The organism is Desertibaculum subflavum (assembly GCA_003576705.1).
Classification (GTDB): Bacteria; Pseudomonadota; Alphaproteobacteria; order Ferrovibrionales; family Ferrovibrionaceae; genus Desertibaculum; species Desertibaculum subflavum.
Genome location: QOZS01000038.1, coordinates 1 through 55,568, shown reverse-complemented (window position 1 = coordinate 55,568; position 55,568 = coordinate 1). Strand labels below are relative to the sequence as shown.

The 55,568-nt window shown below is 67.9% G+C and carries 57 protein-coding genes (1 of these 57 running past the window's edge); 17 read left to right on the top strand and 40 right to left on the bottom strand.

What is annotated here, in order from left to right:
- Both DT074_RS19055 and DT074_RS19050 read left to right on the top strand, forming a co-directional pair.
- A protein-coding gene (locus tag DT074_RS19055) for an EAL domain-containing protein (protein WP_162915016.1) crosses the window boundary here: on the top strand, positions 1–911 show its 3' portion. Its footprint begins 259 nt before the window's first position; only the last 911 of its 1,170 coding nucleotides appear in the window; its start codon lies off the left edge, out of view; its stop codon occupies positions 909–911.
- On the top strand, positions 908–1,780 hold the full coding sequence (locus tag DT074_RS19050; RefSeq protein WP_162915015.1) for a TIGR01459 family HAD-type hydrolase: 873 nt from the start codon (positions 908–910) through the stop codon (positions 1,778–1,780). The genes DT074_RS19055 and DT074_RS19050 overlap by 4 nt, the downstream gene beginning before the upstream one ends.
- On the opposite strand, the gene DT074_RS19045 is transcribed toward DT074_RS19050, so the two are convergent.
- The gene (locus DT074_RS19045) at positions 1,770–2,567 is read right to left on the bottom strand and encodes an HAD-IIB family hydrolase (RefSeq protein ID WP_119421451.1); all 798 of its coding nucleotides are present in this window, start codon (positions 2,565–2,567) and stop codon (positions 1,770–1,772) included. The genes DT074_RS19050 and DT074_RS19045 overlap by 11 nt on opposite strands.
- Before the next feature lie 213 nt (positions 2,568–2,780).
- Here DT074_RS19045 and DT074_RS19040 point away from each other — a divergent pair, with 213 nt between their 5' ends.
- Positions 2,781–4,709: a PAS domain S-box protein gene (locus DT074_RS19040; RefSeq protein ID WP_162915014.1), complete on the top strand. Its 1,929-nt coding sequence runs from the start codon at positions 2,781–2,783 to the stop codon at positions 4,707–4,709.
- A gap of 24 nt (positions 4,710–4,733) precedes the next feature.
- Here DT074_RS19040 and DT074_RS19035 read toward each other — a convergent pair whose 3' ends face one another.
- The 26 genes from DT074_RS19035 to DT074_RS18910 form a co-directional block, all read right to left on the bottom strand.
- A complete protein-coding gene (locus tag DT074_RS19035; protein WP_119421449.1) occupies positions 4,734–5,726 on the bottom strand; it encodes an ABC transporter ATP-binding protein in 993 nt (330 codons plus the stop codon).
- Complete coding sequence (locus tag DT074_RS19030; RefSeq protein ID WP_119421448.1) at positions 5,707–6,684, bottom strand: ABC transporter ATP-binding protein; 978 nt, start codon at positions 6,682–6,684, stop codon at positions 5,707–5,709. Before DT074_RS19030 ends, DT074_RS19035 begins: the two co-directional genes overlap by 20 nt.
- 19 nt (positions 6,685–6,703) lie before the next feature.
- Positions 6,704–8,398, bottom strand: coding sequence for an ABC transporter substrate-binding protein (locus DT074_RS19025; protein WP_119421447.1), 1,695 nt, complete (start codon positions 8,396–8,398; stop codon positions 6,704–6,706).
- Between the two features lie 47 nt (positions 8,399–8,445).
- Positions 8,446–9,339: an ABC transporter permease gene (locus DT074_RS19020; protein ID WP_119421446.1), complete on the bottom strand. Its 894-nt coding sequence runs from the start codon at positions 9,337–9,339 to the stop codon at positions 8,446–8,448.
- On the bottom strand, positions 9,336–10,292 hold the full coding sequence (locus DT074_RS19015) for an ABC transporter permease (protein ID WP_119421445.1): 957 nt from the start codon (positions 10,290–10,292) through the stop codon (positions 9,336–9,338). Before DT074_RS19015 ends, DT074_RS19020 begins: the two co-directional genes overlap by 4 nt.
- 3 nt (positions 10,293–10,295) lie before the next feature.
- Positions 10,296–11,105, bottom strand: coding sequence for a GntR family transcriptional regulator (locus DT074_RS19010; RefSeq protein WP_162915013.1), 810 nt, complete (start codon positions 11,103–11,105; stop codon positions 10,296–10,298).
- Between the two features lie 133 nt (positions 11,106–11,238).
- Positions 11,239–11,733, bottom strand: a complete 495-nt coding sequence (locus DT074_RS19005) for a hypothetical protein (protein WP_119421443.1) — start codon at positions 11,731–11,733, stop codon at positions 11,239–11,241.
- 140 nt (positions 11,734–11,873) lie between these two features.
- On the bottom strand, positions 11,874–12,956 hold the full coding sequence (locus DT074_RS19000) for a M14 family metallopeptidase (protein WP_119421442.1): 1,083 nt from the start codon (positions 12,954–12,956) through the stop codon (positions 11,874–11,876).
- Between the two features lie 285 nt (positions 12,957–13,241).
- Positions 13,242–13,844 (bottom strand): class I SAM-dependent methyltransferase, encoded by a 603-nt coding sequence (locus DT074_RS18995; protein ID WP_119421456.1) that lies wholly within the window; start codon positions 13,842–13,844, stop codon positions 13,242–13,244.
- Between the two features lie 5 nt (positions 13,845–13,849).
- Positions 13,850–15,196, bottom strand: a complete 1,347-nt coding sequence (locus DT074_RS18990) for a 3-carboxy-cis,cis-muconate cycloisomerase (protein WP_119421441.1) — start codon at positions 15,194–15,196, stop codon at positions 13,850–13,852.
- Between the two features lie 35 nt (positions 15,197–15,231).
- Entirely contained in the window at positions 15,232–15,801 is a 570-nt protein-coding gene (gene pcaG, locus DT074_RS18985) for a protocatechuate 3,4-dioxygenase subunit alpha (RefSeq protein ID WP_119421440.1), read from the bottom strand.
- Between the two features lies 1 nt (position 15,802).
- Positions 15,803–16,504, bottom strand: a complete 702-nt coding sequence (gene pcaH, locus DT074_RS18980; RefSeq protein WP_119421439.1) for a protocatechuate 3,4-dioxygenase subunit beta — start codon at positions 16,502–16,504, stop codon at positions 15,803–15,805.
- Positions 16,505–16,591: 87 nt separating this feature from the next.
- Positions 16,592–17,398: an IclR family transcriptional regulator gene (locus DT074_RS18975; protein WP_119421438.1), complete on the bottom strand. Its 807-nt coding sequence runs from the start codon at positions 17,396–17,398 to the stop codon at positions 16,592–16,594.
- Complete coding sequence (locus DT074_RS18970; protein ID WP_119421437.1) at positions 17,398–18,675, bottom strand: TRAP transporter large permease; 1,278 nt, start codon at positions 18,673–18,675, stop codon at positions 17,398–17,400. The genes DT074_RS18975 and DT074_RS18970 overlap by 1 nt, the downstream gene beginning before the upstream one ends.
- A 3-nt stretch (positions 18,676–18,678) precedes the next feature.
- Positions 18,679–19,185: a TRAP transporter small permease gene (locus tag DT074_RS18965; protein ID WP_162915012.1), complete on the bottom strand. Its 507-nt coding sequence runs from the start codon at positions 19,183–19,185 to the stop codon at positions 18,679–18,681.
- 127 nt (positions 19,186–19,312) lie between these two features.
- Positions 19,313–20,326 carry a TRAP transporter substrate-binding protein DctP gene (dctP, locus tag DT074_RS18960; RefSeq protein ID WP_119421435.1) on the bottom strand — a complete coding sequence of 338 codons (1,014 nt, stop codon included), beginning with the start codon at positions 20,324–20,326 and terminating at the stop codon, positions 19,313–19,315.
- A 103-nt stretch (positions 20,327–20,429) separates the two neighbouring features.
- The gene (locus tag DT074_RS18955) at positions 20,430–21,347 is read right to left on the bottom strand and encodes an HpcH/HpaI aldolase/citrate lyase family protein (protein ID WP_119421434.1); all 918 of its coding nucleotides are present in this window, start codon (positions 21,345–21,347) and stop codon (positions 20,430–20,432) included.
- 11 nt (positions 21,348–21,358) lie between these two features.
- Positions 21,359–22,582 carry a CaiB/BaiF CoA transferase family protein gene (locus DT074_RS18950; RefSeq protein ID WP_368744770.1) on the bottom strand — a complete coding sequence of 408 codons (1,224 nt, stop codon included), beginning with the start codon at positions 22,580–22,582 and terminating at the stop codon, positions 21,359–21,361.
- Positions 22,583–22,599: 17 nt separating this feature from the next.
- Positions 22,600–23,097, bottom strand: a complete 498-nt coding sequence (locus DT074_RS18945) for a MaoC family dehydratase (protein WP_119421433.1) — start codon at positions 23,095–23,097, stop codon at positions 22,600–22,602.
- Positions 23,098–23,101: 4 nt separating this feature from the next.
- Positions 23,102–24,253, bottom strand: a complete 1,152-nt coding sequence (locus DT074_RS18940) for an acyl-CoA dehydrogenase family protein (RefSeq protein WP_119421432.1) — start codon at positions 24,251–24,253, stop codon at positions 23,102–23,104.
- Between the two features lie 41 nt (positions 24,254–24,294).
- The gene (locus DT074_RS18935; RefSeq protein ID WP_119421431.1) at positions 24,295–24,783 is read right to left on the bottom strand and encodes a MaoC family dehydratase; all 489 of its coding nucleotides are present in this window, start codon (positions 24,781–24,783) and stop codon (positions 24,295–24,297) included.
- 11 nt (positions 24,784–24,794) lie between these two features.
- Complete coding sequence (locus DT074_RS18930; RefSeq protein WP_162915011.1) at positions 24,795–26,174, bottom strand: MmgE/PrpD family protein; 1,380 nt, start codon at positions 26,172–26,174, stop codon at positions 24,795–24,797.
- Positions 26,175–26,356: 182 nt separating this feature from the next.
- Positions 26,357–26,683, bottom strand: a complete 327-nt coding sequence (locus tag DT074_RS18925; protein ID WP_119421429.1) for an NIPSNAP family protein — start codon at positions 26,681–26,683, stop codon at positions 26,357–26,359.
- Complete coding sequence (locus DT074_RS18920) at positions 26,680–27,576, bottom strand: HpcH/HpaI aldolase/citrate lyase family protein (protein ID WP_119421428.1); 897 nt, start codon at positions 27,574–27,576, stop codon at positions 26,680–26,682. Before DT074_RS18920 ends, DT074_RS18925 begins: the two co-directional genes overlap by 4 nt.
- Positions 27,573–28,778 (bottom strand): CaiB/BaiF CoA transferase family protein, encoded by a 1,206-nt coding sequence (locus DT074_RS18915; RefSeq protein ID WP_119421427.1) that lies wholly within the window; start codon positions 28,776–28,778, stop codon positions 27,573–27,575. The genes DT074_RS18920 and DT074_RS18915 overlap by 4 nt, the downstream gene beginning before the upstream one ends.
- A 75-nt stretch (positions 28,779–28,853) precedes the next feature.
- Positions 28,854–29,834, bottom strand: coding sequence for a hypothetical protein (locus DT074_RS18910; protein WP_119421426.1), 981 nt, complete (start codon positions 29,832–29,834; stop codon positions 28,854–28,856).
- Positions 29,835–29,979: 145 nt separating this feature from the next.
- Between DT074_RS18910 and DT074_RS18905 the strand changes: the two genes are divergently transcribed.
- Positions 29,980–31,152, top strand: coding sequence for a multidrug effflux MFS transporter (locus DT074_RS18905; protein WP_119421425.1), 1,173 nt, complete (start codon positions 29,980–29,982; stop codon positions 31,150–31,152).
- On the opposite strand, the gene DT074_RS18900 is transcribed toward DT074_RS18905, so the two are convergent.
- The 4 genes from DT074_RS18900 to DT074_RS18885 are packed head-to-tail and all read right to left on the bottom strand — an operon-like array spanning position 31,139 to position 34,212.
- Positions 31,139–32,554: an NAD(P)(+) transhydrogenase (Re/Si-specific) subunit beta gene (locus tag DT074_RS18900; RefSeq protein WP_119421424.1), complete on the bottom strand. Its 1,416-nt coding sequence runs from the start codon at positions 32,552–32,554 to the stop codon at positions 31,139–31,141. The genes DT074_RS18905 and DT074_RS18900 overlap by 14 nt on opposite strands.
- 10 nt (positions 32,555–32,564) lie before the next feature.
- Positions 32,565–32,864 (bottom strand): proton-translocating transhydrogenase family protein, encoded by a 300-nt coding sequence (locus DT074_RS18895; RefSeq protein ID WP_119421423.1) that lies wholly within the window; start codon positions 32,862–32,864, stop codon positions 32,565–32,567.
- A gap of 12 nt (positions 32,865–32,876) precedes the next feature.
- On the bottom strand, positions 32,877–34,031 hold the full coding sequence (locus tag DT074_RS18890) for a Re/Si-specific NAD(P)(+) transhydrogenase subunit alpha (RefSeq protein ID WP_119421422.1): 1,155 nt from the start codon (positions 34,029–34,031) through the stop codon (positions 32,877–32,879).
- A gap of 52 nt (positions 34,032–34,083) precedes the next feature.
- On the bottom strand, positions 34,084–34,212 hold the full coding sequence (locus tag DT074_RS18885) for an aa3-type cytochrome c oxidase subunit IV (protein ID WP_119421421.1): 129 nt from the start codon (positions 34,210–34,212) through the stop codon (positions 34,084–34,086).
- 517 nt (positions 34,213–34,729) lie between these two features.
- Between DT074_RS18885 and DT074_RS18880 the strand changes: the two genes are divergently transcribed.
- The 4 genes from DT074_RS18880 to DT074_RS18865 all read left to right on the top strand — a co-directional run bounded on the left by DT074_RS18880 (position 34,730) and on the right by DT074_RS18865 (position 40,136).
- A complete protein-coding gene (locus DT074_RS18880; protein WP_119421420.1) occupies positions 34,730–35,071 on the top strand; it encodes a hypothetical protein in 342 nt (113 codons plus the stop codon).
- Between the two features lie 86 nt (positions 35,072–35,157).
- Positions 35,158–36,474 carry an efflux RND transporter periplasmic adaptor subunit gene (locus DT074_RS18875; protein WP_119421419.1) on the top strand — a complete coding sequence of 439 codons (1,317 nt, stop codon included), beginning with the start codon at positions 35,158–35,160 and terminating at the stop codon, positions 36,472–36,474.
- Positions 36,471–39,626 carry an efflux RND transporter permease subunit gene (locus tag DT074_RS18870; protein ID WP_119421418.1) on the top strand — a complete coding sequence of 1,052 codons (3,156 nt, stop codon included), beginning with the start codon at positions 36,471–36,473 and terminating at the stop codon, positions 39,624–39,626. Before DT074_RS18875 ends, DT074_RS18870 begins: the two co-directional genes overlap by 4 nt.
- Before the next feature lie 168 nt (positions 39,627–39,794).
- Complete coding sequence (locus DT074_RS18865) at positions 39,795–40,136, top strand: DUF952 domain-containing protein (protein ID WP_119421417.1); 342 nt, start codon at positions 39,795–39,797, stop codon at positions 40,134–40,136.
- Here DT074_RS18865 and DT074_RS28145 read toward each other — a convergent pair whose 3' ends face one another.
- The 8 genes from DT074_RS28145 to DT074_RS18825 all read right to left on the bottom strand — a co-directional run bounded on the left by DT074_RS28145 (position 40,137) and on the right by DT074_RS18825 (position 47,928).
- Positions 40,137–41,198: a molybdenum ABC transporter ATP-binding protein gene (locus tag DT074_RS28145; protein ID WP_162915010.1), complete on the bottom strand. Its 1,062-nt coding sequence runs from the start codon at positions 41,196–41,198 to the stop codon at positions 40,137–40,139.
- On the bottom strand, positions 41,191–41,859 hold the full coding sequence (modB, locus tag DT074_RS18855) for a molybdate ABC transporter permease subunit (protein ID WP_119421416.1): 669 nt from the start codon (positions 41,857–41,859) through the stop codon (positions 41,191–41,193). Before modB ends, DT074_RS28145 begins: the two co-directional genes overlap by 8 nt.
- A gap of 27 nt (positions 41,860–41,886) precedes the next feature.
- Positions 41,887–42,669, bottom strand: a complete 783-nt coding sequence (gene modA / locus DT074_RS18850; RefSeq protein ID WP_119421415.1) for a molybdate ABC transporter substrate-binding protein — start codon at positions 42,667–42,669, stop codon at positions 41,887–41,889.
- A 56-nt stretch (positions 42,670–42,725) separates the two neighbouring features.
- Complete coding sequence (locus tag DT074_RS18845) at positions 42,726–43,082, bottom strand: winged helix-turn-helix domain-containing protein (protein WP_119421414.1); 357 nt, start codon at positions 43,080–43,082, stop codon at positions 42,726–42,728.
- Positions 43,079–44,503 (bottom strand): amidase, encoded by a 1,425-nt coding sequence (locus DT074_RS18840; RefSeq protein ID WP_119421413.1) that lies wholly within the window; start codon positions 44,501–44,503, stop codon positions 43,079–43,081. Before DT074_RS18840 ends, DT074_RS18845 begins: the two co-directional genes overlap by 4 nt.
- 126 nt (positions 44,504–44,629) lie before the next feature.
- Complete coding sequence (locus tag DT074_RS18835) at positions 44,630–46,111, bottom strand: ABC transporter substrate-binding protein (protein WP_119421412.1); 1,482 nt, start codon at positions 46,109–46,111, stop codon at positions 44,630–44,632.
- 31 nt (positions 46,112–46,142) lie between these two features.
- A complete protein-coding gene (locus DT074_RS18830) occupies positions 46,143–47,132 on the bottom strand; it encodes a P1 family peptidase (RefSeq protein WP_119421411.1) in 990 nt (329 codons plus the stop codon).
- A gap of 22 nt (positions 47,133–47,154) precedes the next feature.
- On the bottom strand, positions 47,155–47,928 hold the full coding sequence (locus DT074_RS18825) for a cyclase family protein (RefSeq protein WP_119421410.1): 774 nt from the start codon (positions 47,926–47,928) through the stop codon (positions 47,155–47,157).
- Positions 47,929–47,984: 56 nt separating this feature from the next.
- On the opposite strand from DT074_RS18825, the gene DT074_RS18820 reads away from it, so the two are divergent.
- The 5 genes from DT074_RS18820 to DT074_RS18800 all read left to right on the top strand — a co-directional run bounded on the left by DT074_RS18820 (position 47,985) and on the right by DT074_RS18800 (position 52,333).
- Positions 47,985–48,506, top strand: coding sequence for a L,D-transpeptidase family protein (locus tag DT074_RS18820; protein WP_119421409.1), 522 nt, complete (start codon positions 47,985–47,987; stop codon positions 48,504–48,506).
- A 40-nt stretch (positions 48,507–48,546) separates the two neighbouring features.
- Positions 48,547–48,993, top strand: a complete 447-nt coding sequence (locus tag DT074_RS18815) for a MarR family winged helix-turn-helix transcriptional regulator (RefSeq protein ID WP_119421408.1) — start codon at positions 48,547–48,549, stop codon at positions 48,991–48,993.
- Between the two features lie 43 nt (positions 48,994–49,036).
- The gene (locus tag DT074_RS18810) at positions 49,037–50,413 is read left to right on the top strand and encodes an MATE family efflux transporter (RefSeq protein WP_119421407.1); all 1,377 of its coding nucleotides are present in this window, start codon (positions 49,037–49,039) and stop codon (positions 50,411–50,413) included.
- 109 nt (positions 50,414–50,522) lie between these two features.
- The gene (locus DT074_RS18805; RefSeq protein WP_119421406.1) at positions 50,523–50,816 is read left to right on the top strand and encodes a hypothetical protein; all 294 of its coding nucleotides are present in this window, start codon (positions 50,523–50,525) and stop codon (positions 50,814–50,816) included.
- Positions 50,816–52,333, top strand: a complete 1,518-nt coding sequence (locus DT074_RS18800) for a metallophosphoesterase (RefSeq protein WP_119421405.1) — start codon at positions 50,816–50,818, stop codon at positions 52,331–52,333. The genes DT074_RS18805 and DT074_RS18800 overlap by 1 nt, the downstream gene beginning before the upstream one ends.
- Positions 52,334–52,357: 24 nt before the next feature.
- Here the strand turns inward: DT074_RS18800 and DT074_RS18795 are convergent, their stop codons facing one another.
- Positions 52,358–52,789, bottom strand: a complete 432-nt coding sequence (locus DT074_RS18795) for a hypothetical protein (protein ID WP_119421404.1) — start codon at positions 52,787–52,789, stop codon at positions 52,358–52,360.
- 140 nt (positions 52,790–52,929) lie between these two features.
- Here DT074_RS18795 and hpxZ point away from each other — a divergent pair, with 140 nt between their 5' ends.
- The 4 genes from hpxZ to DT074_RS18775 all read left to right on the top strand — a co-directional run.
- Complete coding sequence (gene hpxZ, locus DT074_RS18790; protein ID WP_119421403.1) at positions 52,930–53,310, top strand: oxalurate catabolism protein HpxZ; 381 nt, start codon at positions 52,930–52,932, stop codon at positions 53,308–53,310.
- A 127-nt stretch (positions 53,311–53,437) separates the two neighbouring features.
- Complete coding sequence (gene infA / locus DT074_RS18785) at positions 53,438–53,656, top strand: translation initiation factor IF-1 (protein ID WP_119421402.1); 219 nt, start codon at positions 53,438–53,440, stop codon at positions 53,654–53,656.
- Between the two features lie 14 nt (positions 53,657–53,670).
- On the top strand, positions 53,671–54,267 hold the full coding sequence (locus tag DT074_RS18780) for a Maf family protein (RefSeq protein WP_119421401.1): 597 nt from the start codon (positions 53,671–53,673) through the stop codon (positions 54,265–54,267).
- Positions 54,264–55,568 (top strand): Rne/Rng family ribonuclease (locus tag DT074_RS18775; protein WP_119421400.1); only part of this gene is annotated, 1,305 nt, incomplete at its 3' end. The genes DT074_RS18780 and DT074_RS18775, both read left to right, overlap by 4 nt.

Below are 55,568 nucleotides of genomic sequence, written 5' to 3'. Positions count from 1 at the left end.
AGGAGATCGCCGCCCTGCGGCGGGACGCCAATGTGCCGGCGTCGGGCACCGACGAGATGCAGCTGCTGAAATCGCTGCTCACACAATTCGCCCAGCGCATGGACGGCCGCGCCGCGACGCCCGCCGGCGCCGCGATCGCACTTCCCGCGGGGCAGCCGACACAGCGGGATGCAACCGGGACGACGACACTCGAGCAGCTGCGCACGGCGATCGAGGAGAACCGCGTCGATCTCTACTTGCAGCCGGTGGTCAGCCTGCCGCAACGCCGGACGCGCTTCTACGAATGCTTCTCGCGGATACGAACCGAGGTCGGAACGGTCCTCAGCCCGGATCGCTACCTCGCCATGGCGGAATCGGCCGGCCTTCTCGCTACCATCGACAACTACCTTCTGTTCCGCTGCGTGCAGGTCATCCGCCGGGTTCGTCGCCGCAGCCGCGATGTCGGCTTTTTCGTCAACATGACGATGCGGACGCTCGAAGATGGCACGTTCGTCGAATCCTTCCTCGATTTCCTGGACCAGAATCCGGAGCTCGCCGACCACATCGTGTTCGAGTTTCCGCTGGCGGACTTCCAGGCGGGCTCGCCGGCCGCACGGGCGGTTCTGCTCGATCTGGCCGAACGCCGCTACCGCTTCTCCATCGATCGGGTCGGCCGGCTGGATCTCGACATCGACTGGCTGGCCGGACACGGCGTGAGGTTCGTCAAGATCGACGCACCGCTGCTATTGAAGGCCGGACCGGGAGGGACGGAGCTGCGTGCGCTCCGCACGGGTCTCGACCGAAACGGCGTCGACCTCGTCGCGGAAAAGGTCGAGACCGAAGCGCAGGTCGCCGACATGCTCGACCTGCGCCCCGATTTCGGACAGGGTTGGGTCTTCGGCGAGCCGCGGCGGAGCCGCGAGGAGAGTTGACCCTGACTTCGTTCCGCTTCATCGACCATCTGGCCGAGATCGCCGAGCGGTTCGATGGCTTCATCTTCGATCTGTGGGGCGTGGTGCACGACGGCAAGGCGCCATATCCCGGTGCCCTCACCGCGATGGCCGCCATCAAGCGGTCGGCACGGCCGATCCTGCTGTTGTCGAATGCGCCGCGCCGCTCCGATGCGGTCGCCGTGTTCCTGGACAAGATCGGCGTGCCACGCGACGCCTATGACGGAGTTCTCACTTCCGGCGATCTCGTTCATGCGGCGTTGCTGCGAGGCGAGCCCGGAGGCCGCAATGCCAAATGCCTGCGGATCGGACCGGAGCGCGATCATGGCCTGATCGACGGCCTGGACGTCCGGCTGATCGACGACGTTCAGACGGCCGATCTGCTGCTGGTCACCGGCCTGCATGACGATGAGCGGGAGACCGCCGACGACTATCGCGCTCTGCTCGATGCCGCGCTTCGGCGCCGATTGCCGCTGGTCTGCGCCAATCCCGATCTCAGCGTAATGCGCGGCACCGATGAGGTGCCTTGCGCCGGCGCCATTGCAGCGCTTTACGAATCGATGGGCGGCCAAGTGCACTGGTTCGGCAAGCCGGACGCCTCGGCCTATCGCGCGAGCGTCGACCGGCTCGGGCTCCCGGCAGCGCGGCTGCTCGCGGTCGGCGACAGCTTTCGCACCGACATCCAAGGCGCGAGCCGCTTCGGCATCGCCAGCCTGTTCGTCGCCGGCGGCCTGCATGGCAGCCATTGGCGCCTTGGCCGTGGCGAGCGCCCGCCGCCGGCCCTGATCGAGGCGGAGGCGACGCGTTGGAACGCCTGGCCACACTACGTGACAGCGCTGCTTACCTGGTAGCCTCGATCAGCATCGCCGCGAGCTCCGCGAACCCCGCGCCGCCGCGGGACGGGGTGACATAGGCCGGCTCGGCCGGCAGCATGCCGACGAAATCGCGCACGTTCGCCACGCCGACGGAAAGCGGCAGGAAGCCGAACAGCGGCGCGTCGTTCGGTGAATCGCCGACATAGGCAGCAGCGCTCCGCATGCCAGCATCGTCCAGCCCATAGTGGTCGCGGAACAGCGACCGGGCCGTGCTGAGCTTGTCGAATTCGCCGAACCAACCGTTCACGTGGATCGAGCTCACCTTGGCGTGGGCGCCGGCAGCTTCGAACAGCTCCACGATGCGAAGGACATCCGGCCGATCGAGCGGCGCCACGTCTTCGCAGAAATCGATCGCCAGGTCGGCCTCGCGATAGGCCTGGTCCGCAGCCACGGCAGCGCCCGGCACGTCGCCCAGGATCTTCGCCGACAACGCTTCGAGCCGCCCGCGATGGCGACGGCGCTCAGCCGGGGTGAGCACATAATGCCGCGACATCCGTCGTGCATCGCGATCGTATCGGAACCAGAAGGCGCCGTTCTCGCCGATCACGGCATCGACCGGCCAGAACCGGGCGATCATGTCGCACCAACCTGCCGGCCGGCCGGTCACCGGAATTACCTTGAGCCCGGCCTCCTCCAAGGCTTCCATCGCGGCATAAGCCTTGGCGCCGAGGCGGCCGTGATCGGTCATGGTGTCGTCGATATCGGTCAGGACATAGCGAACGCGAAGCCGTAAATCGGGTGGAATATCGGTGAGCGGGCGCATCGATGAACTCGACATTGCAGATTCCGGCTCCTGCCTAGCGGGTGGCGCCTCCCAATTCCATCCGGGGGGCAATCCTGCCTTCGCAAACCAATGTTAACTTTGTAATAGGAGATTGCCAGCCGGCGGCGGCCGAAGGCAGCGCAACGTGAGGCTTGCGGTCACGTTGCGAGCATCACATTCCCGCCCATGAGGATGGAGAAAGATCCGCGTCCCATGAGCGATCCCGAAGCGAAGGTGCGCGAGCTTGCTGCCCGGAACGCATTGCTCGAAGCGACATTCGAGGCAATGGGTGAGGCGATCTGCATCCTGGATCTGAATTATCAGCTGATCAGTTGGAACCGCCGCTACGCGGAGATGCGCAGCGTGCCGGACCATCTTGCCCAGGTCGGCACCGGCATCCGCGACATCTTGCGCTGGCAGGCCGAGCAAGGAGATTTCGGTCCCGGCGCTGTCGACGACATCGTGGAGCGCGAGTTCGCGACGGCATGGGCCACTCTGCCCAACCGGCAGGAACTGCAGCTGGCCAACGGACGGATCGTCGACGTGCGGCGCTATCGCCTCGACGGCCTTGGCTACGTGACCATCGCTGACGACATCACCGAGCGCGTTCGCGCCGAGACCGAAACGCGCGAGAGCCGCGCGCGGTTCGCCGATTTCGTCGACGTATCGACCGACTGGGTCTGGGAGATGGACGCGGACTTGCGCTTCTCCTTCATGAGCGATCAAGCCCAGTCGGTGGTCGGGGTGCCGGCCGAGTGGTTTATCGGCAAACGCCGGGACGAGATCGGAAAGCCGCCCAAGGATTCCGGAGAGTGGGCGCGGCATCAGGCCGATCTGGATGCCCGCCGGCCTTTCCGCGACTTCGAGCTGGAAGTGCATCTGCCCACCGGCGCGAAGCGCTGGATCAGCTCGAGCGGCAAGCCGATCTTCGATGGGACAGGCCGCTTCCTGGGCTATCGCGGCATCGGTCGCGATATTGGCGAGAAAAAGCGGCGCGAAGAGGAGCTGCGCCGCTCGGAGCAGCGGCTGGCCCTGCACATCGAGAACACGCCGGTCGGCGTGATCGAGTGGGATGCCGACGCCCGCATCACGGCATGGAATCGGGCGGCCCAGAAGATCTTCGGCTACGAGCCCTGGGAGGTGATCGGGCGCAACGGGCCGGAGCTTCTGGTCCCGGAAAGCTCGCGCAGCAAGGTCACGCAGGGGCTGATGCGCATGCTGGCCGGCCAGGGCGGCCGGCGCGCGACCAACCGGAACATTGCGAAGGACGGTCGGCAGCTGATCTGCGACTGGTACAACACTCCGATCGTGGACGAACAGGGCGGCGTCATCGGCGGTGCCTCGCTGGTGCAGGACGTCACCGACCGGATGAGCGCCGAGGCGATACTGCGCGAGGCGAAAGAGTCGGCGGAGCAGATGAGCCGCGCCAAGAGCGAATTCCTCGCCACCATGAGCCATGAGCTTCGCACGCCGCTCAATGCCGTGATCGGCTTCTCGGAGCTGATCATGCGCGAGGCCTTCGGCACGGTCGGCCCGCGCTATGTCAGCTACGCGCGCGACATTCACACCAGCGGGACGCACCTGCTCGACATCATCAACGACATCCTCGACCTGTCGAAGATCGAAGCCGGCAAGCTCGATTTGTCCGACGAGGCGGTCGACCTCGGCCGCCTGATCGACAGCAGCATCCGACTGGTTCAGGGGCGTGCCGCCGAGGCCGGCGTCAAGCTGACGAGCGCGGTGCCACCCGCACTTCCCTCCCTCCGCGCCGACGCACGGGCCTTGAAGCAGATACTCATCAACCTGCTTTCCAACGCCATCAAGTTCACGCCCGAAGGCGGATCCGTCACGCTGGCGGCCGCGATCGCTCCGAACAGCGCATTGACGATCGCCATCACCGATACCGGAATCGGCATGCGGCCGGAGGACATTCCCCGCGCCATGGAGCCGTTCGCCCAGATCGAGAGCTCGCTGAGCCGGCGCTTCGAGGGCACCGGCCTCGGCCTGCCGCTCTGCAAGCGCCTTGCCGAGTTGCACGACGCCACGCTCGAGCTGACCAGCGCTCCCGGCGAAGGGACCACCGCTACCGTCCGCTTCCCTGCCGCGCGGGTGATCCCGCGCCAGCCGCGTCTTTCCGCTTGAGCTGACACCGGGGTCGCGATGCGGTCAGCCGGCGAGGTGGCAGGCGACGTGGTGCCCGGTGGAAAGTTCGCGCAGCACCGGCTCCTCGACCCGGCATGCCGCCGTGGCCAACGGACACCGCGTATGGAAGCGGCAGCCGGGCGGCGGATTGATGGGGCTCGGCACTTCGCCGGCCAGAACCTGATGCGCGCGCCCCGCCTCGACTCGCGGATTGGGGATCGGCACCGCGGCGAGCAGCGCGCGGGTATAGGGGTGCTGCGGCCGCCTGTAGAGCTCCTGCCGCGGCGCGACCTCGACGATCTTGCCGAGATACATCACCGCAATGCGGTCGCTGATATGGCGCACGACGGCGAGGTCGTGCGCGATGAAGAGATAGGCGAGGCCCAGTCGCGCCTGCACGTCCTGGAACAGGTTGACCACCTGGGCTTGGATCGAGACGTCGAGCGCCGAGACCGGCTCGTCGCAGATCACCAGGGCCGGGCTGACCGCAAGCGCGCGGGCGATGCCGATCCGCTGGCGCTGGCCGCCGGAGAACTCGTGCGGGTAGCGGCCGCCCATTTCCGCGTTCAGCCCGACGAGCCGGAGCAGCTCCGCCACGCGCTCGCGATAGGCGGCGCGGTCTTCGGCAAGGCCGTGCACCACCAGCGGCTCGCCGATGATATCCGCGACTTTCATCCGCGGATTGAGCGAGCCGAACGGGTCCTGATAGACCATCTGCATGCGACGGCGGATCGGCCGCATGGCGGACTTGTCGAGCGCGGTGATGTCGTGCCCCTCGAAGCGGATGCTGCCCTCGGTGACGCTCAGCATGCGGAGCACGGCAAGACCGGTGGTCGACTTGCCGCAGCCCGACTCGCCGACCAGGCCGAGCGTTTCGCCGGCATTGAGGGAAAAGCTTATGCCGTCCACCGCCCGCACGGTGGCGGCCTGCCGCTTCAGCACGACGCCACGCATGATCGGGAAGTGGACCCGCAATCCTTCGACGGCGAGCAGGGGCTCAGACGCGGTTTGAGACATTGGCAAAGCAGGCCTTCATGTGGCGACCGGCGATGGCCTCGAGTGCCGGCCGTTCGCTGCGGCACCGGTCGGTGACGTAGCGGCAGCGCGGCGCGAAGCTGCAGCCGGGCGGCAGCGCGGCCAGGTTCGGCGGCTGGCCCTCGATCGGCACCAGGCGGCGCTGCGTGTCCTCATCGAGACGCGGAATCGAGGCCATCAGGCCAAGCGTGTAGGGGTGGCGCGGGTCGCCGTATATGTCGGCCGCAGTGCCGCTCTCCACGATGCGCCCGGCATACATCACGCAGACCCGATCGGCATAGCGTGCCACCACGCCGAGATCGTGCGTGATCAGGATCATGGCCGAGCCGAATTCGCGGGTAAGATTCTTCAGGAGCTCCAGGATCTGCGCCTGCACCGTGACGTCGAGCGCCGTGGTCGGCTCGTCGGCAATGATCAGCTTGGGTTGGCAGGCCAACGCCATGGCGATCATGACGCGCTGGCGCATGCCACCGGAGAACTGGTGCGGGTAGGCCTGCAGCCGGCTCGCCGGGTCCGGGATCTGCACCTTGCGCAGCAGGCCGACCGCCCCCTTGAGCGACTCGGTCCAGGACATCTTGCGGTGCCGATTGAGCGGCTCGCCCACCTGCAGGCCGATGGTGAGCGCCGGGTTGAGCGACGACATCGGCTCCTGGAAGATCATGGCGATGCGGTCGCCTCTGACTTCCTGCATTTCCTCGTCGGAGAGTTCGAGCAGGTCACGGCCCTCGAACATCACGCGGCCCGCGGTGATCTCGCCCGGCGGCCGCGGGATCAGGCCGAGCACCGACATGGCGGTGACGCTCTTGCCCGACCCGCTCTCGCCGACGATGGCGAGCGTCTCCCCTTCCTCGAGGTCGAAAGAGACGTTGTCGACGGCCTGGACCACGCCCCGCTCGGTGCGGAACCGCGTGGTCAGGCCGTCGACTTCGAGAAGCGGCATCGAATGATGCCCTAGTTCATCAGTATCCCATCTTCTTCTTCATTTCCTGATCGACCCAGATGCGGGCATAGATCGGGCCCGGGCGCACCGCTCCGGCGCGCAGTTCGCCATTGTAGTTCTTCACCCACGGCCACCACGCCGTGTAGACGTACGGCGTCGGCAGCCAGACATAAGGCGCCTTGTCCAGCATCTCGATCGTCATCTCGCGCAGCAGTTCCTGGCGCTTCTCCTCGTCGCGGGTCTGGTAGGCGACGTTGATCTTCGCGTCGAGCTTGGCATCCGAATAGCCGGAGGGATTCCAGGTCTGGCCGGTAGCGAAGCTCTTGCGGATCGTCGTCGTCGGGTTGGTATGCCCGTTGTTCATGAAATAGCCGGGCGTCATTTTCCGCGAGGTCATGGCGGAGAGGAAGGCGCCGTACTCCATCGGCTGGATCTCGAGCTTCACGCCGACCTGCTCGAGATAGCCGGCGACCAGCGGCAAGAGCTCCATATGGTCAGGATTGCAGGAGCAGACCTGGACCTTGAAGCTGAAGCCGTTGGGGTGGCCCGCCTCCTTCAGCAGCTCCTTCGCCTTCTTCGGGTTGTAGGTGAACAGCTCCTGCACCGAGGCCGGCATCTTCTCCAGCGGCTCGAAATAGCCGTGATAGTCGGGATGCTGCGGATAGGCGAAGAGCTCGGCATTGCCGTTATAGTAGGCCTCGACGATCTCCTTCTTGTTCACCGCCATGTTGAGCGCACGGCGCACGCGGACGTCGTCGAACGGCTTCTCGTTCACCGCCATCGACAGGAATGTGCCGGACATGTTGAGCCAGCGATTCCACTTCAGCTGCGGCGCGCTCTTCTTCAGGCTCTCCACGTTCTGCCAGCGGATCGCCTCCAGCATGTCGAGCTTGCCGGTGCGCAGCGCGGTGATGAAGGTCGCCTCGTCCTTGATGGTGCGGTACACCACCTTGTCGACGAAAGGCAGCTTGTATTCCTGGCCGCCGATCTTTTCCTTGTCCCAGTAGATCGGATTCTTGCTGTAGGTGTTCGAATTGCCCTGCACGAAATCGGTCAGCTGGAACGGCCCGGTGCCGTTCACATTCTTCCAGTTGGTCGCGCCGGCATCGACCACTTCCTTCGGAATGATCGGCGAGAAATAGCCCCACCCGAAGCGATAGTCCCATTCGGCATGGAAGGTCTTGAACTGGAAGACGACGGTGTGCTTGTCCTTGGCGTAGACCTTCTCGATGTGGTCGAAATACTCCTTGATCTTCTTCGGGCTGGAATTCAGCCGGTCGAAGCTGAACACGACGTCATCGGCCACCAGCTCGCGCGAAGGCATGACGCCGGGCTTCTCCGGGAACATGATGCCCTTGCGCAGCGTGATCACCACCGCCAGCGGGTTCTCCTGCCATTCCCACTTCTCCGCCAGCTCGCCCCGGATGGCGCTCGACGGCAGCCAGGCATCGGCGACAAAGGGATGCGCGCCGCCGCTCTTCTTCGCCTTGCTGAGATCGGCGGCGAAGAGCTGCTCGTAGAACTGGCCGGTATCGTGGTTCAGTTTCCAGTTCCAGTCATAGGGGTCCCAGGACAGCGCCGAGAGCGTCACGTAGACGGTGCCGATCTCCAGCGTCCCGCCGTATTTCGGCTGCTCCTGGGCGACAGCGGCGCCGGTGAGCAGCGAGCCTGCCGCAATGGCGGCGAGCAGGCTCCGTTTGAACGTGTGCCTCATGTCTTCCTCCTCTGCCTCGTCTGCTTGTTGTCTTGCCGCGAAGTCTCCTACTTGCCGCTGCCGCGCATGCGCGGATCCAGCAGGTCGCGCAGCGCATCGCCGAACACGTTGATGCCGTAGACCACCAGGGTCAGGCAGATGCCGGGCGCCAACGCCAGCCACGGCGCGAGATACATGAAGCTGCGCCCGGCCCCGGAAAGCATGCCACCCCAGGTCGGCGCCGGCGGCGGCACGCCGAGGCCAAGGAACGACAGGCCGGATTCCGCCAGGATCACCGCGCCGACGCGGGTGGTGAACAGCACGATCACCGGCGGCATGACATTGGGCAGGATGTGGCGCAGCAGGATGCGCGGGGTGGTCGCGCCGATCGACTGTGCGGCATGCACATACATGTTCTCGCGCACCGAGATCACGGCGCCGCGGATGATGCGCGATCCGGCGATGCCGTAGAGGAAGCCCAGAATGACAATGACCTGCCACATGCCGGGCCCGACCACCGACACCACGACGATCAGGATCACCAGGTCCGGAAAGCTCATCCAGGCGTCGACGAAGCGCTGCGCCACCATGTCGACCTTGCCGCCGAGATAGCCGGTGACGATGCCGAGCACGACCGAGATCACGGTCGCAAGCCCGGCGGCGCAGAAGCCGATGATGACGGAGAGTTGGGCGCCGTACAGGATGCGCGAGAACATGTCGCGCCCGAGATTGTCGGTGCCGAACGGGAATTGCAGCGACGGCGCCTTCAGCCGGTTGATCGGGCTGATCTGGTTGATGGTCTGCGGCGCCAGCACGTCGGCGAACAGCCCACAGAACAGGAACAGCAGGAAGATGACGCAACCGGCCGCACCCAGCGGCTTGTCGCGGAACAGCCGGATCGCGAAGCCGATAAAGGGGCCGCGTTCGCGCCGCCCGACCGTGGCTTCGGTGATCGCGGTCATCCGAGCCTCACCTTCGGATCGAGCAGGCCATAGGAAAGGTCGACCAGCAGGTTGATCAGCACGACGGCGACGCCGACGACCAGGAACACGCCGGTGATGATCGGATAGTCGCGCTGGCTCACCGCCTCGAGCAGCAGCAGGCCCATGCCGGGAATGACGAAGATCTGCTCGATGATGACCGCGCCGCCGATCAGGATCGCCGCCTGCAGCCCGATCAGGGTAACCACCGGGATCAGCGCGTTCTTCAGCACGTGCCGGACCACGATCACACGCTCGCTCAGGCCCTTGGCCCAGGCGGTCCGCACATAGTCCTGGCGCAGCACTTCAAGCACGGTCGTCCGCATCAGTCGCATGGTGACCGCCGAGAGCGACGTGCCGAGGATGATCGCCGGCAGGAACATCTGGCTCAGATTCTGCAGCGGGTTCTGGGTGAAGGGCACATAGCGCACTTCCGGCGACCAGCCCCACCAGATCGCGGGAAACACCACGACGATCGTGCCGAGCCAGAAGTTCGGGATCGCCAGCATCAGGATGGAGAACGAGCGGCCGATATAGTCGCCGGCCGTGTCCTGCCGGACCGCCGAATAGATGCCGATCGGCAGTGCCACGATCAGCGCCACGATGAAGGCGAGCAGGCCCAGCTCGAGCGTGATCGGCAGGCGGGCGACAAGGTGCTCCGCCACCGGCGTCGACTGCCACAGCGACTTGCCAAAATCGCCGTGCAGCAGGATGGCCGAGATCCAGCGCACATACTGGACGTGCATCGGCTGGTCCAGCCCGAGCGCCTGCTCGAGCGATTGCCGGTCCATCCTGCTGGCGCTGACGTCGTTCTGCGACAGCATCAAGTCGATGATGTCGCCGGGGATCAGGCGGACCACCACGAAAACGATGACGCTGGCAAAGAAGAGAGTGGGGATCAGGGCGAGAAGCCGGCGGACGATATAGGCCTGCATCTCTCAGCTGCCTCCGCCCATATGCGGCGGCGCCGGCGTTTCCGTGCCGGCGCGGAGGCGCCTGTCCGAGGGCAGCCGGTCGAGGCGGCGCAGGGCGGCCAGAGTGTGGTCGCGCGAGGCCTCGAGCAGCGCCCTGGCGGTCCGTTCGGCGCGCTCGCCGTCGCGCGCGCTCAAGGCGCGGAGCAGCCGGCGCCAGAACCCGGCCGATTGCCGCCGCCGCGCGCGCCGCTCGAAATCGAGCGGCCGCTCGTTCCAGATCATGCGCCAGAGCGCACGGCCGTTTACCTCGTCCAGCATGCGCAGCAGCAGGGCGTTGCCGCTGGCGCGGGCGATCACGAACTGCGCCTCGCCCGCATACATCGCGTGCTGGATCGGCGGAATGGCCATGCTGCGCGCCGATTCCTCGAGTATCTCGACCAGCCGCTCGAGCCGGGCCAGCGCGGCCGGATCGGCCGCCGCCGCGGCCCCGCGCGCGGCGAGTCCGAACAGAACGGCGCGCACGGAGAAGACGTCGTGCACTTCGCCGATATCGAGGGTGCAGATGCGGGCGCCGTGCCGCGGCACGACCTCGACCAGGCCGCGCCGCTCCAGCAAGCGAAAGGCTTCGCGCACCGGCCCGCGGCTGACCTGGTAGCTGGCGGCGACCTCCATTTCCTTGAGGCGCTCGCCCGGGCGATACTCGCCGCGCAGGATCAGGTGGCCCAGATGATCGGCAATCTGAGTGGGCAGCGGCGATCGGCGCACTTCCGGCGCGGCGCGCGCCTGGCCGTTCTCCAGCCAGCAGCTGTCGCGCCTGTCGCGCGTTGCCGCCATGGTACCCGTCCGTGCTTCTGCACGGTCCGGAACTCGTCCTCCCCGCATTCAGGGAGCGAACAACGGCGGCCTGTAGATTGTCAACAATTTTCGCGGCGAGGCACCGTTACAGGGACGTTGCAACCGCTCGCAGCTAGTGCAGCCGCAACGCGGCAGGAGCGCCGCCGGCGCGCGCCGTCGATGCATCCCGCATGCTCATGCCGAGATCGGCTTCAGCCAGGGCGGCGGCCAGGGCACTCGCCTGATCGATCGCGAGCCGCACCGCCGCCGGCGGCAGCCAGTCGCTCAGCAGCATTGCCGCCTCGCCGAAGGCGCCGCGTTGAAACGCGTCGATCAATTGAATCAGCGCGGCCTCGTCAGGACTGACGGAGGTGCAATTGGGACAGCGGATGTCGATCTGCCGGGACGCTGCCGTCGCCAAGGTGCGCAGCAGGCCGTGCAGATGCGGCAGCGCCGGGGCGGCACCGGCGGCGGCAAAGGCCTGATCCAGCATCGGCGACGGGCTCTCGTGGCGCTTTACGGCCGCGACCCAGATGCGCGTCGCCCAGATGGCGAATTGCGCCGCGAAGCGCTGGGCGCGGAACGATGGCCCGCCAGGGCATAGATCGGTATCGGCGTCGGATGCCATGTCGCCTCCTCTGTCGGCTCGACGAGGATAGGCGAAGCTAGTTGTTATTGCAATGCATTCGCATTATTGTCGGCGGGCTCGTGATGCTCCACTTGGCGGCCCGCCGCCCACCAATGGCGGCGGGTCCTTCTTCAGGCGGGCTACGAGGCGGCGAGCCCGGCAGCGGCCCGGCGGAAGACCAGCCGCGCCTTCAGCGCCACCAGTTCCTTCCAGTCATCCTCGTCGGGATAGAAGGCACGCCGGATGCGCGCCTTGATGGCCCGGCCGAGCGGCGAGGCGAGGTCGCCCCGCAGATGCAGCCAATTGTCCGCCATCAGGCTTTCCAGCACCTCTTCGGTCGGAAAGGTCCCGTATTCGATCGCGACGGAGGTGACCGTCGTGTCCGGCAGCATCTTGGCCAAAGCCTGTTCCATCAGGCCCACCAGCTTGGCCGAGGTCGAGCTGCCGGCCTCCGGCGAGGTGACGGCCTGACCGTACCAGGCGCAATTGCGGTCGTACTGGCCGATACCCGGCCAGCCCATGGAGATCAGCTCGCCATGCCCGTAGGGCCCGAGGCCGGTATGCAGATCGACGAAGGCGACGTGGCGCGCCTTGCTCAAATAGCGCGCGACGATCTCCTTGAAGGTGCGGTGCGACCATGTCGGCTCATGCCCGCCATAGAAGATGCCGTCCGCATGGCCGTACTGGCCACCCGAGATCGCCTCCTGCAGCGCCATGGCGCCGTGCTTGGCCACGAAGGCGCCAAACGCCTTACGTCGCGCCGCGCTCGAGGCCTCGTCCCACCGCTCGGGAAAGATAAAGGGTTGGATTTCGCCGTAAGCGGGCCGCTTGGGCAGTGCGCGGAAGTCGGGGAAGTTGCGGTTCAGGTCGACGTTCTCCTGGGTCACGCGGCGCACCCAGGCGAAGCCGAACGGGTTGATCGCATGCACCAGCACCACGGCGACACCCTTGGGCAGCCGCTTCCAATCGCCGCCGCGCAGCCAGGCGATCTGCGCGCCCGATCCGCAGAATCCTTCGACGCCGTGCGTTGCCGATTGGATCAGCAATACGCGCTTGGCGCTCGGCGAACCGATCCGGGCGACATCCGTTGCCAGATCCTCCCCGCCCGGCCCCTTTTCCGGATGCGGATAGGATTTCAGGATGGCCCCTGCCTTCGCCGCTGCGGCGCGGAATTTCCGTCGCGCCTCGGCATAGTCTTTGGAAAAGCAACTGACTGCGGACATGCCCCCTCCGGCCGCTCACCTCACCGTGCCGGCACAGTACAGGCGAGCGTCGCGAAGCGCATGATGCGCACTGCCGCATAGGCCGTATGGCAGAGCCGGAAAATTCGGGAGGCCGCCAGGGGTCGAGGCTGGCGGCCTCCCTCGATTGCTCCGCAGGCAGGAGGGTGCCCAGAGAGCGTTGTGTCCGACAGGGTCGGGGTGCCGGACGACTGCTGGTGTACCGTTAATGCGAGGCATTTGCAATATATCTTTTTGGTCGGGCGCAGGAGGTCGCCGGCAGGGCGATCACGCCGGCCGGGCGAAGCCGAGATAGGTCCAGTGCACGCCGGCGCGGCCGCGCATGTCGTCACGCGCGCCGCGGTGGACGAGGCGGAGCCCGCAGGCAGCCGCCAACCCGGCGGTCTCGTCGCCCGTAACCTCGAACATGCGCCGCCCCGGCGGCACCGGCCCGTGCCGCAGCGACATGACGACGAGCCCGCCGGGCGCGACCCGCGCGGCGACAAGCGGCATGGCACGGGCACGCTCTGTTGCGTCGAGATGCATCCACACCGCGGTCAGCAGGATCAGGTCGTATTCCAGGTTCAATGCCGTCAGGCGCGGCAGGTCGGGCAGTCCGTCGTCGAGCCAGGCGATCGCGCAATCGGCATGCGCGCGCTCGCCGAAGCTGCGCAACTCCGCGGTGGGTTCCACAGCCGTGACCCGATGGCCGAGGCGCGACAGTGCCGCCGCGTCGCGGCCGGTGCCGGCGCCGATGTCCAGTACACGGCAGGGCGATTGCGGAAAGAGATGCAGAGTGTCGCGATGCACCCTGGCGAAATCGAGCTTCTCGTACTCCTCGGTCAGGACTGCCGCCGCCTCGCCATAGCCCTGCGTGCCGCTCGCGCGCATCTGCGTCACCGGCCGGTGAGGACACGGTCGATCAGCGCGTCGGCGACGCCTAGATAGGCGGTCGGCTCGAACAATCGGGCCAGCGCGGCCTGGTCAAGCTCGCCCCGAACCACCGGGTCTTCGGCCAGGACATCACGCAGATGCCGGCCCTCGCGGACCGCGCGCTTGCAGGCGGCCTCGACAAGGTCATGCGCCTTGAGCCGGCCGAGCTTCTCGCCGAGCGCCATCTGCACGGCTTCCGCCATGATCAACCCGCGCGTCGCGTCCAGGTTCGCGCGCATCCGCGCCGGATCGACCTCCAGGCCGGCGATCAGCTCGCTCGTGTGCCGCAGCGCACCGCCAGCCAGGCGACACAGCTCGGGCAAGGCCACCCACTCGGCCTGCCAGGCGCCGACCGCCCGCTCGTGCTCCTGCACCATGGCGCCGAGACAGGTCGCGACAAGCTGCGGCGCCTGCACCGCAGCCGCCAGGACGGTCGCGGCGGCGATCGGGTTGCGCTTATGCGGCATGGTGGAAGATCCGCCGCGTCCCTCCCCGGCCGGCTCGTACAGTTCGGCGACTTCCGTCTGCATGCAGAGCGAGACATCGCGGGCGATCTTGCCGAGCGTGCCGGCGAGAAGTCCGAGCAGGGTCGCCATCTCGGCCACGCGGTCGCGGGCGCCGTGCCAGGGCAAGGCGGGCAGCGCGAGGCCGAGATCGGCGGCCAGCGCCGCCGCCACGTCGAGCCCGCGCGTGCCGAGCGCGGCGAGGGTGCCGGCCGCGCCACCGAATTGCAGCGCCAGCATTCGCGGCCGCGCTTCCGCGGTGCGGGCCCGGGCCCGGTCCACCGCGTCGAGCCAGCCGGCCGCCTTCAGGCCGAAGGTGGTCGGCAGGGCCTGCTGCAGCCAGGTGCGCGCTACCATCGGCGTGGCGCGGTGCCGCTTCACCAACCCTGCCAAGTGAGCGGAGAGCCGGTCGAGCTCGGGCTGCAGCCAGTCGAGATAGGCACGGAGCTGCAGCACAAGCCCGGTATCGATCGCATCCTGGCTGGTGGCGCCCCAATGGACGAAGCGCGCGGCCTCGTCATCCGCCGCCGCGACCAGGGCCGTCAAGCGCTTGACCATCGGGATGGCAAGATTGCCGGCGAGCACGGCGCCGCGCGCCAGCTCCTCCGCGTCGAACAGCTCGGCCCGCGCCTTGTCCACGATGTGCGACACGGCCGTCGAAGGGACCACACCGACCTTCGCCTCAGCCCGGGCCAGCGCCGCCTCGAAATCCAGCATGCCCTGCAGGCGCGCCCGGTCGGCAAAGATCGCCTCGCTCGCCGGCGCGCCGAACAGCCGGTCGAGCAGTCCGGGTGCAGTCTCGCTCATGCGGCACTCCTCATCGGCGCCGCCCGAGGCAGCGATCAGACCTCGAAGAATACCGTCTCGGCCTCGCCCTGCAGCCGGATATCGAAGCGATAGGTGGCCGAGCCCGGATCGCGCACCGCCAGCAGGGTGCGCCGGCGCGCCGGGTCCTCGACCAGGGCCAGGATCGGATCGTCGCCGTTCGACGCCTCGTCGGCGAAATAGAGGCGCGTCACCAGCCGGCGAAGCTGCCCGCGCAGGAACACGCTGACCAGGATATGCGGTGCCTGCAGCGTGTTGCCCGGGCCCGGCACGCGGCCCGGCTTGACGGTTTCGAAGCGGAACCCGCCTTGCTTGTCGGTGTCGACGCGGCCGAAGCCGAAGAAGGCCGCCTCGCGCGGCTTCGCCTGCGTATCGTCGGGGTGATTGTAGCGGCCGTCGGCATTGGCCTGCCAGATCTCGATCATGCCGTCCGGTACCGGCGCGCCGTCGCCGTCGAACAGCCGGCCTTCGACGGCGATGCGCTCGCCCTTGGTCGCCTCGCCCGCGAGCTTGGTGGTGTTGAGCCAGGTGAGGCCGATATGGAGATACGGGCCGACGGTCTGCCAGCCGGTGGGGATCAGGGCCATGTCAGATCCCCGTCGGCGTGGCGGCACGGCCGCGCAGCACGATGTCGAAGCGGTAGGCGAGCGCGGTATCCGGCACCGTCATGCCGAGATCGAAGCTGGAGACCAGCAGGTCGCGGGCCGGCGCCGGCACGCCGTTGAAGATCGGGTCGAGCGCGAGCAGGGGATCGCCGGGAAAGAACATCTGCGTCACCAAGCGGGTCACGAAGCTCGGCCCGAACAGCGAGAAGTGGATATGCGCCGGCCGCCAGGCATTGAAGTGGTTGGGCCAGGGATAGGCGCCGGGCTTGATCGTCACGAAGCGGTAGTCGCCGTTGCCGTCGGTCACCGCGTGGCCGCGGCCGGTGAAGTTCGGGTCGAGCGGCGCGTCGTGCTGGTCGACCGGATGGTGGTAGCGGCCGGAGGCATTGCACTGCCAGAGCTCGACCAGGGTGTTGGGCACCGGCCGGCCGTCCTCGTCCATCACCCGGCCGGCCACGACGATGCGCTCGCCGAGCGGCCTCTCCTTGTCCTGCACGGTCAGGTCATCCGCGATCGATCCCACGCGCTCCTTCGTCCAGAGCGGACCGGTCACCTCGGACAGCGTGTGGGGCACGGCGATCGTCGCCTTGGTGGGCGAGCGCTTGACCGTCGACTTGTAGTCGGGATGCAGATAGGGCGGCTGGGTGCCCGGCACCTCGCGGCGATATCCGATTGGATCCGGCATCGGCTCCTCCCCCGCTGCCTTGTTGTGGTGCACAACATTCTAGCGGAAATCGCGTCCCGCAAGCGGAGATTCGTCGCCTTCAGGCATCTATCGGCGCTGCCGGCCGCGGCTCTGATAATAGGGCTCGAGCGCGGCGCCGAGCATATGGACCAGATGGTCGCGCGCGCTGCGCAGATGCTCGATCGACGAGCCGATGCCGAGCGCCATCGGCGGCTGGCCGGCCGGCGTCGGCACTTCCATGGCGATTACGCCGGTCCCCGGCATGACCGTGCCCTCGGTATAGGCGTAGCCCTGCTGGCGCACGCGATCGAGTTCGGCCAGCAGCTCGGTCGGGCGGATGCGCTTCTCGGCATCCCGCTCTTCGGCATTGATGCGGCGGACCAGTGCCAGCACCTCGACATCCGGCTTGAGGCTGAGCAGCACGCGGCCGATCGCGGCGCGGCAAAGCGGCCTGAGCGAGCCCGGTGTCACGTAGAAGCGCACCGGCGGATGGGATTGCAGAACGTGGATGTACTGCACGTAGATGTCGTTCTGCATGCCGAGCAGGATCGAGGTATTGGGATCGCCCGTCTCCTCGCGCATGCGCTGCATCAGCTTGAGCAGGCTGACATCGCTGAACAGCTGGTCGTGCACCCAGCCGCCGAGCAGCGCGACCCGCACCGTCGGCACGAAACGGCGGGTGTCCCGGTCGTAATCCAGGTAGCGCAGCCGCACCAGGCTCCGCATCAGGACCGAGGTGCTCGATTGCGGATAGCCGAGCGCCTCGGCCACCTCGCCCACCGTCGCCGGGCGCCGCCGATCGGCGAAGAACTCGAACACCTCGATGACGCGCCGTGCCGATTTGACGACCCCCTCGTTGGAGACACCGTCGCCGATCGCGCCGGGATCCTCCATCATCCGTATGCGAGGCGGGGCAGCCAAAGCGATATCTCCGGAACGTAGGTCACCAGTATCAGCAGCAGCAGCATGAGGATCAGGAAGGGATTGACGCCCTTGATCACCTCGCTGATCGGCCGCTTCGAGATCGTCGACAGGACGTAGAGATTGAGCCCCACCGGCGCGGTAATCAATGCCAGTTCCATATTGATGGTGACGACGATCGCGAAGTGGATCGGGTCGATGCCGAGCGGACCGAGCACCGGGATGATGATCGGCATGGTGATGAGGAGGATCGAGGCCACCTCGAGAAACATCCCGAGGACCAGCATCAGAATGTTGATGAAGATGAGGAACTGCCAGGAGGTGAAGCCGTTGTCGATCAGGTACTTCACCAGCCGCGCCGGCATCCCCGATTCGGTGATCCAGTGGCCGAAGGCGAGCGCGGTCGCGATGATGATCAGGATGGTGCCGGCGCTGCGCACCGATTCGCCGATCACCGGCAGCGCGTCTTTCCAGCCGAAGCCGCGGTAGTACATCACGCTGATCAGCAGCGCGACGAAGGCGGCGAGCGCGGCGCATTCCGTCGTCGTGACGAAGCCGCCATAGATGCCGACCGCGATGATGACCGGCAGCGACAGCGCCGGCAGCGCGTGCAGGTTCACCTTGATGAACTGGTCGCGCGGCATGGCCGGCTCGCGGGCCAGATTCTTGGTCTTGCCGAAGTACATGACCCAGGCGATGAACAGGCCGGCCTGCATCAGGCCGGGAATCACGCCGGCCAGGAACAGCCGCGGCACGGATTCGTCGGCGATGATGGCGTACAGGATGAGCGGCAGGCTGGGTGGAATGAGGATACCGAGCGTGCCCGAAGCGGCCACCACGCCGAGTGCGAACGGCGGCGGATAGAGCCGCCCGATCATCGCCGGAACCAGGATGGTGCCCATGGCGAGCGCGGTCGCGACGGAGGAGCCGCAGATCGCCGCGAACAGACCGCATGAAAGCACGCAGACGACGCCGAGCCCGCCGCGCACCGAGCCGGTCCAGGCCGCGGCCACGTCGACCAGCGATTTGGCGATGCCGCCGCGCTGCATGAAGGTCGCCGCCATGACGAAGAACGGCAGCGCCAGCAGAATGGTCGAGTTGAGCTCGTCCAGGATCTTCTGCGCAATGCCGACCAGCGGCTGGCCGGAGGCGAAGAACATGATGCCGGCGCTGGAGCCGAGCACGAGATAGATCGGCGCCCCGGCGGCCAGCAGGATGAAGAAGACGATGGCGAAGAACTGCACCGGCATGGCTCAGCTCTCCCGCCCGGAATGCACCGCCATGGTCTCCGGATCGAAGCGGAACGCGTACATGTACAGCCGGATCACGTAGCGCAGCGTCATCAGCGTTGCCGCGGTCGGCAGCGACAGGTAGTAGATCCATATCGGGAAGGCGAGCGCGGTCATGCTGCGCTCGCCGATATCGTAGGAATCCCAGGTGCAATAGGCGCCGTACCAGGCCAGCGCCGCGCAAAAGATGATGGCGACGATGCAATTGCCGATCTCGACCAGCCTCTGGGTCGGCACCTTCAGGATCCGCAGGATCAGGTCGGCGCGGACATGGCCATCTTCGCGCACCAGCTGGCTAGCGGTCAGCAGGCCGGCCCAGATGATGATGTAGACAGTGAGCTCCTCGCCCCACGGCATGGCGAGATCAATGGATATGTAGCGCCCGACGATCTGCCAGATGTAGATCACGAGCGCCGCGGCGCCCAGGATGCCGATGATCCAGCGCTCCAACGCGTCCCAGTAGCGCAGCACCCCTTGCCTCCCCTCTTCGATTGCGGAAGCGTCCCCGAAATCTCGATTTATTCGTTGCTTCGCCCGCGTGGCCGGAGCCGGAAATAGCTCGTCCCGGCCGCGGGCGGCCGGGACGAGTTTCAGCGCGCTAGTTCATCAGGCCGAAGGTCTGGTTGGTCTTGGCGACGATGGACGCATCGACCTTGAGCTCCTTCGCCACCGCGTCCTGCGTCGGCAGCATCCGCTTGCGCACGGTGTCGATATCGGCCTTGCCCGGCTCGACCACCTTCACGCCATTCTGGGCGAGCGTATCCTTCGCCTTCATCTGGGCGGCATGGGCTTCTTCGCGGAATTTGTCGATCATCTCAGCCCAGGTGTCCACCAGCAGCTTCTGCTGCTCGGGCTTCAGCTTGTCGTAGAAGCCGCGCGCGATCATGGGGATGTACTGGGCGAAGAACTGGTGATCCAGCAACACATACTTGACGCCGGAATCCCACAGCTTGGCGCTGACCGCGCTCTCGCAGGTCGTCAGCAGCGCGTCGAAATTGCCCTGGCTCAGCGCCAGCGGCACGTCCGGCCAGGCGGTAAAGTTCGGCAGGCCGTCGAAGAACTTGACGCGGAGCATCTGGCCGCCGCCGCCCGAGGTGCGGATCTTCAGGCCCTTCAAGTCCTCAGGGCCGTTCAGCGCCTTCGAGGTCGCGAAGGTGTGCGAGTGGCCGAGATCGAACCACTTGCCGAGCACCTTCACGTTCAGCTTCTTCTCGAGCGAGGCGTTGAGCTCCTTGCCCACCTCGCCGTCCGAGAGCTTGTACATGTCCTGGCGCGAACGGCCGTAGGAGGCCGGCAGCGTGGTGTATTCCAGGCTCGGCTCGAAGCCGGAGAGCACCCAGGTTCCGGGCACCGCCATCTCGGCGCCGCCCTGGCGCAATGCCTTGCCGACATTGGCGTCGCGGAACAGCTGGCCGGAATGATAGAGCTCGGTCTCGATCGCGCCCTTGGAGCGGGACTTGATCGCGTCGAGATAGACGCCGACGGATTTGGTCCGGATGTGGACCGCCGTGGTGTCCAGCGACGCCCGCATCTTGACGCCTTCGGCCAGCGCGCTGCCGGCCAGCAACGCCACGGCGCCGACGGTACCCATGACAAGGCTATGGATCTTCATCGATCATCTCCTCCCCTGTTGCGCATCGCCGTCCGGCCCGGGCATCCGGACCCAATGTCGATGCGAGTTGCCGCCAGACTAGCGTCTGTTCCCGGCTTCGTCTCTACATGCCGTAGAGATCCGCCTTCTTCAGCACCGTGTTCCGCAGGATGCGGATCGAGGCCACGTCGACCATGACGCCGTCGATATTGATGGCGCCGAGGCCCTGGGCCTCCGCCTCGGCATAGGCCTTCTCCAGCGCCCGCGCCCTGACCACGTCCTCCTGCTTCGGGCTGTAGACGTCGAGGGCGATGTCGATCTGGCTCGGGTGGATCGCCCATTTGCCGACGCAGCCCAGGATCATCGCCCGCTTGGCCTCCTCGCGGTAGCCCTCCGGGTTCCTGAAGTCGGCATAAGGCCCGTCCACCGGGTCGATCCCGGCGGCCCGGCAGGCCATGACAAGCTTGAAGCGGGCATAGTGCCAGATATCGCCGGGATAGCCGTCGGCCTTGCCGACCGACTTCACGTCGACGCCCATCGAGGCCGAGAAATCGCCCATGCCGAAGATCAGGCATTCCAGCCGGTCGGTGCAGCGGGCGATCTCGTCCACGTTCTGCATGCCCTCGACCTCCTCGATCAGCGCCTCGAGGCCGATCCGCTTCTTCAGGCCGAGCTTCTTCTCCATCATCGACAGCAGCTTGTCGGCGAACAGGATGTCCGCCGCGGTCTGCACCTTGGTCATCATGATGGTGTCGAGGTTCTCGCGCGCGCCCTCCACCACCTCGATGATGTCCTCGTAGGCCCATTGCGTGGTCAGGTCGTTGATGCGGACGCAGCGCACCTTCTTGCCCCAGTCGAGGGTGTTCAGCGCCTCGACGATCTTCTTGCGCGACGGCACCTTCTGATTCGGCGCCACCGCGTCCTCCAGATCCAGGAAGACGTGATCGGCATTCGAGCCGGCCGCCTTCTGGATCATCTTCTCGGACGAACCGGGGGTCGACAGCTGGGAACGGCGCGCGCGGCGCGGACGGGGCGTGTTCATCTGGTCACCTCTCAAACGACGATCTTGGCGTCCCGCCAGCGGCGGATATCGGACGCGGCGAAGCCCGCCTCGCCCAGGATGGCATCGGTATCCTCGCCGAGCAGCGGCGCGCGGCGCGCGACCTTGCCCGGCGTCTTGTTCATCTTCACCGGCACCCCGGCGATGGAGACGCTGCGGTCGAGCCCCGGATGCGGCACGTCCACGACCATCTCGCGGGCCTGGAAATGCGGGTCGGCGACGATCTCGCGGACGTTGTAGACCGGGCCGAAGGGCAGCTTGCCGCCGAGGATCGCCAGCAGCTCGGCCTTGGTCTTCTGCGCGGTGAACTTGCCGACTTCGCCGTAGACGAGATCCCGGTTGGCGACGCGGCCCTCCGGCGTCGAGGTGCGCGCATCGGTGACGAGGTCCTCGCGGCCGATCAGCTTGCAGAGAATGCCCCACCAGGCATCCGTATGCGCCGCGATGGTGACCCAGCCGTCCTTGGCCGGGAACATGCCGAACGGCGAGATCAGCGGGTGGCGGTTGCCCTCCGGATGCGGGATCGCGTCCTGGAACGAATGCTGGTGGATGATGCGCTCGCAGAGCGACAGCACGCTGTCCAGCATCGACACATCGACGAACTGGCCCTGGCCGGTGCGATGCGCGCGCAGGATGGCGCTGACGATGCCGAAGGCGCACATCGAGGCCGGCATCAGGTCGCCAACGCCGGGGCCGACCTTGATCGGCGTCTCCTTGTCCGGGCCGGTGATCTGCATGATGCCGCCCATCGCCTGCGCCACCACGTCGAAGGCCGGCCAGTCGACATAGGGGCTCTCGCCGGTGCGCGGATCGCCGAAGCCGCGGATCGCGGCATAGACTAGCTTCGGATTGGTCCTGGCCAGCGCCTCGTAGCCGAGGCCGAGGCGATCCATCACCCCGGCGCGGTAATTCTCGACCAGCGCATCGGCGCTGTCGGCGAGCTTGCGCAGAATCTCGCGGCCTTCCGGCGCCTTGAGGTCGACGGCGATGGAGCGCTTGTTGCGGTTGACCGAGGCGTAGTAGCCGCCGAAGGCACGCAGCTTGTCCTCGGGCCGGAACGGGCCGGTGCGGCGCGTGTTGTCGCCCTCGATCGGCTCGACCTTGATGACCTCGGCGCCCTGATCCGCCAGCATCTGGGTGCAGAACGGGCCGGCCAGCATCTGGGTCAGGTCGACGATGCGGATGCCGTCCAGCGCGCCGAAGCCGGTCGCCGCCACCTACTTGTTCCCCCGCACTACTTGTTCCCCCAGTGGCTGCGCCGCTTGATCAGGACGGTCCGCTCGCCCTCGAACACCTGCTTGCCGTCCTGCTTGGTGCCGTAATGCTTGAAGCGGACAATGCCGGCATCGTCACGGTCGGCGGGCCCGGTCTCCAGCACCTCGCTGTAGGAATAGAGCGTGTCGCCATGGAAGACCGGTGACAGCAACTTGATCTTGTCCATACCGAGCTCGGCGATGGCATTCTCGGCCGTGTCCTGCGAGGCGAGGCCAATGAAGAACGAGATGTTGACGCCGCCGAAGCTGACCCGCTTGCCGCCGGCGAATTTCGAACCCTCGGTGCGGCGCTGCATCAGGTCTTCGTTGAAATGGCCCTCGGCGGTATTCATCACTAGGTTGGTGATCAGCACCTGCTCCAGCGGCTCCATGGTCTTGCCGCGCGCGTGCTTGATCACGTCGCCGACCTTGAAGTCCTCGAAGTAGTTGTCCTTGCCGGTGTAGTCGGACATCTTCATCGGCCTACCTCCCCAGCAGGCGGTCGGAGATGATGCGCTGCTGGATCTCCGAGGTGCCCTCGAAGATCTTGGTCAGCCGCGCATCGCGCCAGTAGCGCTCCACCGCATGCAGCTTGGTGTAGCCGGCGCCGCCATGGATCTGGATGCCTTCCGAGGTCACGCGCTCCGCCATCTCGGAGGCGAACAGCTTCACCATCGACGCTTCCAGGTCACAGCGCCGGCCGCTGTCGATCTCGCTGCAGACGAAGTAGTTGAGCTGGCGCGCAGCCTCGACCTCGGTCGCCATCTGCGCGATCTTGAAGCGGATCGCCTGGAACTGGCTGATCGGCTGGTTGAACTGCACGCGGCTGTTGGCGTACTCGATCGAATCCTCGAGCGCGCCGCGCGCCAAACCGATGGCGCGCGCCGCCGTGTGCGCGCGGGCCTTCTCCAGCCCATGCGTCGCCAGGTAGAAGCCCTTGCCCTCCTCGCCGACGACGTATTCCTTGGGCACGCGGCAATCGTCGAAGGCCAGCTCCCAGGTCTTCCAGCCGAAATAGCCGATCTTCGGGATCGGCGCGCCCTTGACGCCCGGCGGCAGCTCGCCGCGCTTCTTCGGGATCATGAACGCCGTCAGGCCCTCGTGCCGGCGGCCGGGCTTCGGATCGCCTGTGCGGGCGATGACGATCAGGAAGTCGGCGCCGTCGGCGAAGGTGCACCAGTACTTGTTGCCGTTGATGATATAGCTGTCGCCGTCCTTCTTCGCCCGGCAGGAGATGTTGGCGATGTCGGAACCGGCATTCGGCTCCGACATGGAGAAGGCGCCGAGCAGCTCGCCGCGCGCCACCTTCGGCAGGTAGTGCCGGCGCTGCTCCTCCGACAGCTTCTCCATGCCGATCAGGCTGTTGCCGCGGGCGATGATCGAGGCGACGCTCATCCAGCCGCGCGCCAGTTCCTCGGTGATCAGGCAGTACTCGAAGCAGCCCAGGCCGAGGCCGCCGTATTCCTCCGCGATCAGGATGCCGAAATAGCCCATCTCGCCGAGCTTCTCGCGCAGCTCCATCGGGATGTCGCCCTCGACGGGGTCGAGCCGGTTCGCCACCGGCAGCACTTCGCGCATGGTGAACTCGCGCGCCTGCTGTTGGATCAGGCGGCGCTCTTCGGTCATGTAGGTCATGGCTTCAGGTCACTGGCAAATGGGATCAGGGGCAGATGGGATCAGGGATTGCGCTTGTTGACGAGGTTCGAACGCTTGAAGTCGCAGACCAGCTCGCCCCGCTGATTGAAACCCTGGGTATGCCACTTGGCGATGCCCATCTTGGGGTTGCTGCCGGACGGCCGGCGCTCCACCACGGTGGAGCGGGCGAAGATGGTGTCGCCGGGATAGACCGGCCGGTGATAGGCAAGCTCGTCCACGCTGAGGAACGGCCCGCCGCCTTCCGACAGGTCCTCCACCGACATGCCGAAGATGGTGTTGAAGACGAGCAGCGGGTTCACCGGCGTGTCGCGATGCCCCATCGCCTTGGCGAATTCGACATTCGTGTATTGCGGATTGAAGTGCAGGGTCAGCGTGGTGAACAGCGCGTTCTCCGCCTGGCTGATCGTGCGGCCCCAATGGTGGTGGAACACGCGGCCGGGCTCGAAATCCTCGTAGCGGTTGCCCTTCGGCTTCAGCTTGGCCTTCTTTGCGAAATCCGGTTCGTCCATCACGCGCCTCGTTACTTGGGGACGGCCAGCGCCATCAGTTCGCCGGCATCCTTCAGGCTCTCGATATCCTCGACCGCCGCGGCGAGCCGCTCGGCGCCGGCCTGGCCCAGCGCCGGCGCGGCGAGGCTCATGAACTTGGCCCGCACGCGATCGCCCTGGAACGCCACGTCGGCGGCGGGGATGCCGGTGTCGCAGGTCTTCTCCAGCCGCCGGCCATCGTTGAGCTCGAGCACGACATCGGCCTGGGAATGCGGCCAGTCGTTGACCAGCTCGATCTGCACCCGCTCGCGCAATTGCACCAGCTCGCGGTCGGCCGCCGTCGTGTCGTTATAGGTCCCCGGCGCCGCGGTATCGGTGCCGGCCAGCGCCATCGCCGTGGTCAGACGCAGGCTGAATTTCGCCTCCAGCCCGGTGCGCGGCGCCTGGATGTTGCAGACCTTGTCAGCCCCGGAATCGATGCGCACCGTCACCTTGCGCAGGTCGGATGGCTTCAGGCCGTGCTCGACCCGCAGCGCCCGCGCGGCATCCATCGGCGCATGCGTGAGATAGCAGGCGGCGTGGTACTTGAAGAGGTTGGCGCGCACATGCCAGCCCATGCGCGGCTGCTCCAGCGCGGCCTCCGGATTGAAATCCGGGCTCTGCGTATCGGCGAAGCCCTGCACGCATTCCAGGATGTCGAGCCGGCTGGTGAAGCCGCGCGCGGCGAGCTGCGCGCCGACCAGGCCGTTCTCCGCCGCCTTGCCGGCATGCAGCGGCTTGCACATCGTCCCGAACTGCGACTTGAGCCCCGCCGCCTGCGTGCCGGCGATGCCGAGCGCGCGGGCCGTCGCTTCGGCGTCGAGGCCGAGAATATGCGCGCAAGCCGCCGCCGAGCCGAAGCTGCCGACCGTCGCCGTGGCATGGAAGCCGCGGGAATAATGGCCCGGCGCCACCAGCCGCCCGACCCGGCAGAGCGTCTCGTAGCCGGCGATGAAGGCCGCCAGCAGCGCATCGCCGGACAGCTTCCGCGCCTCGGCCAGGGCGAGCGCGCCGGGCAGCGCCGCCACGGTCGGATGTCCGCCCATGGCGAAATTCACGTCGTCGTAGTCGAGCGCGTGGCTGATCGACCCATTGATCAGCGCCGCCTGTCGGGTGGAAACCCTCAGCCGATGGCCGACGATGCCGGCCTGGGCATGGCCGCCGTCTTCCGCCGCCTGGTCGAGCAGCATGCGGGCCAGCGGCTCCTCGGCCCCGGCCAGCGAGACGGCGAACCAGTCGAGAATGCACTGCTTGGCCACCTGCCGGACATCCACCGGCACCGCGTCGGTGCGAATGGCAAGGGCACGCTCCACAATCTCGCGCGTAACCGCACGATCATGCACGGCCGGCTTCACGGCTCGCAGTATGGCCATTGATTTCCTCCCATCGGGAGGGCGCAGAATTCCATTGTCATGGTCCGGCGGTCCAGGGGATTCACTCAAGGCTGAACGCGCCATCACATTCATGATTCGGGAAGTCGAGGTCACCACCGGCGACCGGCGAGCGCCCCCATCCCGACAGCGGCACCCCGAGGCCGAGGCGCCGCCGGCGTCCGTCACTTCACCGAGGAGAAGCTCGTCGGCTTGAGGAAGCTGTTGGAGAACGAGGCCAGGATCGGCCCGTCCTTCTCGCTCTCCGCCCGCTTGGCCTGCCATTCCGGATCCGCCGCGAAGGCGGCCCACTTCTTCTCCCGCTCCGCCATCGATTCCCAGGCAAGCAGGTAGTAGAGGTCCTGGTTGGACGAGCCGACCTCGACGGTCCAGAAGCCGGCCTGGCGGATGCCGTGCCGCGCCCACAGCCCCAGCGTGACATGCTCGAAACGCTTGAGCAGCGCCGGAAGACGCCCCGGCAGACAATGATAGACGCGCATCTCGTAGATCATCTCGTTCCTCCCCGTTTGCGGGCATCGATTGCCGCGCCCGCCGCCAATACGTTGCGCGCCCGCTCCACGACCGGCGCATCCAGCATCCGGCCGTCAAGCGCGACGGCGCCGAGGCCCTGCGCCCGCGCCGCCTCGAAGGCTTCCACCACCCGCTTCGCCTGCGCGAGCTCCTCGGCCGAGGGCGCGAAGACCTCGTTCAGGATCTCGACCTGCGCCGGGTGGATGCAGGAGGCCCCGGCGAAACCGAGCCGCTTGGCTCGCAACGCCTGCTCGCGATAGGCCGCGCGGTCGGCGAACTGGGCGATCGAGCCGAGCGTGCCGAACGGCAGCTTGCCGGCGGCGCGGGCCGCCGCCACGCAGAGCATGGCCGGCACGTACATGCCGTCCGGCTCGGGCAGCATGCCCATGGAGAGCGAGAGATCCTCGCTGCCGACGGTCATGCCGACGACGCGCGGATGGCGCGCGATGGCTCCCATCTCCGCCAGCGCACCGGGCGTTTCCACCAGGACGATGATGCGGGTATGGCCGATGGCGAGGCCGCGCTCGGCCTCCAGCTCGTCGAGCACTTCCGCGATCGCTTCGATGTGCTGCGCATGCGGCACCTTCGGGCAGACGATGGCGGTGACGCGCGGCCCGACGGTCGCCTCGAGATCGGGCAGCGCCAGACGCCACGGCCGATTGATGCGCACGAGAATTTCGGCACCGCCCTGCGAGACCCGTTCCGCCACCGCCTGCACGCGGGCGCGCGCCTCCGCCTTGCGCTCCGGCGGCACGCTGTCCTCGAGGTCGATCTGCAGCGCGTCGGCGCCGCGGGTATGCGCCTTCTCGATGAACTTATCGGCGATCGCCGGCACGAACAGCGCCGAGCGCCAGAGCGGCAGGGGCGCGCTCATTCCGCGGCCTTCGCTTCCAGCCGCGCCAGCTCCGCCAGTATCTCCTCATTGTCCTGCCCGACCTTCGGCGCCGCCCGCCGGATCGCGCCCGGCGTGCCGGAGAGGCGCGGCACGATGTTCGGCATCGGGATGCTGCCGAGATCGGCATCCGGCACCTCGACTATCACCTCGCGGCCGATCACATAAGGGTGGGTCATCAGGTCGGCGATGGTGCAGATCGGCCCGACCGTCACGCCGGCCGCCTCGAACAGCGCCAAGTTCTCCTCTTGCGTCTTCGCACCGATAAAGCCGCCGATGATGGCATCGAGCTCGTCGCGGTGGTCGACGCGGTCGTCGTTGGTGCGGAAGCGCGGATCGGTCTTCAGCTCCGGCATGCCGATGGTATCGAAGATGCGCTCCGCCATCGACTGCATGGAGCCCGACATGGCGACATAACGCCCGTCGCTGCACTTGTAGACGTTGCGCGGCGCGGTGTGCGTCGACTGGTTGCCGTTGCGCAGCGGCGCCTCGCCGGTGATGCGCGCGGTCTGCGCCTCGGAGCCGATGATGGAGAGGATCGGCTCGAACAGCGACAGGTCGATCACCTGGCCCCTGCCGCCGCGCTCGACCTCGCGCAGCGCCACCATCACCGCATAGGCGCCGTAGAGCCCGGCGATCATGTCGGCCAGCGCCAGCGGCGGCAGCGCCGGCGGCTTGTCCGGGAAGCCGTTCATGTAGGCGAAGCCCGACATCGCCTCGACCAGGGTGCCGAAGCCCGGCCGCTTGGCATAGGGCCCGGTCTGGCCCCAGCCGGAGACGCGCACGATGACCAGCTTCGGGTTGATCGCCTGCAGCGCGTCGGGGCCGAGGCCCCATTCCTCGAGCGTGCCGGGGACGAAGTTCTCCACCATCACGTCCGCCGTGCGCAGCAGGCGGATCAGGATGTCCTTGCCCTGGCCCGCCCGGATATCGAGGGCGAGGCTCCGCTTGTTGCGGCCGTAGAGCTTCCAGAAGTTGGAATGGCCGTCGACCCGCCAGTTGCGCAGGTCGTCGCCCTTGCCCGGCCGCTCGACCTTGATGACGTCGGCGCCGAAATCGCCGAGCGCATGCGTCACCATGTTGCCGGCGACGAGGCGCGACAGGTCGACGATGCGGATGTCCTTGAGCGGCCCGGCCGGTGCCGGATCAGGCGTGTGGCGGGGCAGCTTGGATGAAGGGCTCATTCGGCGGCTCTCGGCGTTTCCATCGGCCGCCGAGCCTAAGGCCTGCCGGGCGCGCGCCCAAGCCCCCGAACGGGCTCAGCCGACGTTGAGCGTCCAGCGCTGGCCGACCGCGAAGTTGGTCGCGGCGAAACGATAGGTCTGCGCGATCAACTGCTCGCTCTGTTCGCCCCGTTCGAGCGAGGCGTCGGTCCAGGACTCTGCAATGTCCTCCCAGAGGAGAACGGCCTCGCGCAGGTGATCGCGGGTCGCGCGGACGAAGTCGATGGTGGTGCCGAGCTTCTTCAGGGCGGCGATGATCTCGGTCGTCTGCCCGTCGACCATGGTGAATCGCTGACGCAGCGCGTTGAGCGGCGGCCCGGTCAGGGTCTGGATGCGGATGATCGATTCACCGATCGAGCGGTCGCCGCGGAAGTTGTACGCCAGCATCTTCAGCTTCTTCTCGATGCCGAGGAAGCCGCCGATCTTCTCGCGCAGGGCCTCGATATAGGCCATCTCGCGCGCCAGCTGGTCGATCATATCGGTGATCTTCTGCTTGCCGTCCTTGCCGAAGCCGAGCTTGGCGGCGGCCTCCTCGAAGGCGGTATTGATCTTCTCCTTGATCTCCGGCTGCTCGATCGCCACCAGCGCCTCGGAGGCGTCGGCGAGGCCAGACTGCGAGCCGGTGAGCCAAGCGACGAGCTGGACGATCAGGCGCGAGCGCGCCATGTCGTGATGCTGCGAATCGATCTTCCACGATGCCGTGCCGTCGAGCACCTCGTTCGGGATCGAATCGCCGGGGCGGATCTCCTTGACGAATTTCAGCCCCTTTTCGACCATGCGGAGCAGCTTGGCGTCGTCGCTGTCCGAGGCGATATCGAAGGTCTGGCAGAGCGAGTTCAGCGGGACGGAGGCGAGCATGCCGCCGAGCGAAAGGCGGAACTCGACCATGCCGCGCACCCGGTCGAGCCGGAAATGGGCGTCCGGCACCGAGAACACCTTGTGCTGGAAGTCGAAGCGGGTCGTGCCGATCGCTGTTGACGATCGGTCGCGGGGCTTCGCTGCGGGTTCGGCCGACATAGCGGATTAGTTATCGCCCTCGCATGCAAACGATTGGTAAACGCGAATGCCGCCTTACAAACGCTGGCCGCCGCATGGCCGCGATGCGCCGGAGGCGGTCGGGTGTCACAGGCGCCGGCATATCCCTTGCGTAAGACAGCGTGCCATGACCCAGCCCGTTAGCCTTCGCTTAACCCTGTTGCTCGGCGCGCTCGCGGCCTTCGCGCCGATGTCGATCGACATGTACCTGCCGAGCCTGCCCACGCTCGCCCGCGACTTCGCGACCGACGCCGCCACCGTCCAGCGCACCCTCGCCGCCTTCATGATCGGCCTCGCCCTCGGCCAGCTGGCCTATGGCCCGCTCAGCGACCGGATCGGCCGCAAGCCGCCGATGCTGGCCGGCATCGCCGTCTATGTGGTGACCTCGATCGGCTGCATGCTGGCGCCCGGCATCGACGGGCTGATCGGGCTCCGTTTCCTGCAGGCGCTGGGCGCCTGCGGCGGCATCGTGATCGGCCGCGCCATCGTGCGCGACCTGTATGGCCCGCAGGACGCCGCGCGCGTCTTCTCGATGCTGATGCTGGTGATGGGTGTGGCGCCGATCCTGGCGCCCTGGCTCGGCGCCCAGGTGATGGGCCCGTTCGGCTGGCAGGGCATCTTCGCCGTTCTGGCGCTGTTCGGCCTGCTCTGCCTGGTCGCCGTCTGGCGCCTGATGCCGGAGACCCGGCCGCGGACGCATGTCCACCACGGCGGCGTGCTGCGCGGCTACGGCGCGCTGCTGTCCGACCAGCGCTTCATGCGATCGGCCCTGGTCTGCGCCTTCGGCTCGATCAGCCTGTTCACCTACATCGCCGAATCGGCACCGCTGATGATCGACGGCTACGGCGTCTCGCCGCAGGATTACGGCCTGCTGTTCGGGCTCAACGCGGCGGCGGTGATCGGCGCCTCGCAGGTCAACCGGCTGCTGCTGCGCCGCTGGCCGCCGGCCCGGGTGATCGCCTGGACCGTCCCCGCGGCGGCCATCGTGAACCTCGGCGTGCTCGCGGTCGCGGCGAGCGGGCTCGGCGGCCTCGCCGGTCTGGTCGTCGCGGTCTTCTTCTCGCTCGCCTGTTTCGGGCTGACGGTGCCGAACGCGGTGGCGACGGCGCTCGGCGCCATCCCGGCGGAGCGCGCCGGCGCCGCCTCTGCCCTGGTCGGCGCCCTGCAATTCACCGGCGGCGCGGCGGCGGCGAGCCTGGTCGGCCTGCTGCATGACGGCAGCGCGCTGCCGCTCGGCGCGATGATGGCGGGCGCCGCGCTGCTCGCGCTGGCGGCCCAGCGCCTGCTCAAAGCGACTTGACGATGTCCTCCACCATCTTCTTGCCGTCGGCCAGAAGCATCATGGTGTTATCCTTGTAGAACAGGTCGTTGTCGATGCCGGCATAGCCCGAGGCCATCGACCGCTTGACGAACAGCACGGTCTTCGACTTGTCGACATCGAGGATCGGCATGCCGAAGATCGGGCTCTTCGGGTCGTCGCGTGCCGCCGGGTTGGTCACGTCGTTGGCGCCGATCACGAAGGCGACGTCGGCGGTCTGGAACTCGGCATTGATCTCCTCGAGCTCGAACACCTCGTCGTAAGGCACGTTCGCCTCGGCCAGCAGCACGTTCATGTGGCCCGGCATGCGGCCGGCGACGGGATGGATGGCGTATTTCACCTCGACGCCCTCCTCCTTCAGCTTGTCGCACATCTCGCGCAGCGAGTGCTGCGCCTGGCTGACCGCCATGCCGTAGCCCGGCACGATGATGACCTTGCCGGCATTCTTCATGATGAAGGCGGCATCGTCGGCCGAGCCCGCCTTGTAGGGCCGGTCGGTCTTGGCACCGGCGGCAGCAGTCGAGGTGTCGGAGCCGAATCCGCCCAGGATCACGTTGAACAGCGACCGGTTCATCCCCTTGCACATGATGTAGGAGAGGATCGCGCCCGACGAGCCGACCAGCGCGCCGGTGACGATCAGCGCCGGGTTCTGCAGGGTGAAGCCGATGCCGGCCGCGGCCCAGCCGGAATAGGAATTCAGCATCGACACGACGACCGGCATGTCGGCGCCGCCGATCGGGATGATGACCAGGAAGCCGACCACCAGCGCCAGCGCGATCATCGCCCAGAACAACACCGGGATCGGCGTGATGCAGAAGCCGACGATCAGCGCGAGGATGACCAGGCCGAGCGCCGCGTTGAGCTTGTGCTGGCCGGAGAACACGACCGGCGAGCCGGAGACCAGGCCCTGCAGCTTGGCGAAGGCGACGATCGAGCCCGAGAAGGTGACGATGCCGATGACGACGCCGAGCGCCATCTCGACCCGGCTGCCCACCTTCAGCACGCCGCCTTCGAGGATGCCATAGGGCTCCGGATTGTAATAGGCGGCGGCGGCGACCAGCACGGCGGCGAGGCCGACGAGGGAGTGCATCGCGGCGACCAGCTGCGGCATCGCCGTCATCTGGATGGTGCGCGCGAGATAGGTGCCGACGGCGCCGCCGACCGCCAGCGCGATCAGGATCGCCGGCACGGCGCCGAATCCCGAACCGGTGCCGCCCACGCGGGTAGCGATCCACAGCACCGTGGTGACCACTGCGATGGTCATGCCGGTCATGCCGTAGATGTTGCCCTGCCGGCTGCTCTCCGGGCTGGAGAGCCCGCGCAGCGCGAGCACGAACAGGACGGAGGAGACGAGGTAGAGGAAGGCCGTCAGCTGGATGGGCATGCGCGCGGCCTCACTTCTTCTCTTTTTTCTTGTACATCGCCAGCATGCGCTGGGTGACCAGGAAGCCGCCGAAGATGTTGACCGCGGCGAGCGCGATCGCCACCAGGCCGAACACCTTGGAGGTGTCGAAGCTGTCGGCCGAGCCGGCGGCGATCAGCGCGCCGACGATAATCACCGAGGAGATCGCGTTGGTGACGCTCATCAGCGGCGTGTGCAGCGCCGGCGTCACGCTCCACACCACGTAGTAGCCGACGAAGCAGGCCAGCACGAAGACCGTGAGCAGCGACATGAAGGAATAGACGTCCGACATCGCTCAGGCCCCCTATGCCTGCGACTGCTGCAGCTGCGGATGCACGATCTGACCGTCGCGGGTGAGCAGCGTGCCCTTGATGATCTCGTCCTCGTAATCGATCTTGAAGGCCTTCGACTGCTTGTCGATCAGGGGCGTGATGAAATTGAGCAGGTTGCGGGCATAGAGCGAGGAGGCGTCGACGGCGAGGCGGCTCGGCACGTTGGTGTAGCCGACGATCTTCACGCCGCCGACCTCGACGACCTCGTCGGGCCGCGACAGCGGGCAATTGCCGCCCATCTCCACCGCGAGATCGACGATGACGGAGCCGGGCTTCATCGTCTTCACCATCGCCTCGCTGACCAGCACCGGCGCCTTGCGGCCGGGGATCAGCGCCGTGGTGATGATGATGTCCATCTTCGGCACGGTGTCGGCGATCAGCTGGGCCTGCTTCGCCTTGTAGGCGTCCGACATCTCTTTCGCATAGCCGCCGGAGGTCTGCGCCTCGCGCGATTCCTCGTCATCGACCATGACGAACTTGGCGCCGAGGCTTTCCGCTTGCTCCTTGGTGGCGATGCGCACATCGGTCGCCATCACCACGGCGCCGAGCCGCTTCGCGGTGGCGATCGCCTGCAGGCCGGCGACGCCGACGCCCATGATGAACACCTTGGCCGGCGCCACGGTGCCCGCCGCCGTCATCATCATCGGGAAGGCGCGGCCGAAATGCAGGGTCGAATCCAGCACCGCCTTGTAGCCCGCGAGGTTCGCCTGGCTGGACAGCACGTCCATCGACTGCGCGCGGGTGATGCGCGGCACCAGCTCCATGGCGAAGGCCTGCACGCCCTGCGCGGCGTAGGTCTTCGCCTGCTCCCTGTTCTGCAGCGGCGCCAGCATGCCGATCAGGCTGGCGCCCTTCTTCATCAGCGCAACTTCGTCGGTGCCTTCGGCCGCCGTCAGCGGCCGCGCCACCTTCAGCACGAGGTCGGCATCCTTCAGCGCGGACGCCTCATCCGGCGCGATGGTGGCGCCCGCGGCCGTGTAGTGGTCGTCCGGGATGCTGCATCCGGCGCCGGCGCCGGCCTCCACCACGACCTGCTGGCCGAGGCCGATCAGCTTCTTGACGCTGTCGGGCGTGGCGGCGACGCGCTTCTCGCCGGCGCGCCGTTCCTTCGGAATCGCGATGATCATACCGTCTCCTCTTCCTCCCCCGGACAGAGGGCCCCCCACGCGCGAGGGGCGGTCAGGTCAGGAAGATACCCATCAGGACGAGAACGATCGCAGAGAGGATCACCCCCCATTTCGTCACGGTCATCACGCCGGCATAGGTCTCGCGATGCTGGGTGATATCCATCGAGCCGTGTTCGGCCATCCAAAAAAACCCCCGCGAATCTGCGTATTTGCCCAAGGGCGCGGCACTATAGCAAAGCCCCCTCGCCCAGCAAGGCGACCCGCCGCCGCGGCGCATCTGTTCCGCGGCGTATCCGTTCCGCGGCACGTCTGTTCCGCGGCACGTCTGTTCCGCGGCACGTCTGTTCCGCGGCACGTCTCTTCCGCGGCACGTCTGTTCCGCGGCACGTCTGTGCCGCGGCACATCCGTTCCGCGGCACATCCGTTCCGCTCGCAGCCACTCGACACCCAGTTGGCCCGTTCGGCTCAGATCACAGCAGGCCCCGCACCGTTCCCCCAGCCAGCAGCCTCTCTCTATGCTCAAATCATGCCTCCAAAGCGAATGTATTTGTATAATATAGCAAACCATATCTGAATGCAAGTGGATTGATGGCGCGGGGCGGCACCAGCTTCGGCCAAACGTGGTCCGACGCCCCTTCACCGGGGATTGATTGCGATGGGTCAAGACAACGGCGATATCTCTGTGGTCTAAGAAAATCATGGTGCGCCGCTTTCTCAGCCTGCTGATCGCGCTGACGATCGCCTTCGCGATGCCGTCGATTGCCGGCGGCGCGCCGGTGCCGCATGTCATGGCGGCGAAGACCGATTGTGCCTGCCTCAACGCCGACAGCGGTTGCGGCGAGCACGGCATGCCCGGCTGCCAGGGTGCCCTGGCCTGCGCGGTGCAATGCGGGGCGGGCGCGCCGATGCTGGGGGTGGAGCTTGGCGCGGCGCCATCGGCGGAAACGGTGGCGACGCACCTGATGACGCCCGCATCTCCGCTCGTATCGGCAGCAGCCGCACCGCCCTTCAGACCCCCCACAGCCTCGATCCCCGCCTGAACCGTCGCCCCTGCGGGCGGCGGTTGTTCCGAGTGGCTTGACGGCGAGCTGCGCCCGTTTCCGCGCGCCGCTGGAGGATCGAGATCATGACCCGCATCATCACCCTGATTGCCGGCGCCCTGATGGGCGGCGTCGTCGGCGCCTTGGCGGTCGCCCGGTACGGCGACTCCCTCCCGGCGTTCCTACCGAGCGCACCGGAGGCACATGCGGAGGCCGCCGCATCGCCGGCCGAGCCCAAGCCGGGGGCGCGCAAGGTGCGCTTCTATCGGAACCCGATGGGCCTGCCGGATGTCTCGCCGGTGCCGAAGAAGGATTCGATGGGGATGGATTACATCCCCGTCTACGAGGACGAGACCCAGGACGCGCCCGGCACGGTGCGCGTCAGCCTGGCCAAGGTGCAGCGCGCCGGCGTGCAGACCGAGGCGGTGACCAGGCGCGCGCTGGTACGACCGGTTCGCGCCACCGGCACGGTGGCGCTGCACGAAGCGCGGCTTGCGGTCGTCACAGCCCGTTTCGGCGGCTTCGTCGAAGAGCTGCACGTGGCGCTGACCGGCAGCGAGGTGCGCGCCGGCATGCCGCTGATGCGGGTCTGGATCGAAAGCCCGGAGATCCTGCGGAAGCAGGCCGACTATCTCGCGGCGCTGCGCGGTGGCCGGCCGGCCGATGCCGTCGCGGCCGAAGGAAATCTGCGACTGTTCGGGATTCCTGACGCCGCGATCGATCAGCTCCGGCGAACCGGCGATCCGGTCCGGTCCATCCTGCTCACGGCGCCGGCCAGGGGCACGGTGATGGAGAAACCGGCCATCGTGGGCATGCGCTTCCAGCCCGGCGACATGCTGTTCAAGACCGCCGATCTGTCGCAGCTCTGGGTGATGGTGCAGGTGGCGGAGCGCGATCTCGGTGCGTTGCAGGTCGGTCAGCCGGCCCGGATCACGCTGAAGGCGTTCCCCGACACCGCCTTCGCCGGCAAGGTCGGCTTCATCTATCCCGATCTCGACATGGCGACGCGTACCGCGCGGGTCCGGATCGACCTGCCCAACCCCGACGGGCGCATCCGCACCGGCCTTTACGCCGACGTGACGATTGAAGCCTCCGCCGGCGCGGCGCCGGTGCTGGCCGTGCCGGCCAGCGCCATCATCGACAGCGGTCGCCGCAAGGTCGCCTTCATCGCCAAGGAAGACGGCGTGTTCGAGCCGCGTGACCTGGTGCTCGGCGCCCGCGGCGACGGGCTGGTGGAAGTGCGGCAGGGCCTGAGCGAAGGCGAGCGCATCGTCGTGCGCGGCAACTTCCTGATCGACGCCGAGAGCAACCTGCGCGCGGCCCTCACCACCTTCGACGCGCCGCCCGGCGACAAGCGGCCGGCCGAGCCTTCCGAAAAGACCGGCACGGAGGCCGGCCGATGATCGCGCGCGTCATCCGCTGGTCGGCAGAGAACATCGTCCTGGTGCTGATCGGCGCCGTCTTCGCGACGCTGGCCGGCGTCTATGCGGTCAGCCGCGTGCCGCTCGACGCCATCCCCGATCTCTCCGACACCCAGGTCATCGTCTACACCGAGTATCCCGGCCAGGCGCCGCAGGTGGTGGAGGACCAGGTCACCTTTCCGCTGACCACAACCTTGCTGAGCGTGCCGAAATCGCGCGTGGTGCGCGGCTTCTCCTATTTCGGCGTGTCCTTCGTCTACGTCATTTTCGAGGACGGCACCGACATCTATTGGGCGCGCAGCCGCGTGCAGGAATACCTGAGCGTGGCATCGCAGCGCCTGCCCCGTGGCGTCGCCCCCGCGCTCGGTCCCGACGCGACCGGCGTCGGCTGGGTCTATCAATACGCGCTGACCGGCGGCGACCGTGATCTCGGCGAGCTTCGATCGCTGCAGGATTGGCATATCCGCTTCGGCCTCGCCAAGGCCGACGGCGTGGCGGAAATCGCGAGCGTCGGCGGCTATGTCAAGCAGTACACGATCGTGGTCGATCCCAACCGGTTGCGCGCCTTCGGCCTGACGCTCGAAGCGATCCGGGCCGCGGTTCGCGCCAGCAACATGGATGTCGGCGGGCGCACGGTGGAGCTGGCCGAGACCGAGTTCATGATCCGCGGCCGCGGCTACATCAACGGCATCGCCGACCTGGAGCGCATCGCCGTCAAGGTGAAGGACGGCACGCCGGTCCTGCTCGGCGACGTGGCCAGCATCGAGCTTGCCCCGGACGAGCGGCGCGGCATTGCCGAGCTCAACGGCGAAGGCGAGGTGGCGAGCGGCATCGCGCTGCAGCGCTTCGGCGCCAACACGGTCGACGTCATCCGCTCGGTGAAGGACAAGCTTGCGGGCCTGGCGCCGAGCCTGCCGCCGGGCGTCGCCTTCACCACGGTCTACGATCGCTCAACCCTGATCTACGGCGCGATCGAGACACTCGCGCGGACGCTGGCCGAGGAAAGCCTGGTGGTCGCCGCCGTGTGCCTCTTGTTCCTGCTGCACGCGCGCAGTGCCCTGGTCGCGGTGATCACCCTGCCGATCGGGATTCTGATCGCTTTCGCGGTGATGCATGTGTTCGGCATCGGATCGAACATCATGAGCCTGGGCGGCATTGCCATCGCCATCGGGGCCATGGTCGATGCCTCGATCGTGATGGTGGAGAATGCCCATAAGCGGCTGGAGCAGGCAGGCCCCGACGCCAACCGGCGCGAAGTGCTGATCAAGGCGGCGGAAGAGGTCGGACCGGCCCTCTTCTTCAGCCTGCTGATCATCACCGTCTCGTTCCTGCCGATCTTCGCGCTCGAAGCGCAGGAAGGGCGCCTGTTCAAGCCGCTCGCCTTCACCAAGACCTTCGCCATGGCGGCGGCGGCGCTGCTGTCGATCACCCTGGTGCCGGCGTTGATGATCCTGTTCATCCGCGGCCGGATCATTCCGGAGGCGCGCAATCCGATGAACCGGCTGCTGATCTGGCTGTACCGGCCGGTGATTCGTCTGGTGTTGAGGGCCAAGATCCTGACTGTCGTGCTCGCGGCGGCGGCGCTCGGCGCCTCGGTGATCCCGCTGCAGCGCCTCGGCACCGAGTTCATGCCGAACCTGAACGAAGGCACGCTGCTCTTCATGCCGACCACGCTTCCGGGGCTCTCGGTCACCAAATCGGCCGAACTGCTGCAGACCCAGAACAAGATCATCAAGTCGTTTCCCGAGGTAGACTCGGTCTGGGGCAAAGCGGGCAGAGCGCAGACCGCGACCGACCCGGCGCCGATCGAGATGTTCGAGACCACTATCAACCTGAAGCCGCAAGGCGAGTGGCGCCCCGGCATGACGGTCGACAAGCTGATCGCCGAGATGGACACGGCGCTGCAATTCCCCGGCGTCAGCAATGCCTGGACCATGCCGATCAAGGCGCGCATCGACATGCTGGCAACCGGCATCCGAACGCCGGTCGGCGTGAAGATATTCGGCTCCGACCTCGGCGAGCTGGAGCGGCTCGCGCGCAGTGTGGAGGCGGCGTTGCGCAATGTGCCGGGCACGGCCAGCGCCTATGCCGAGCGGGTCAATAGCGGCTACTTCCTGGAGATCCGGCCCGACCGCGACCGCATCGCCCGCTATGGCCTGATGATGGAGGACGTGCAGCGCACCATCGCCTCGGCCATCGGCGCGGAGCCGGTGACCACCACCGTCGAGGGCCGCGAGCGCTATGGCGTGGCGCTGCGCTATCCGCGCGACATAAGGAGCGACCCAGAGGCGATTGCGGCCGAGGTGCTGGTCTCGCTGCCCAACGGTGCCGCCGTGCCGCTCGGCGAGGTGGCGACGATCGAGCGCACGCAAGGGCCGACCATGATCCGTACCGAGAACGGGCAGGTTTCGGTCTATGTCTTCGTCGATATCCGCGACCGCGATCTCGGCGGCTATGTGCGGGACGCCAAGCAGGCGGTGACGCAGGCCGTGCGCTTTCCGCCCGGCTATTACGCGACGTGGAGCGGGCAGTTCGAGTATCTGGCGCGGGCGGAGGAGCGGCTCCGGATCGTGGTGCCGGCGACCCTGCTCGTCATCTTCCTGCTGCTGTATCTGAATTTTGGCCGCATCTCCGACACCCTGATCGTCATGCTGTCGCTGCCCTTCTCGCTGGTGGGCGGGCTCTGGATGATGCACTGGCTCAGCTTCAACCTGAGTGTCGCGACCGTAGTCGGCTTCATTGCGCTGGCCGGCGTCGCCGCCGAGACCGGCGTCGTCATGCTGATCTATCTCGACCATGCGCTGAAGGAGGCCCGCGCCCGGGCCGTGACGGAAGGCCGTGCCTTCAGCCGCAACGACCTCTACCGCTCGATCGTCGAGGGCGCGGTCGAGCGCGTGCGGCCAAAGATGATGACGGTGGCCGCGATCATGGCCGGCCTGGTGCCAATCCTGTGGTCGACCGGCATCGGGTCGGAAGTGATGCAGCGCATCGCCGTGCCGATGATCGGCGGCATGGTCTCTTCCACCGTGCTGACGCTCGTCGTCATCCCGGCGATCTGGGGCCTGGTCGAGGGCGCGCGGCTCAGCCGCGCCCCCGGCCGCCGACTTGCCATCGCCGCCGCCGCGAACGAATAGCCCCCGTGCGTCGGCGACGGCGCACGGGGGCCGGGGCCCGGACCTGCCGACCTGCGGGCTCGGGCTTTCGGGGACGAGAGCGAGGCGAGATCGGCCTCGCCCCGAAGATTGTTCCGGTAACACTGATCGGATTGGACGATCAGGTCGCCTCGGCGCTACAACGCACGCATGACCACGATCTATCACATGGCGGCCGAGGCTGATTGGCACGTGGCGGAGGCGAACGGCCATTACGGCGGCTCGGCCGACGACCTGCGCGACGGATTCATCCACTTCTCCACCGCATCGCAGGTCAAGGAATCGGCGGCGAAGCACCGCGCCGGGCGGCGCGACCTGGTGCTGCTGTTCGTCAAGGCGGAGATCCTGGGGCCGGCGCTGAAATGGGAGGCCGCGCGCGGCGGCCAGCCGTTCCCGCATCTCTACAGCGAGCTGCCGGCCGGCGCCGTGCACCGCGCGGTGCCGCTGCCGCTCGGGCCGGACGGGCGGCACGTGTTCCCGGATCTCGACTAGCTAGTTCCGATCGATCGCGACCGACTTGACCAGGGCGAAGACCTCGCGTCCTGGCGCGAGGGCGAGATCGTGCGCCGCATCGGCGGTGATGCGGGCGGTAAGCGATGCCGTGCCGATCGCGACCACGACCAGTGCGGCGCCGCGTTCCTCCCGGACAGAGACCACGCGGCCGGCGAAAACATTGCGCAGGCTGATCTCGGCCGGACGGCGGGTCGCCAGGATCACGTCGCGCGCCGCGAAGCGGAGTCTGAGTGGCGTACCCGGCGGCGGTTCAATGACGGTAACCAGGAAGGCACCATCGGCGAAGGCGAGCCGCGTCAGGCCACGTTCCGGCAGATGCGCCTCGACGGTGACGCGGAACAGGTTCTCCGGCTCGGCGCCGCCCAATAGCAGCGCGGCGATATCGCCGGTTTCGACCGAACGTCCGTGATCCAGCCGGACGAAACGATCGGCCAGAACGGCCGCATCCTGGCGGTCGTGCGTGACCAACACGACCGGCACGGAGATGCGCGCGCGCAAGGAGAGAAGCTCGGCGTGCAACTCGCGCCGGATGTCGGGATCGACGGCGGAGAACGGCTCGTCCAGCAGCAGCACCGCCGGATCACGGGCGAGCGCGCGGGCAAGCGCGACGCGCTGGCGCTGGCCACCGGAAAGATCCGCGGGCTTGCGCTCGGCGAGCCCGTCAAGCCGCACCAGGGCGAGCAGCTCGCGCACGCGCCCCGCCCGTGCCGCAGGCGGCAGATGGCCGAGCGAGGTGGCGACATTCCGGCCCGCGCTCATATGCGGGAACAGCGCATAGTCCTGGAACACGAAGCCGATGCGCCGCGACTGCGGCGCGACGTCGATGCCGGCAGCGGCGTCGAACCAGAGGTCATCGCCGCAGCTGACGCGACCGCGCAGCGGTCGCGCGAGGCCGGCGATCATGCGGAGCACGGTCGACTTGCCGCTGCCGGAAGGGCCGACCAGCGCGACAAGTTCGCCCGGCGCGCAGTCGAAGGCGACGTCGATGGCAAAGGGCTCTGCCCGCGTGACCTCGACCCGGAGCCCGGCCGCCTCAGTCACGCTCGCGCACCATGCGGCCGCCGACCAGGTACACGATGCCGATGGTCGCGAAGGAGAAGACCAGCAGGAAAAGCGACATGATTCCGGCGCCGTGGTCGTCGAAGGCCTGCACGCGGTCGTAAATCGCGACGGCAACGGTCTTGGTTTCGCCGGGAATGCTGCCGCCGACCATCAGGACGACGCCGAACTCGCCAAGCGTATGGGCGAAGGTGAGGACGATGGCGGTGAGCAGGCCCGGCCACGCGAGCGGCAGCTCGACCTTGAGGAAGGTCGACCAGCGCGAGAGGCCGCCGACCCAGGCGGCCTCGCGCAGGTTGGCCGGCACGGCATCGAAGGCGCGCTGCAGCGGCTGCACCGCGAAGGGCAGGTTGAAGACGATCGAGGCGACGAGCAGTCCGGCGAAGGAGAAGGCGAGCGTGCCGCCGGTCGCCCAATGCCAGACCTGGCCGAGCGGCGAGGACATGCCCATGGCAACCAGCATGTAGTAGCCGAGCACAGTCGGCGGCAGCACCAGCGGCAGCGCGATCAGCGCCTCCACGAAGCCGCGGGCGCGGAAGCGGCGGAAGGCCAACCAGCGCGCCAGCAGGATGCCGATCGGCAGCAGGATCAGCGTCGTCGCCGCCGACAGCCGGAGCGAGAGGGCCAGCGCAGTCCAGTCCAACTTGTCGTCAACCCCCGGCTCAGACCATCAGGACGTTTCCCCCGGCAGCACGAACCCATAGCGGATGAACACCTCCCGCGCCGGGCGCGTCTGGACATAGGCATAGAAGGCGCGGGCGGCTGGCGTGGCGTTCTTCATCAGCACCATGCGCTGGTTGAGCGGGCGATGCCACTCCGCCGGAATCAGGGCGAACCGGCCGAGCTTCGCGACATCAGGCGCCAGCGCCAGCGAATACGCGACGATGCCGCCCTGGGCCGAACCGGCGGTAGCAAACTGCGCCGCCTGGGAGACGTTCTCGCCGAGCACGAGCAACGGCTTCACCGCCTCCCAAAGTCCGGCATGGGTCAGCGCCTGTTCGGCGGCACGCCCATAGGGCGCGTGCTCCGGATTGGCGATGGCGAAGCGCCGGATGCGCCCATCCGCCAGCGCCGCCTTCAGATCCTTGAGCTCGCCGTCGACATTGAGCGGAGAGCTGTGCGGCGCGATCAGCACGATCCGGCCGATGGCATAGAGCGCCCCGCGGTCGACGGTGAGCCCGCGATCGGCCAGCCGATGGACATAGGCCTCGTCGGCGGCGAGGAACATCTCGAACGGGGCGCCTTGCTCGAGCTGGCGGGCGAAATTGCCGGAGGAGCCGAAGCCAAGCCTGACATCGCCGCCGGTCTCAGCCTTGAAGCGGAGCGCGATCTCCTCCAGCGCGAACTTCAGGTCGGCGGCGGCGGCGATCACCGGCGGGGTCTGGCTGCGGGCCGGCGTAGCGAGCGCCAGCAGCGCGAGAAAGAGCGGCACAAACAGTTTCAGAAGCGACATGTCGATATACCTGTTCGGCGATATCGCCCGCAAGATATATCGAGCCGACGTCCCGATCAACTCGCGGCCAGCCGGCGCCGCAGGCGCGCAAGCTCCCGCGCGGCGGCGCGCGCCGTCTCCGCCTCGACGCGGCGATAGGCAGCAAGCACCGCCTCGCCGAGCGGCGAGAGCGTCGCGCCGCCGCCCGCCTTGCCGCCCTTGGCCGCCTCCACCAGGGGCGCGTCGAACATGCCGTTCAGCTCCTCGACGATGCCCCAGACGCGCTTGTAGCTCATGCCGAGCTTGCGGCCGGCGCCGGCGATCGAGCCGGTCTGCTGGATGCCCTCCAGCACGTCGGCCTTGCCGGGGCCGAGGCGGATGCCGTCGGCGAGGTCGAGGCGGAGGCTGATGCCGACCGCGGGCTTGCCGCTCATAGAGCGGGCCGCTTGTCCGCCCAGGGCCGCGCCGCTTCGAGCAGCGCCGCGGCGCGCAGGATGGCGGCATCGTCGCGGAACGGCCCGACGATCTGCAACGCGAGCGGCAACCCGTCGGCGCCGAAGCCGGCCGGCACGGTGATCGCGGGATGGCCGGTCAGGTTGAACGGGAGCGTGAAGGGATACCAGGCGCGGCGCACGGTATCGGCCGGCTCGTTGTCGATGGTGATGGGGGCGAAGAAGTCATGGTCGATCGGCAGCGCGGTGCGCGACAAGGTCGGCATCATCACCAGGTCGAAGCGCTCGAACCAGCCCTGCACGCGATTGAAGATCTCCGTGCGCTGGAAGAAGGCCTTCTGCAGGTCGACCGCCGAATACGGCGCGCCGCCGTCGATCTGCCGGCGCAGGGTCTCGCTGAAGCGCGGCCCCAGCCGGTCGGCCGCGTCGCGGAAGCGGGCGTTCCAGTTCGCCTGCGTGAGCACGAGCCAGATCGGCTCGGTCGAGGGCACGTCCGGCTGCTCCTCGATCACCGCGCCGAGGCTCTCGAAGGCCTTGAGCGCCGCCTCGCCGGCGGCCAGCACTTCGCGCGCGACCTTCGGGTAGCCGAGCCGCGGGAACCAGGCGATGCGCTTGCCCTTCAGGTCGCCTGCCGCCCGCGCCGCTTGCGCGTAGCCCGTCGTCGCGTGCCCGTAGGAATGCGGATCCGAGGGATGCGCGCCGGCCATGACGTCGAGCATCAGGCCCGTGTCGAGCACGGTGCGCGTGGTCGGCGTGAAATAGGAATTGTTGCCGAAGGCGTCGGGCGCCTGGCCGTGTGGCACCAGGCCGAGCGACTGCTTGATGCCGACCACGCCGTTGCAGGCGGCCGGGATGCGGGTCGAGCCGCCGCCATCGGAGGCGACGGCGAGCGGGCCGAGGCCGGCCGCCACCGCGACCGCGGCGCCGCCGGAGGAGCCGCCGGAGGTGCGGGTCTGGTTCCAGGCATTGGCGGTGCGGCCGAACAGCGGCGCCTCGGTGAAGGGCTTATGGCCGAATTCCGGCGTCGTGGTCTTGCCGAACAGGATGGCGCCGGCGGCCCGCAGGCGCGCGATGCAGGGCGCGTCCTGCTTCGGCACGTTGTTCTCGAAGGCGAAGGAGCCGAAGGTGGTGCGCACGCCCTCGGTGTTCACGAGGTCCTTGGCGGAGAACGGCACGCCGTGCAGCGGCGCGAGCGCGGCGCCGGCCATGACCGCGGCTTCGGCGGCTTTCGCTTCGGTGAGGGCGCGGTCGGCGCAGAGGGTGATGAAGCAGTTGAGCCGGGGCTGCAGCCGCTCCACCCGTTCCAGCACGGCGCGCATTATCTCGACCGGCGAGACCCGCTTCGCGCGGATCAGCGCGGCGAGATCGGCGGCGGGGGTGTAGCAGAGATCTTCAGGGGACATGCGTGCGTACCCCGTCCGCGTCTTGGCCGGGCTTGTCCCGGCCATCCACGCCTAGCGACAGCACTGCGGATTGCCGTGGATGCCCGGGACAAGCCCGGGCATGACGATAATTCAAGTGATGATGCACTACTGCCAATGCACCCTGGTCAGGTCGTTCACGAAGATCGGGGCGTTCTGCCAGATGCCGGTGAGGCCCTTCTTGTAGTAGCTGACCCGCGGCAGCATGAAGAGGTAGCCGTTGACGGCATCTTCCGTGAGCTTCGCCTGCGCGAGCTTGGTCAGGCGCGAGCGCTCCTTCGGGTCGAGCGCGGCGCGCGATTGCTGCATCAGGCTGCGGAAATCCGCGTTGTCGTACTGGAAGTAGTAGCTCGGGTTCTCGTAGATCACCATGTCGAGCGGCTCGACATGGCTGACGATCGAGAGATCGTAGTTCTTGTTCTTGTAGACGACGTCGAGCCACTGCGCCCATTCGACGTTCTCGAGCTTGGCCTTGATGCCGACCTTGGCGAGCTGGGCGGCGATGACCTCGCCGCCGCGCCGGGCGTAGGTCGGCGGCGGCAGCACCAGGGTCCATTCCGTGCCGGGCGCGACGCCGGCCTCGGCGAGCAGCGCCTTCGCCTTGCTGACGCTGTGCGGATAGACGCCGGTCAGGTCGACATAGTCCGGATTGTTCGGCGAGAAATGGCTGCCGATCGGCACGCCGACGCCGTTCATCGCGCCGTCGATGATCTCCTGCCGGTTGATCGCGTGCGAGATTGCGCGGCGCACGCGCACGTCGTCGAAGGGCTTCCGCTTGTTGTTGATGCCGAGGATGGTCTCGCCCTCGGTCAGGCCCTCGGTGACGGTAAAGCGCTTGTCCTTCTTGAACTGGTCGATGTTGTCGGTGCCGCCCTGGGGCACGGCGTCGATATCGCCGGCCAGCAGCGCCGCCGACATGGCCGAGGGATCGTTGATGAAGCGGAAGGTGATGCGGCTGAGCTTGATCGCGGCCGGCTCGCGATAGGTCTCGGCCTTCACCAAGGTCACCGACTGGCCCTTCTGCCAGGCGGAGAATTTGAAGGGCCCAGTGCCGACCGGCTGTGTCGCATTGGTGTCGGCCGATTTCGGCTCCACCAGCGCGGCGGTATTCTCGCCGAGATTGAACAAGAGGTTCGGGTTGGTCGCCTTCAGCTTGATGATGACGGTCGAGGGATCGGGCGTCTCGATCGCCTCCATGTTGGCGAAGATCGCCTTACGCTTGTTGGTGCTCTTCTCGCCCTTGGCGCGCTCGAAGGCGAATTTCACCGTCGCGGAGGAGAACGGCTCGCCGTTGTGGAATTTGGCGCCCTCGACCAGCTTGAAGGTATAGGCCTTCTGGTCCTCGGAGATCGACCAGCTCTTGGCAAGTCCGGGATCGACACCGCCCTTGTCGTTGATGCGGGTCAGGCACTCATAGAGGTTGTAGTGGGTGATCTCGCCGATCGCCGCCGCGGCGCCGGTGGTGGGATCGAGGCCCGGCGGCTCCAAGGTCATGCCGAGCGTCAAGGTGTCCTTCTTCGCCTGCGCGTGACTTCCAGGCGCGGCGAGGCCGAGAGCCGCCACCAGCGCCAGCAGCATCGTGGTCTTCATTGGGTGTCCCTCCGAGAGCACGGCCTGAGCGTCACGGCCAGGTCGTGCGATAGCTCCTGATGTCGCCCAGATCGTCCGCCGCGTAGACGCCGCGGGCGATGGCCCGCGCCACGCAGTCGGCCGCGACATGGCCGATCCGGGCGAGCTCGACCACCGAGGCGAGCGGGCGCCGGCCGGTCGAGATCACGAAAATCGTATCACCGTCGAACGGCGTGTGCACCGGGCGGATGGCGCGGGCCAGCCCGTCCTGCGCCATCATGGCGACGCGCTGCGCATCCGCCTTGGTGAGCGCGACGTCGGTCGCCACCACGCCGATGCAGGTATGACCGCCGATGCGCCCCTCGGCCGGCAGGTCGGTCGCCGGCGAGCCGCCGCCCTTCGGCGACGGCCGGCCGCCGAACTCGGCATCGATCTCGAACGGCGCGGCGAAGAAATGGCCGGCCGCGTCGGTGACGGCACCGACGCAGTTCACCACCATGACGGCGCCGATCGCCGCGCCGGTCGCGTCGTCGACCGCCGAGGCGCTGCCGAGCCCGCCCTTGAGCTTGCCGGCGCGGGCGCCGAGGCCGGCGCCGACATTGCCGAGCCGGAATTCCGCCGAAGCACTGGCGCAGGCCTCGCGTCCGAGACGGAGATAGGGCGGCTCCTCGCCCCAGTTCTTGTCGCCGCCGCTGACCAGGTCGAACACGATCGCCGCCGGCACGATCGGAATATGGAAGCCCGCCACCTCGACGCCGCGATTGTTCGCCGCGAGCCAGCGCGAGGCGCCGGAGGCGGCGTCGAGGCCGATCGCCGAGCCGCCGGAGAGCACGATGGCGTCGACGCGATCGACGCGGCAGTCCGGCGCCAGCAGGCTGATCTCGCGCGTGCCGGGCGCGCCGCCGCGCACATCGACAGCGGCGAGCGCCGCCGGCTCGGGCCGCACCACCGTGGTGCCGGTATGCGCGCGGGCATCCTCCGCATTGCCGACCAGGATGCCGGGGACGTCGGTGATCAGGTTGCGCGGGCCGGGGCGGAACATCGAACCAGTCTAACAGCTCACGTCAGTCAAAGATCGCCACGGCGCGGGTCCAGCCGGCGGAGGCGCCGCGGATCTTCATCGGGAAGCAGGCGACCTTGAAGCCGTCGCCCGGCAGGGCTTCCAGGTTGTGCAGCTTTTCCAGATGGCAATAGCCGATGCGGCGGCCGGCCTTGTGGCCTTCCCAGATCAGCGAGGCGTCGTGAGTCGCCTTGTATTTTTCCGCCGTGTAGACGAAGGGGGCGTCCCAGCTCCAGGCATCGGTGCCGGTGAGGCGCACGCCGCGCTCCAGCAGGTACATGGTCGCCTCGAAGCCCATGCCGCAGCCGGCGCTGACATAATCGTCGTTGCCGTAGCGCGAGCCCGCACGGGTGTTCACCACCACGATGTCGAGCGGCTTGAGCTCGTGGCCGATCCGCTGCAGTTCGGCTTCCACATCCGCCGCGGTCGCGACATAGCCGTCGGCGAAATGGCGGAAGTCGAGCTTCACGCCCGGCTGGAAGCACCAGTCGAGCGGCACCTCGTCGATGGTGATGGCGCGTTCGCCGTCATTCATCGTCGAATGGAAGTGGTACGGCGCGTCGAGATGGGTGCCGTTATGGGTGATCAGCGATACCTGCTCGAAGGCCCAGGCCTCGCCATCCGGCAGGTCCTGCTGCTTCAGGCCCGGGAAGAAGGCGGCCATGCCCTCGAAGGTGCTCTTGTGATCCAGATAGGTGATCTTCGGCAGGAAGGCCGGCGGATCGGAGACGACGTCGTTCTCGAGATAGATCGAGAGGTCGACGATGCGGCGCGGCATGAGCTTTCCTCCAGCGTGATCGGGCCTAGCATAAGGCAGTCGGAAGCGAGCGAGACATGGCCGATCTGATCGTGACAGCGGAGGGCCCGGGCGCGACGCGAGGCAAGGTGCGTCTCGGCCGGCTCGTCTTTCCCTGCGCGCTCGGTCGCGGCGGGATCGTGCGCGACAAGCGCGAGGGCGATGGCGGCACGCCGGCCGGGCGGTTCCCCTGGCGCTACGTCCTCTATCGCGCCGATCGCCTGCCGCGGCCGGCGACGCCGCTTGCCTGCCGCCTCATCACGCCGGAGGACGGCTGGTGCGACGATCCGGCCGACGCGGCGAACTACAACCGTCCGGTCCGCCTGCCCTATGCCGGCTCGCACGAGCGGCTGTGGCGGCCGGACGGGCTCTACGACGTGATCCTGATCCCCGGCCACAACGACGCCCCGCCGGTGCCGGGACTGGGCAGTGCCGTCTTCGTGCATGTCGCCACCGAGGACTATGCGCCGACGGCGGGCTGCGTCGCGCTCAGGCTGGAGCACCTGCTGGTACTGCTTGGCCACCTCGATCCCGAGGGCGTGATGGTGGTCACCACCTGAGCGCTTGCCATTGCCTGCATATGCAGGTATATTGCGCGCCATGGCCGGACGAGACGACATCGAAGCCCCGCGCTTCAGCTGCACCTGCTCGCGCATCCGCAAGGCGGCGCGGCGGGTGACGCAGATCTACGACCAGTTCCTGGAGCCGACCGGGCTGACCATCACGCAGTTCGGCATGCTGGCGCAGCTCAAGCGCCACGATGGCATCACCATCGGCGGCCTGGCCGAAAAGATGATCATGGACCCGACCACGCTGACCCGGAACCTGCGCCCGATCGAACGCGACGGCCTGGTGAGGCAGGTGCCCGATCCCGACGACCGGCGCGCGCGCCAACTGCACCTGACCCCGCGCGGCCGCGCCGCGTTCGAGAAGGCGCGGCCGGCCTGGGCGAAGGCACAACGCCATATGGAGACCACGCTCGGCGAGCCCGAGACGGAAGTGCTGAACGCCGTGCTCGACCGCTCGCTCGCCCGGCTCACCGCGTGAGCTTCGTTTTCGGCAAATAGCTGCATATACAGGTAGACCAGCCATGCACGCTCCCGCCATCCCCGCCGCGACGCTTCGCCCGGTCAGCCCGCTACTGGTCGCGCCGATCCTGCCGACCCTGCTGCGCCTGAGCCTGCCCAACATGGCGGCGATGCTGGCGACCGCGCTGGTCGCCATCGCCGAGACCGTCTATGTCGGCCTGCTCGGCACCGCGCCACTGGCCGGCATGGCGCTGGTCTTCCCCATGGTGATGCTGATGCAGACCATGTCGGCCGGGGCCATGGGCGGCGGCGTCTCCTCCGCCGTCAGCCGCGCGCTCGGCGCCGGCGACGAGCAGAAGGCGGAGCAGCTGGCGCTGCACGCGGTGACCATCGGCGCGCTGGCCGGCATCTTCTTCCTGGCGGTCTTCCTCGCCTTCGGCACCGCGATCTACACGCTGCTCGGCGGCCGCGACGCGGCGCTCGACGAGGCGCTGCGCTATTCCAACATCATCTTCCTCGGCGCGCCGGCGATCTGGCTGACCAACACGCTCGCCTCCGTCGTGCGCGGCACCGGCAACATGAAGGTGCCGTCCGCCACATTGTTCCTGGTCGCCGCGGCGCAGGTCGTCATCGGCGGCAGCCTGGGCCTCGGCCTCGGCCCGATGCCGAAGCTCGGCATGGTCGGCGTCGGGCTCGGCCAGGCCATAGCCTTCAGCGGCGGCACCGTCTTCCTGCTCTGGTTCCTGCTCGCCGGGCGCGGCCGCGTGACCCTGCGCCTGGGCGGCCTGCGCCTGCGGCGCGAGATGTTCTACGACATCCTCAAGGTCGGCGCCGTCGCCTGCCTGTCGCCGGTGCAGACGGTGCTGACCGTGCTGATCCTGACGCGGCTGATCGCATCGTTCGGCACCGAAGCACTGGCCGGCTACGGCATCGGCTCGCGGCTGGAATTCCTGCTGATCCCGATCACGTTTGCCATCGGCGTCGCCTGCGTGCCGCTGGTCGGCATGGCGATCGGCGCCGGCGACGTGGCGCGCGCCCGGCGCGTCGCCTGGACCGGCGGGCTGCTCTCGGCCGTCATCGTCGGCGCCGTCGGCACCGCGGTGGCCGTCATGCCGGACCTCTGGGCGATGCGCTTTACCGACGACCCGGCGGTGCTCGCCTCCGCCCGCGCCTATCTGATCTGGTCGGGTCCGGGCTACGTCTTCTTCGGCCTCGGCCTCTGCCTCTATTTCGCTTCGCAGGGGGCCGGCAAGGTGCTGGGGCCGGTGCTGGCCGGCACGCTCAGGCTCGCCGTGGTGGCGCTGGGCGGCTGGTGGCTGGCTTCGACCGGCGCGCCGCAATGGTCGATGTTCGCCCTGGTGGGCGTCGCCATGGCCGCCTTCGGCATTGCCGCCGCCGCCGCGGTCTGGTTCGTGCCCTGGGGTCGTCCGACACGGTAGAGGCGACGCGACGCCGATGACGTGATCCGCGCGCCCGGCCCGCGGACAGCCAGGCGGACTTGTCGGCTGTTGTCTGCTATGCTGTGCGGGCAACCGCATAGGGAGCGCTATGTGGGATGGCATCAGCTATGTCGAGCCGTCGCGGCGCCCGGTCATTCATGAAGGGTTCGGCGCGGCGCAGGTGATCGTCAGCAACGCCGGACCCGGCGTGGTCGATCTGCTGGTCTGGAGCGAGCCGATGCGCAAGCCGGACGAGCCCCCGGCATTCCGCATGCGCATGATCCCAGGCAATACCCGTTCGGCCAGCGGGCCGATGATCGCGGTCGGACTGTCGGAGGATCAACGCGGATCGCTTCCCGCCGGCGCGCCGTTCGCGGCAATCGGCTGGCGGATGGTGCGCTGATGTCCGCCTGGCGCCAGCTGAGCATCGTGCATGTCAGCGACCTGCACTTCGGACCCCAGCACGCCTTCCAGCCGCCACTGCCGCCGGATGGACATCCGGCCGTCGCGAAGGGCTGGCCGAAGCTGCTCGAGACGCTGAAACGGGACTGGCTGATCGGAACCTTCGCCGACCGTGGCGCACCGCCGACACCCTCCGGCTTCCCGCCGGCGGCTCGACGGGCGGATGGCCGTCCCGATCCCAATACCCGGGTGGTGGTCGCCATCACCGGCGACCTGACCGAGACCGCGAAAGACACCGAGTTTGACGACGCGCGAGCCTTTATCGACGGCTGTTCGGCGGCGAGCATCACCGGTTGGCAGACCCGCCCTGAGGACATCTTTCTGGTGCCCGGGAATCACGATCTGCATTGGGGCGAAAAGACTCCGCGAGGCCGGTGGCTCGGCTTCAGCAATCTCTACGGCGACCTGCGCCAATGCCGCATCGATCCGGCAAAGCCCGATGGCCTGACGCGCATCGTCGATCAATCCGAGCAGGGCCTGATCGTCGCCGAGATCAATTCGGCGGCCTACATCCAGAAGGATGTCGAGAACCGAGGACAGGTCGACCAGGCGGCGATCACCTTGCTGCGCGATGAACTGGACAAGATCGATGCAGAGGCGCGCCGCCGGGCCATCAAGGTGGCACTGGTGCACCATCATCCGGTGCAGTTGCCGGGCCTGGCCGAAGCGAAGGAGGGCTACAGCGCGCTGGTGAATTCCAACGCGCTGCTCGAGCGGCTGCGCGAGTACGGATTTCACCTGATACTGCATGGCCACAAGCACGTGCCGTTCACGTTCTGGTACGACCCCGTCTGCGCCTGGATCGGCAATCATGGCTATCCACTGATGATTGCTGCCGGTGGCACCGCCGGCAGCAGCGATCTGGGCAGAGGTCCCGGTGTCACCAATACCTACAACATGATCACGCTGCGCTGGGACCCTTTGTTGCAGCGCGTCCGCATTCATGTCGAGACACGCGGGCTGGTCCGCACCAAACCGGATAACTCGGCGTTGGATCCGATCGACTGGCGCTGGCAAACGCTGCGGGTCAGCGACCGGCATTTCGAGCTTCCACGCGAAGCCGCATCGGCCGGCGTGGCGGCGGTGCGAGAGGCGTCGCCGGCCGAGGTGGAAGAACTGGAAGCACCCCGCCAGCAAGCCATCCACGCGACCCGGCGGAACTTTCCGGTCATCGAGATTCTGCCGTCACTCGACCCGCAGCAGGGAAGCGAGGCGCGGGTGCGTATCGAGGGCCAGATCGGCCGTGACGATTACGAGCCGCCCGAGCGGGTCGAATGGTGGGCAGGGCCGGCTTTCAAGAACGTTGTCAGCGTGTCTCGCAGCGAGGATCCGCAATTCGGCGCGCGCTTCACATACTGGGGGCCCGTGCTCATCCAGGCAAAGCTGCATTGGAAAGCAGGACCGCCTGCCCTGGCACACGTCTTCGCCCCCTTGCCGGCGGACGGCACGAGCCGTTAGCCGGCAACCCGCGGCGCGACCTGTTCAGTCGAACTGGCGCGGTACGCCGAAGGGGGCGAGGCCGCCGAGCAGGCGGGCGGTGTGCCACTGGTACCAGCGCACGAACATGACCGACTGGTCGACGCCGAAATCGCCGCGATGGCCGAGGCCGTCGCGGACGCGGACGGCGCCGCCGCCGCGGCCGGCGCAGGTCCAGTTGCGCGGGTCGATGATGGCACAGTCGCCGAGCCTGGCCGGCGCGCTGTCGGCCGAATCGGGCGACCAGTAGACGACGGAGCCGCTGCCCGGCACCACGTGATAGACCGTGCGCCGGAGCGGCTCCAGCATCTCGCAGCTGCCGCCGCGGCCAGCCATGCAGCGGACGGGATAGAGCGTCGTCTCGTCGCGCGCGGTCTCGGCGGTGAGGTAGACCAGCGCCGCCGCGAGAACGGCGACCATCTCCACGATACGCGTCATGATGCCCGGGTGGCCTCCTGCATGGCGGCGCGGATCATAGCGACGATGCGGGTTTCGACAATTGACGAAGCAGGCCGGCGATGGCCCGATCCTTGCTGCGGCTGCGAAGGGCCGGCAGGGCCGGCGGCGAGGGGAGTGGCATGCAGATCAATCTGCCCGAGGTGGTCGAGGAAGTGCGCGCGGCCTTCATGGCCTATGAGAAGGCGTTGGTAGGCAACGACGTGGCGGCGCTGGACGGCTTCTTCTGGGCCGACGACAAGGTGCTGCGCTACGGCCTGGGGGAGAACCTGTACGGCCACAAGGAGATCGCCGCCTTCCGGGCCGGACGGCCGGCGATCGACATGAGCCGCGAACTGACCCGGGTGGTCATCACCACCTTCGGTCGTGACTTCGCCACCGCCAATTGCGAATACCGGCGCAGCCAGAGCGGCAAGCTGGGCCGGCAGAGCCAGAGCTGGGCCCGCCTGCCCGAGGGCTGGCGCATCGTTGCCGCGCATGTCTCCTGGTACCAGCCGACCTGACGCTCGATTCATGCGCCGGGCGCCCGAATCCGCGCCGGAACCGGGCGGATCGGCCGGATTTGCCTTGACCCGCTCGGGCCGCCGCTCCCATGTTCACGCCCGATTGCAATTTCCCAAGGACGACCGGATGCCGAAGGAGGAGATGCTGGAATTTCCCGGCGTGGTGACGGAGCTGCTGCCCAACGCCATGTTCCGGGTCAAGCTGGAGAACGAACACGAGGTGCTGGCCCACACCTCGGGCAAGATGCGGAAGAACCGCATCCGCGTGCTGACGGGCGACAAGGTCATGGTCGAGATGACGCCCTACGATCTGACCAAAGGGCGCATCACCTTCCGCTTCAAATAGCGGACGCGATTCCGTTGGGCGCGCGAGCGCCGCTCGTCCTCGCCTCGGCCTCGCCAAGGCGGCTCGAGCTTCTGCGGCAGATCGGGCTCGACCCCGATGCCGTCGTCCCCGCCGAGATCGACGAGACGCCGAAGCCGCGCGAGCTGCCGGCCAAGTACGTCCTGCGCCTGGCCGAGGCCAAGGCGGCGGCGGTGGCGCGGGCCCGGCCCGGCGCCTTCGTGCTGGCGGCCGACACCGCGGTCGCCTGCGGCCGGCGCATCCTGCCAAAGGCGGAGGACGAAGCGACGGCGGCGCGCTGTCTCGATCTGCTCTCCGGCCGCCGGCATCGCGTGATGACCGGCATCGCCGTCGTCACGCCGGCGGGGCTGAAGCGCAGCCGGGTGGTCACCAGCGCGGTGCGCTTCAAGCTGCTCGGCCCGGCCGAGAAGCGCGCCTATCTCGCCACCGGCGAATGGCACGGCAAGGCCGGCGGCTATGCCATCCAGGGCCACGCGGCCCGGCTGATCCCCTGGATCGAAGGCTCGTATTCCAACGTCGTCGGTCTGCCGCTGGCCGAGGCGGCCGACCTTCTGGCCGGCCTCGGCTTCATGCCGAAGGAGGCCGAGCGATGACGGTGGAGATCCTGGTCGAGGAAAGCCCGCTGGAGACCCGCATCGCCCGGGTGGAAGACGGCCGCCTCGCCGCCCTCGACATCCTGCGCGACGATTCGCGAAGCCTGATCGATACCATCTGGCTCGGACGCGTGCGCCGCGTGGTGCCCGGCATGGAGGCGGCGTTCGTCGAGATCGGCGAGGCCAAGGCTGGCTTCCTCGCCGCCGCCGAGATCCCCTCGTCCAGCCCGGATGCCGGCATCGCGAGCCGCGTGCGCGAAGGCCAGGCGATCGTCGTGCAGGCGATCCGCGACCCGGTCGGCGACAAGGGCGTGCGGCTGACCGCGGCCATCAAGCTGAGCGGCCGGGCGCTGGTCTACACGCCGCGGGAGGCGGGCATCCGCATTTCCCGCCGCGTCGAAGACGAGGCCGAGCGCGCGCGCCTTGCCGAGCTGGTCGCCCCGGAAGCTGCGGACGGTGGCTTCATCCTGCGCACGGCGGCGGCGGCCCTGCCATCCGATGCCATCCTGGCCGAGGCCCGCGCCTTGGCGGCCCGCTACCGGTCGATCGCGGCCGCATTGTCCGGCGCGACGCCGCCGCGCCGGCTGGCGCCGCCGCCGAGCCTGGTGCTGCAGCGCATCCTGGAGGCCGGCGGCAATCCCGCCGCCATCGTCGTCGAGGGCCGGCATGCCTATGCCGAGCTGCACGCGGCCCTGCTCGCCGTGGCGCCCGATCTGCTCGCGCGGCTGCGCCAGCACGGCGAACGCGAGCCACTGTTCGAGATGCGCGGCATCGAGGGCGCGATCGAGCTGGCGCTGTCACGCCGTGTGCCCTTGCCATCCGGCGGTGCCATCGTGATCGAACCGACCGAGGCGCTGACCGCGATCGACGTCGATGCCGGCGGCGTCGGGGCGGCGGGCGATGCCGAGACGGCGCGGCTGCGCGTCGACCTGGAAGCCGCCGCCGAGGCGGCGCGGCAGATCCGCTTGCGCGATATCGGCGGCGTCATCGTGATCGACTTCATTCGCCTGCGGGAGGACGAGAGCCGGGCGCGGCTGATGCGGGCCCTGCGCGAGGCCTTCGCCGGCGATTCCGCCGGCCCCCGCATCGCCGACCTCTCGCCTTTCGGCCTGGTGGAGATGACGCGCCGACGCCAGGGCGTCGCACTGGACCAGCGGCAGATGGAGAGCTGCGCCACCTGCGCCGGCGAGGGAAGGCTGCCCAGCGCCGCGACCGTGGCCGCCGAGGCCGGCCGCCACCTCGCCCGCGCGATCGCGCGCGCTCCGGCCGGGCGCTGGTCGATCGCGGCGGCGCCGGACGTC

Bases quoted from the DNA above. Each gene is read 5' to 3' on its own strand.
- DT074_RS19045 (WP_119421451.1), bottom strand. From the start codon at position 2,567: ATGCGCCCGCTCACCGATATTCCACCCGATTTACGGCTTCGCGTTCGC.
- DT074_RS19040 (WP_162915014.1), top strand. From the start codon at position 2,781: ATGAGCGATCCCGAAGCGAAGGTGCGCGAGCTTGCTGCCCGGAACGCA.
- DT074_RS19035 (WP_119421449.1), bottom strand. From the start codon at position 5,726: ATGTCTCAAACCGCGTCTGAGCCCCTGCTCGCCGTCGAAGGATTGCGG.
- DT074_RS19030 (WP_119421448.1), bottom strand. From the start codon at position 6,684: ATGCCGCTTCTCGAAGTCGACGGCCTGACCACGCGGTTCCGCACCGAG.
- DT074_RS19025 (WP_119421447.1), bottom strand. From the start codon at position 8,398: ATGAGGCACACGTTCAAACGGAGCCTGCTCGCCGCCATTGCGGCAGGC.
- DT074_RS19020 (WP_119421446.1), bottom strand. From the start codon at position 9,339: ATGACCGCGATCACCGAAGCCACGGTCGGGCGGCGCGAACGCGGCCCC.
- DT074_RS19015 (WP_119421445.1), bottom strand. From the start codon at position 10,292: ATGCAGGCCTATATCGTCCGCCGGCTTCTCGCCCTGATCCCCACTCTC.
- DT074_RS19010 (WP_162915013.1), bottom strand. From the start codon at position 11,105: ATGGCGGCAACGCGCGACAGGCGCGACAGCTGCTGGCTGGAGAACGGC.
- DT074_RS19005 (WP_119421443.1), bottom strand. From the start codon at position 11,733: ATGGCATCCGACGCCGATACCGATCTATGCCCTGGCGGGCCATCGTTC.
- DT074_RS19000 (WP_119421442.1), bottom strand. From the start codon at position 12,956: ATGTCCGCAGTCAGTTGCTTTTCCAAAGACTATGCCGAGGCGCGACGG.
- DT074_RS18995 (WP_119421456.1), bottom strand. From the start codon at position 13,844: ATGCGCGCGAGCGGCACGCAGGGCTATGGCGAGGCGGCGGCAGTCCTG.
- DT074_RS18990 (WP_119421441.1), bottom strand. From the start codon at position 15,196: ATGAGCGAGACTGCACCCGGACTGCTCGACCGGCTGTTCGGCGCGCCG.
- pcaG (WP_119421440.1), bottom strand. From the start codon at position 15,801: ATGGCCCTGATCCCCACCGGCTGGCAGACCGTCGGCCCGTATCTCCAT.
- pcaH (WP_119421439.1), bottom strand. From the start codon at position 16,504: ATGCCGGATCCAATCGGATATCGCCGCGAGGTGCCGGGCACCCAGCCG.
- DT074_RS18975 (WP_119421438.1), bottom strand. From the start codon at position 17,398: ATGGAGGATCCCGGCGCGATCGGCGACGGTGTCTCCAACGAGGGGGTC.
- DT074_RS18970 (WP_119421437.1), bottom strand. From the start codon at position 18,675: ATGCCGGTGCAGTTCTTCGCCATCGTCTTCTTCATCCTGCTGGCCGCC.
- dctP (WP_119421435.1), bottom strand. From the start codon at position 20,326: ATGAAGATCCATAGCCTTGTCATGGGTACCGTCGGCGCCGTGGCGTTG.
- DT074_RS18955 (WP_119421434.1), bottom strand. From the start codon at position 21,347: ATGAACACGCCCCGTCCGCGCCGCGCGCGCCGTTCCCAGCTGTCGACC.
- DT074_RS18945 (WP_119421433.1), bottom strand. From the start codon at position 23,097: ATGAAGATGTCCGACTACACCGGCAAGGACAACTACTTCGAGGACTTC.
- DT074_RS18940 (WP_119421432.1), bottom strand. From the start codon at position 24,253: ATGACCTACATGACCGAAGAGCGCCGCCTGATCCAACAGCAGGCGCGC.
- DT074_RS18935 (WP_119421431.1), bottom strand. From the start codon at position 24,783: ATGGACGAACCGGATTTCGCAAAGAAGGCCAAGCTGAAGCCGAAGGGC.
- DT074_RS18930 (WP_162915011.1), bottom strand. From the start codon at position 26,174: ATGGCCATACTGCGAGCCGTGAAGCCGGCCGTGCATGATCGTGCGGTT.
- DT074_RS18925 (WP_119421429.1), bottom strand. From the start codon at position 26,683: ATGATCTACGAGATGCGCGTCTATCATTGTCTGCCGGGGCGTCTTCCG.
- DT074_RS18920 (WP_119421428.1), bottom strand. From the start codon at position 27,576: ATGAGCGCGCCCCTGCCGCTCTGGCGCTCGGCGCTGTTCGTGCCGGCG.
- DT074_RS18915 (WP_119421427.1), bottom strand. From the start codon at position 28,778: ATGAGCCCTTCATCCAAGCTGCCCCGCCACACGCCTGATCCGGCACCG.
- DT074_RS18910 (WP_119421426.1), bottom strand. From the start codon at position 29,834: ATGTCGGCCGAACCCGCAGCGAAGCCCCGCGACCGATCGTCAACAGCG.
- DT074_RS18905 (WP_119421425.1), top strand. From the start codon at position 29,980: ATGACCCAGCCCGTTAGCCTTCGCTTAACCCTGTTGCTCGGCGCGCTC.
- DT074_RS18900 (WP_119421424.1), bottom strand. From the start codon at position 32,554: ATGCCCATCCAGCTGACGGCCTTCCTCTACCTCGTCTCCTCCGTCCTG.
- DT074_RS18895 (WP_119421423.1), bottom strand. From the start codon at position 32,864: ATGTCGGACGTCTATTCCTTCATGTCGCTGCTCACGGTCTTCGTGCTG.
- DT074_RS18890 (WP_119421422.1), bottom strand. From the start codon at position 34,031: ATGATCATCGCGATTCCGAAGGAACGGCGCGCCGGCGAGAAGCGCGTC.
- DT074_RS18885 (WP_119421421.1), bottom strand. From the start codon at position 34,212: ATGGCCGAACACGGCTCGATGGATATCACCCAGCATCGCGAGACCTAT.
- DT074_RS18880 (WP_119421420.1), top strand. From the start codon at position 34,730: ATGGTGCGCCGCTTTCTCAGCCTGCTGATCGCGCTGACGATCGCCTTC.
- DT074_RS18875 (WP_119421419.1), top strand. From the start codon at position 35,158: ATGACCCGCATCATCACCCTGATTGCCGGCGCCCTGATGGGCGGCGTC.
- DT074_RS18870 (WP_119421418.1), top strand. From the start codon at position 36,471: ATGATCGCGCGCGTCATCCGCTGGTCGGCAGAGAACATCGTCCTGGTG.
- DT074_RS18865 (WP_119421417.1), top strand. From the start codon at position 39,795: ATGACCACGATCTATCACATGGCGGCCGAGGCTGATTGGCACGTGGCG.
- modA (WP_119421415.1), bottom strand. From the start codon at position 42,669: ATGTCGCTTCTGAAACTGTTTGTGCCGCTCTTTCTCGCGCTGCTGGCG.
- DT074_RS18845 (WP_119421414.1), bottom strand. From the start codon at position 43,082: ATGAGCGGCAAGCCCGCGGTCGGCATCAGCCTCCGCCTCGACCTCGCC.
- DT074_RS18840 (WP_119421413.1), bottom strand. From the start codon at position 44,503: ATGTCCCCTGAAGATCTCTGCTACACCCCCGCCGCCGATCTCGCCGCG.
- DT074_RS18835 (WP_119421412.1), bottom strand. From the start codon at position 46,111: ATGAAGACCACGATGCTGCTGGCGCTGGTGGCGGCTCTCGGCCTCGCC.
- DT074_RS18830 (WP_119421411.1), bottom strand. From the start codon at position 47,132: ATGTTCCGCCCCGGCCCGCGCAACCTGATCACCGACGTCCCCGGCATC.
- DT074_RS18825 (WP_119421410.1), bottom strand. From the start codon at position 47,928: ATGCCGCGCCGCATCGTCGACCTCTCGATCTATCTCGAGAACGACGTC.
- DT074_RS18820 (WP_119421409.1), top strand. From the start codon at position 47,985: ATGGCCGATCTGATCGTGACAGCGGAGGGCCCGGGCGCGACGCGAGGC.
- DT074_RS18815 (WP_119421408.1), top strand. From the start codon at position 48,547: ATGGCCGGACGAGACGACATCGAAGCCCCGCGCTTCAGCTGCACCTGC.
- DT074_RS18810 (WP_119421407.1), top strand. From the start codon at position 49,037: ATGCACGCTCCCGCCATCCCCGCCGCGACGCTTCGCCCGGTCAGCCCG.
- DT074_RS18805 (WP_119421406.1), top strand. From the start codon at position 50,523: ATGTGGGATGGCATCAGCTATGTCGAGCCGTCGCGGCGCCCGGTCATT.
- DT074_RS18800 (WP_119421405.1), top strand. From the start codon at position 50,816: ATGTCCGCCTGGCGCCAGCTGAGCATCGTGCATGTCAGCGACCTGCAC.
- DT074_RS18795 (WP_119421404.1), bottom strand. From the start codon at position 52,789: ATGACGCGTATCGTGGAGATGGTCGCCGTTCTCGCGGCGGCGCTGGTC.
- hpxZ (WP_119421403.1), top strand. From the start codon at position 52,930: ATGCAGATCAATCTGCCCGAGGTGGTCGAGGAAGTGCGCGCGGCCTTC.
- infA (WP_119421402.1), top strand. From the start codon at position 53,438: ATGCCGAAGGAGGAGATGCTGGAATTTCCCGGCGTGGTGACGGAGCTG.